This is a genomic window from Intrasporangium sp. Soil_C_50 (assembly GCF_057656595.1).
In genome coordinates this window covers 1-56,059 of the sequence record NZ_JBDGKB010000021.1, presented here as the reverse complement: position 1 = coordinate 56,059, position 56,059 = coordinate 1, and the positions used below count along the sequence as shown (strand labels likewise).

General features: G+C 72.8%; 51 protein-coding genes (1 of these 51 cut by a window edge). 32 read left to right on the top strand and 19 right to left on the bottom strand.

The features are described 5' to 3' along the window. Together AC3A5R_RS22800 and AC3A5R_RS22795 are read left to right on the top strand one after the other, a co-directional pair. Positions 1–522, top strand: the 3' portion of a protein-coding gene (locus AC3A5R_RS22800; protein WP_487623062.1) for an ATP-binding cassette domain-containing protein. Its footprint begins 330 nt before the window's first position; only the last 522 of its 852 coding nucleotides appear in the window; its start codon lies off the left edge, out of view; the stop codon is at positions 520–522. Beyond that, positions 519–1,796: a sugar ABC transporter permease gene (locus AC3A5R_RS22795; protein ID WP_487623061.1), complete on the top strand. Its 1,278-nt coding sequence runs from the start codon at positions 519–521 to the stop codon at positions 1,794–1,796. Before AC3A5R_RS22800 ends, AC3A5R_RS22795 begins: the two co-directional genes overlap by 4 nt. Positions 1,797–1,859: 63 nt before the next feature. Here AC3A5R_RS22795 and AC3A5R_RS22790 read toward each other — a convergent pair whose 3' ends face one another. Next, on the bottom strand, positions 1,860–3,506 hold the full coding sequence (locus AC3A5R_RS22790) for an FAD-binding dehydrogenase (RefSeq protein ID WP_487623060.1): 1,647 nt from the start codon (positions 3,504–3,506) through the stop codon (positions 1,860–1,862). Positions 3,507–3,621: 115 nt separating this feature from the next. On the opposite strand from AC3A5R_RS22790, the gene AC3A5R_RS22785 reads away from it, so the two are divergent. The 4 genes from AC3A5R_RS22785 (at position 3,622) to AC3A5R_RS22770 (ending at position 5,896) form a co-directional block, all read left to right on the top strand. Beyond that, complete coding sequence (locus tag AC3A5R_RS22785; RefSeq protein ID WP_487623059.1) at positions 3,622–4,230, top strand: ATP-dependent Clp protease proteolytic subunit; 609 nt, start codon at positions 3,622–3,624, stop codon at positions 4,228–4,230. Continuing rightward, positions 4,227–4,841 (top strand): ClpP family protease, encoded by a 615-nt coding sequence (locus AC3A5R_RS22780; RefSeq protein ID WP_487623058.1) that lies wholly within the window; start codon positions 4,227–4,229, stop codon positions 4,839–4,841. The genes AC3A5R_RS22785 and AC3A5R_RS22780 overlap by 4 nt, the downstream gene beginning before the upstream one ends. Before the next feature lie 114 nt (positions 4,842–4,955). Next, positions 4,956–5,717: a D-Ala-D-Ala carboxypeptidase family metallohydrolase gene (locus AC3A5R_RS22775; protein WP_487623057.1), complete on the top strand. Its 762-nt coding sequence runs from the start codon at positions 4,956–4,958 to the stop codon at positions 5,715–5,717. A 14-nt stretch (positions 5,718–5,731) separates the two neighbouring features. After that, positions 5,732–5,896 carry a hypothetical protein gene (locus tag AC3A5R_RS22770; protein ID WP_487623056.1) on the top strand — a complete coding sequence of 55 codons (165 nt, stop codon included), beginning with the start codon at positions 5,732–5,734 and terminating at the stop codon, positions 5,894–5,896. 277 nt (positions 5,897–6,173) lie between these two features. Here AC3A5R_RS22770 and AC3A5R_RS22765 read toward each other — a convergent pair whose 3' ends face one another. Further along, positions 6,174–6,572: a helix-turn-helix domain-containing protein gene (locus AC3A5R_RS22765; protein WP_487623055.1), complete on the bottom strand. Its 399-nt coding sequence runs from the start codon at positions 6,570–6,572 to the stop codon at positions 6,174–6,176. A 217-nt stretch (positions 6,573–6,789) separates the two neighbouring features. Between AC3A5R_RS22765 and AC3A5R_RS22760 the strand changes: the two genes are divergently transcribed. Together AC3A5R_RS22760 and AC3A5R_RS22755 are read left to right on the top strand one after the other, a co-directional pair. Continuing rightward, positions 6,790–7,812, top strand: a complete 1,023-nt coding sequence (locus AC3A5R_RS22760) for an ATP-binding cassette domain-containing protein (RefSeq protein WP_487623054.1) — start codon at positions 6,790–6,792, stop codon at positions 7,810–7,812. Next, positions 7,809–8,663, top strand: coding sequence for an ABC transporter permease (locus AC3A5R_RS22755; RefSeq protein WP_487623053.1), 855 nt, complete (start codon positions 7,809–7,811; stop codon positions 8,661–8,663). The genes AC3A5R_RS22760 and AC3A5R_RS22755 overlap by 4 nt, the downstream gene beginning before the upstream one ends. A 332-nt stretch (positions 8,664–8,995) precedes the next feature. On the opposite strand, the gene AC3A5R_RS22750 is transcribed toward AC3A5R_RS22755, so the two are convergent. Together AC3A5R_RS22750 and AC3A5R_RS22745 are read right to left on the bottom strand one after the other, a co-directional pair. Continuing rightward, positions 8,996–9,739, bottom strand: a complete 744-nt coding sequence (locus AC3A5R_RS22750) for an alpha/beta fold hydrolase (RefSeq protein ID WP_487623052.1) — start codon at positions 9,737–9,739, stop codon at positions 8,996–8,998. Between the two features lie 20 nt (positions 9,740–9,759). Next, positions 9,760–10,164 carry a DUF6855 family protein gene (locus tag AC3A5R_RS22745; RefSeq protein WP_487623051.1) on the bottom strand — a complete coding sequence of 135 codons (405 nt, stop codon included), beginning with the start codon at positions 10,162–10,164 and terminating at the stop codon, positions 9,760–9,762. Positions 10,165–10,302: 138 nt separating this feature from the next. Here AC3A5R_RS22745 and AC3A5R_RS22740 point away from each other — a divergent pair, with 138 nt between their 5' ends. Further along, the gene (locus AC3A5R_RS22740) at positions 10,303–11,097 is read left to right on the top strand and encodes a DUF4118 domain-containing protein (protein WP_487623050.1); all 795 of its coding nucleotides are present in this window, start codon (positions 10,303–10,305) and stop codon (positions 11,095–11,097) included. Between the two features lie 24 nt (positions 11,098–11,121). Here the strand turns inward: AC3A5R_RS22740 and AC3A5R_RS22735 are convergent, their stop codons facing one another. Further along, positions 11,122–11,919: a deoxyribonuclease IV gene (locus tag AC3A5R_RS22735; protein ID WP_487623049.1), complete on the bottom strand. Its 798-nt coding sequence runs from the start codon at positions 11,917–11,919 to the stop codon at positions 11,122–11,124. Positions 11,920–12,035: 116 nt separating this feature from the next. Here AC3A5R_RS22735 and AC3A5R_RS22730 point away from each other — a divergent pair, with 116 nt between their 5' ends. Genes AC3A5R_RS22730 through AC3A5R_RS22715 form a run of 4 tightly spaced genes read left to right on the top strand, consistent with a single transcriptional unit; the run spans position 12,036 to position 15,359 of the window. Beyond that, positions 12,036–12,617, top strand: coding sequence for a carboxymuconolactone decarboxylase family protein (locus AC3A5R_RS22730; protein WP_487623048.1), 582 nt, complete (start codon positions 12,036–12,038; stop codon positions 12,615–12,617). Between the two features lie 24 nt (positions 12,618–12,641). Continuing rightward, the gene (locus AC3A5R_RS22725) at positions 12,642–14,180 is read left to right on the top strand and encodes an MFS transporter (protein WP_487623047.1); all 1,539 of its coding nucleotides are present in this window, start codon (positions 12,642–12,644) and stop codon (positions 14,178–14,180) included. Beyond that, on the top strand, positions 14,122–14,784 hold the full coding sequence (locus tag AC3A5R_RS22720) for a DUF6498-containing protein (protein ID WP_487623046.1): 663 nt from the start codon (positions 14,122–14,124) through the stop codon (positions 14,782–14,784). Before AC3A5R_RS22725 ends, AC3A5R_RS22720 begins: the two co-directional genes overlap by 59 nt. Before the next feature lie 44 nt (positions 14,785–14,828). Next, entirely contained in the window at positions 14,829–15,359 is a 531-nt protein-coding gene (locus AC3A5R_RS22715) for a DUF4395 domain-containing protein (protein ID WP_487623045.1), read from the top strand. Between the two features lie 12 nt (positions 15,360–15,371). On the opposite strand, the gene AC3A5R_RS22710 is transcribed toward AC3A5R_RS22715, so the two are convergent. From AC3A5R_RS22710 to AC3A5R_RS22700, 3 genes are all read right to left on the bottom strand, one after another. Continuing rightward, on the bottom strand, positions 15,372–16,358 hold the full coding sequence (locus AC3A5R_RS22710; RefSeq protein ID WP_487623044.1) for a TIGR03557 family F420-dependent LLM class oxidoreductase: 987 nt from the start codon (positions 16,356–16,358) through the stop codon (positions 15,372–15,374). A 139-nt stretch (positions 16,359–16,497) separates the two neighbouring features. Further along, positions 16,498–17,217: an MBL fold metallo-hydrolase gene (locus tag AC3A5R_RS22705; protein ID WP_487623043.1), complete on the bottom strand. Its 720-nt coding sequence runs from the start codon at positions 17,215–17,217 to the stop codon at positions 16,498–16,500. A 14-nt stretch (positions 17,218–17,231) separates the two neighbouring features. Then, on the bottom strand, positions 17,232–18,914 hold the full coding sequence (locus AC3A5R_RS22700) for an alpha-amylase family protein (RefSeq protein ID WP_487623042.1): 1,683 nt from the start codon (positions 18,912–18,914) through the stop codon (positions 17,232–17,234). A 135-nt stretch (positions 18,915–19,049) separates the two neighbouring features. On the opposite strand from AC3A5R_RS22700, the gene AC3A5R_RS22695 reads away from it, so the two are divergent. Next, a complete protein-coding gene (locus tag AC3A5R_RS22695; protein ID WP_487623041.1) occupies positions 19,050–19,598 on the top strand; it encodes a type 1 glutamine amidotransferase domain-containing protein in 549 nt (182 codons plus the stop codon). A gap of 13 nt (positions 19,599–19,611) precedes the next feature. Here AC3A5R_RS22695 and AC3A5R_RS22690 read toward each other — a convergent pair whose 3' ends face one another. Next, the gene (locus tag AC3A5R_RS22690; RefSeq protein ID WP_487623040.1) at positions 19,612–21,198 is read right to left on the bottom strand and encodes an LLM class flavin-dependent oxidoreductase; all 1,587 of its coding nucleotides are present in this window, start codon (positions 21,196–21,198) and stop codon (positions 19,612–19,614) included. Between the two features lie 58 nt (positions 21,199–21,256). Between AC3A5R_RS22690 and AC3A5R_RS22685 the strand changes: the two genes are divergently transcribed. The 5 genes from AC3A5R_RS22685 to AC3A5R_RS22665 are packed head-to-tail and all read left to right on the top strand — an operon-like array spanning position 21,257 to position 26,438. Beyond that, a complete protein-coding gene (locus AC3A5R_RS22685; protein ID WP_487623039.1) occupies positions 21,257–22,594 on the top strand; it encodes a M20/M25/M40 family metallo-hydrolase in 1,338 nt (445 codons plus the stop codon). A gap of 21 nt (positions 22,595–22,615) precedes the next feature. Beyond that, the gene (locus tag AC3A5R_RS22680; protein WP_487623038.1) at positions 22,616–24,073 is read left to right on the top strand and encodes an MFS transporter; all 1,458 of its coding nucleotides are present in this window, start codon (positions 22,616–22,618) and stop codon (positions 24,071–24,073) included. A 13-nt stretch (positions 24,074–24,086) separates the two neighbouring features. Further along, positions 24,087–24,425: a TfoX/Sxy family protein gene (locus AC3A5R_RS22675; protein ID WP_487623037.1), complete on the top strand. Its 339-nt coding sequence runs from the start codon at positions 24,087–24,089 to the stop codon at positions 24,423–24,425. 28 nt (positions 24,426–24,453) lie between these two features. Next, on the top strand, positions 24,454–25,188 hold the full coding sequence (locus AC3A5R_RS22670; protein WP_487623036.1) for an alpha/beta hydrolase: 735 nt from the start codon (positions 24,454–24,456) through the stop codon (positions 25,186–25,188). Beyond that, positions 25,185–26,438, top strand: a complete 1,254-nt coding sequence (locus tag AC3A5R_RS22665) for an ATP-grasp domain-containing protein (RefSeq protein ID WP_487623035.1) — start codon at positions 25,185–25,187, stop codon at positions 26,436–26,438. The genes AC3A5R_RS22670 and AC3A5R_RS22665 overlap by 4 nt, the downstream gene beginning before the upstream one ends. A gap of 36 nt (positions 26,439–26,474) precedes the next feature. Here AC3A5R_RS22665 and AC3A5R_RS22660 read toward each other — a convergent pair whose 3' ends face one another. Next, positions 26,475–27,119: a DUF1345 domain-containing protein gene (locus AC3A5R_RS22660; RefSeq protein ID WP_487623034.1), complete on the bottom strand. Its 645-nt coding sequence runs from the start codon at positions 27,117–27,119 to the stop codon at positions 26,475–26,477. A 139-nt stretch (positions 27,120–27,258) separates the two neighbouring features. On the opposite strand from AC3A5R_RS22660, the gene AC3A5R_RS22655 reads away from it, so the two are divergent. From AC3A5R_RS22655 to AC3A5R_RS22645, 3 genes are read left to right on the top strand one after another with little or no spacing between them, the layout of a single operon-like run. Next, positions 27,259–28,302 carry a diacylglycerol/lipid kinase family protein gene (locus AC3A5R_RS22655; RefSeq protein WP_487623033.1) on the top strand — a complete coding sequence of 348 codons (1,044 nt, stop codon included), beginning with the start codon at positions 27,259–27,261 and terminating at the stop codon, positions 28,300–28,302. Beyond that, the gene (locus AC3A5R_RS22650; RefSeq protein ID WP_487623032.1) at positions 28,295–29,107 is read left to right on the top strand and encodes a phosphatase PAP2 family protein; all 813 of its coding nucleotides are present in this window, start codon (positions 28,295–28,297) and stop codon (positions 29,105–29,107) included. Before AC3A5R_RS22655 ends, AC3A5R_RS22650 begins: the two co-directional genes overlap by 8 nt. Next, entirely contained in the window at positions 29,104–29,859 is a 756-nt protein-coding gene (locus tag AC3A5R_RS22645) for a phosphatase PAP2 family protein (RefSeq protein ID WP_487623031.1), read from the top strand. The genes AC3A5R_RS22650 and AC3A5R_RS22645 overlap by 4 nt, the downstream gene beginning before the upstream one ends. Positions 29,860–30,011: 152 nt before the next feature. Here the strand turns inward: AC3A5R_RS22645 and AC3A5R_RS22640 are convergent, their stop codons facing one another. From AC3A5R_RS22640 to AC3A5R_RS22625, 4 genes are all read right to left on the bottom strand, one after another. Then, positions 30,012–30,797 (bottom strand): DUF1206 domain-containing protein, encoded by a 786-nt coding sequence (locus AC3A5R_RS22640; RefSeq protein WP_487623030.1) that lies wholly within the window; start codon positions 30,795–30,797, stop codon positions 30,012–30,014. A 73-nt stretch (positions 30,798–30,870) separates the two neighbouring features. Next, entirely contained in the window at positions 30,871–31,812 is a 942-nt protein-coding gene (locus AC3A5R_RS22635; RefSeq protein ID WP_487623029.1) for an acyl-CoA thioester hydrolase/BAAT C-terminal domain-containing protein, read from the bottom strand. Positions 31,813–31,845: 33 nt separating this feature from the next. Further along, a complete protein-coding gene (locus AC3A5R_RS22630; protein ID WP_487623028.1) occupies positions 31,846–34,401 on the bottom strand; it encodes a DEAD/DEAH box helicase in 2,556 nt (851 codons plus the stop codon). 37 nt (positions 34,402–34,438) lie between these two features. Then, positions 34,439–35,509: an FUSC family protein gene (locus AC3A5R_RS22625; protein ID WP_487623027.1), complete on the bottom strand. Its 1,071-nt coding sequence runs from the start codon at positions 35,507–35,509 to the stop codon at positions 34,439–34,441. Positions 35,510–35,590: 81 nt separating this feature from the next. On the opposite strand from AC3A5R_RS22625, the gene AC3A5R_RS22620 reads away from it, so the two are divergent. From AC3A5R_RS22620 to AC3A5R_RS22575, 10 genes are all read left to right on the top strand, one after another. Further along, the gene (locus tag AC3A5R_RS22620; RefSeq protein ID WP_487623026.1) at positions 35,591–35,857 is read left to right on the top strand and encodes a hypothetical protein; all 267 of its coding nucleotides are present in this window, start codon (positions 35,591–35,593) and stop codon (positions 35,855–35,857) included. Positions 35,858–36,026: 169 nt separating this feature from the next. Then, a complete protein-coding gene (gene fdh, locus AC3A5R_RS22615) occupies positions 36,027–39,392 on the top strand; it encodes a formate dehydrogenase (RefSeq protein WP_487623025.1) in 3,366 nt (1,121 codons plus the stop codon). A gap of 3 nt (positions 39,393–39,395) precedes the next feature. After that, positions 39,396–40,481, top strand: a complete 1,086-nt coding sequence (locus AC3A5R_RS22610; protein ID WP_487623024.1) for a 4Fe-4S dicluster domain-containing protein — start codon at positions 39,396–39,398, stop codon at positions 40,479–40,481. Then, the gene (gene nrfD, locus AC3A5R_RS22605; protein WP_487623023.1) at positions 40,478–41,584 is read left to right on the top strand and encodes an NrfD/PsrC family molybdoenzyme membrane anchor subunit; all 1,107 of its coding nucleotides are present in this window, start codon (positions 40,478–40,480) and stop codon (positions 41,582–41,584) included. Before AC3A5R_RS22610 ends, nrfD begins: the two co-directional genes overlap by 4 nt. Before the next feature lie 55 nt (positions 41,585–41,639). Continuing rightward, complete coding sequence (locus AC3A5R_RS22600; protein ID WP_487623022.1) at positions 41,640–42,956, top strand: L-lactate MFS transporter; 1,317 nt, start codon at positions 41,640–41,642, stop codon at positions 42,954–42,956. Between the two features lie 45 nt (positions 42,957–43,001). Then, positions 43,002–44,798, top strand: a complete 1,797-nt coding sequence (selB, locus tag AC3A5R_RS22595) for a selenocysteine-specific translation elongation factor (protein ID WP_487623021.1) — start codon at positions 43,002–43,004, stop codon at positions 44,796–44,798. Positions 44,799–44,802: 4 nt separating this feature from the next. Continuing rightward, the gene (locus AC3A5R_RS22590) at positions 44,803–45,243 is read left to right on the top strand and encodes a DUF1348 family protein (protein ID WP_487623020.1); all 441 of its coding nucleotides are present in this window, start codon (positions 44,803–44,805) and stop codon (positions 45,241–45,243) included. Positions 45,244–45,303: 60 nt separating this feature from the next. Next, the gene (locus tag AC3A5R_RS22585) at positions 45,304–50,196 is read left to right on the top strand and encodes an ATP-dependent helicase (protein WP_487623019.1); all 4,893 of its coding nucleotides are present in this window, start codon (positions 45,304–45,306) and stop codon (positions 50,194–50,196) included. Between the two features lie 495 nt (positions 50,197–50,691). Beyond that, on the top strand, positions 50,692–51,561 hold the full coding sequence (locus AC3A5R_RS22580; protein ID WP_487623018.1) for a DNA-formamidopyrimidine glycosylase family protein: 870 nt from the start codon (positions 50,692–50,694) through the stop codon (positions 51,559–51,561). A gap of 105 nt (positions 51,562–51,666) precedes the next feature. Further along, positions 51,667–52,095: a VOC family protein gene (locus AC3A5R_RS22575; protein WP_487623017.1), complete on the top strand. Its 429-nt coding sequence runs from the start codon at positions 51,667–51,669 to the stop codon at positions 52,093–52,095. Positions 52,096–52,108: 13 nt separating this feature from the next. On the opposite strand, the gene AC3A5R_RS22570 is transcribed toward AC3A5R_RS22575, so the two are convergent. The 5 genes from AC3A5R_RS22570 to AC3A5R_RS22550 all read right to left on the bottom strand — a co-directional run. Next, positions 52,109–53,044: a carbohydrate kinase family protein gene (locus AC3A5R_RS22570; RefSeq protein ID WP_487623016.1), complete on the bottom strand. Its 936-nt coding sequence runs from the start codon at positions 53,042–53,044 to the stop codon at positions 52,109–52,111. Next, entirely contained in the window at positions 53,041–54,765 is a 1,725-nt protein-coding gene (locus AC3A5R_RS22565; protein WP_487623015.1) for a glycerol-3-phosphate dehydrogenase/oxidase, read from the bottom strand. Before AC3A5R_RS22565 ends, AC3A5R_RS22570 begins: the two co-directional genes overlap by 4 nt. Beyond that, on the bottom strand, positions 54,762–55,079 hold the full coding sequence (locus AC3A5R_RS22560) for a hypothetical protein (RefSeq protein WP_487623014.1): 318 nt from the start codon (positions 55,077–55,079) through the stop codon (positions 54,762–54,764). The genes AC3A5R_RS22565 and AC3A5R_RS22560 overlap by 4 nt, the downstream gene beginning before the upstream one ends. A gap of 22 nt (positions 55,080–55,101) precedes the next feature. After that, positions 55,102–55,353 (bottom strand): Sec-independent protein translocase subunit TatA, encoded by a 252-nt coding sequence (locus AC3A5R_RS22555; protein WP_487623013.1) that lies wholly within the window; start codon positions 55,351–55,353, stop codon positions 55,102–55,104. A 139-nt stretch (positions 55,354–55,492) separates the two neighbouring features. Next, on the bottom strand, positions 55,493–56,059 hold a 567-nt coding region (locus AC3A5R_RS22550; protein ID WP_487623012.1), incomplete at its 5' end, for an HNH endonuclease signature motif containing protein.

Here is a 56,059-nt window from a genome sequence, read left to right as displayed (position 1 = left end):
GTGGTGCAGAACATGTATCTCGGTCGCGAGCTGAAGAAGAGCGGCCTGCTCGACGAGGACACGATGGAGGCCAAGGCCAAGGAGACGCTCTCCGGCCTGTCGGTGCGCACGCTGAAGTCCGTGCGCACGCTCGTGGCCAGCCTCTCCGGTGGCCAGCGCCAGACGGTCGCGATCGCCCGCGCCGTCCTGTGGAACTCGCGGATCGTGATCTTGGACGAGCCGACCGCGGCGCTCGGTGTGGCCCAGACCGAGCAGGTCCTGCACCTGGTCCGGCGGCTCGCCGACCGCGGGCTGGGCGTGGTGCTCATCAGCCACAACCTGACCGACGTCTTCCAGGTCGCGGATGACATCGCCGTGCTCTACCTGGGTCAGATGGTCGCTCAAGTAGAGGCCAAGTCCGTCACCAACAGCCAGGTGGTCGAGCTGATCACGGCCGGGCGTTCCGGCGACCTGGGGCTGAAACATCCGATGGCGGACGTGATAGAGGAAGGCGCGAGCGAGACGGGGGAGGTGTCAGCATGAGCACCGTCACCGAGCCGCAGTCGGCAGAATCGCAGCCTGGCTTCGCCAACACCGCCGGCCCTGAGACGATCGGCGAGGCGGCCCGCGCCTACATACAGAAGGTGCGCGGTGGCGACGTCGGCGCGCTGCCCGCCGTCGCGGGCCTGATCGTGCTGATCCTCGTCTTCACGGCGCTGCGCCCATCGACCTTTCCCACCGCGTTCAACATCGCCAACCTGATCAACCAGAGCGCTGCGGTGATCGTCATCGCCATGGGCCTGGTCTTCGTGCTGCTGCTCGGCGAGATCGACCTGTCGGCCGGTTATGCGGCAGGGACGTCGGCCGCCGTCATGGGCATCTTCATGACCAACCAGGGCTGGCCTTGGCCGCTGGCCCTCGCCGCGTGCCTGCTGACCGGTGTCGTCATCGGCACCTGTATCGGCCTGCTCGTGGCCTACCTGGGCATTCCGTCGTTCGTGGTCACGCTCGCCGCGTTCCTGGGCCTCCAGGGCCTGCTGCTGGTGCTGATCGGCGAGGGCGGCACGATCCCGTTCCGCGACGACACGATCCTCGCGATCATGAACAGCAACCTCCCGATCTGGCTGGGTTGGACCTTGTACGTCGTCGGGATGATCGTCTATGGAGGGTTGACCTATCGGCGGTCGGTCGCGCGTCGCGCGGCTGGGCTCACCGGTGACGCGCTCTCGGTCTGGGCCTTCAAGATCGGGGCGCTGGCGGTCCTCCTCGGCCTCGCGACCTGGTACCTGAGCCAGGAGCGCAGCAAGAACATCATCGTGACCTCACTCAAGGGTGTTCCGATCGTAGTCGTCGTCCTGCTCGTGCTGCTGATCATCACCAGCGTCGCGCTGGGACGGCTGTCGTGGGGCCGGCACGTGTACGCCGTCGGCGGTAACGCCGAGGCGGCCCGGCGGGCCGGCATCACCGTCCAGACGATCAAGCTGGCCTGCTTCGTCATCTGTTCGACACTGGCGGCCGTCGCCGGCGTGCTCCTGGCCAGCCGGGACAACTCGGTGTCGCCGACGACGGGTGGCTCCTCGACCCTGCTGTACGCCGTCGGCGCGGCCGTCATCGGTGGCTGCAGCCTCTTCGGGGGCAAAGGCAAACCGGTCAACGCGATCATCGGTGGCCTCGTGGTCGCCGTCATCGACAACGGCATGTCGCTGCTCAACCAGCCCTCGGGCCGGGTTTTCATGGTGACCGGACTGGTCCTGCTCATCGCGGCCAGCGTCGACGCCCTGAGTCGTCGTCGGGCCGCGGCGAGCGGCCGAGCCTAGAGCCACCGGGGCCGAGCAGATCTTCCGCGCCGCAGGCGACCGAACCAGTGCCGTGAGCGGCCGTCACATGGCTGCTACGACGGCTCTCCCGGCCGTCCGGCCGCTGAAGAGGCAGCCACCGAGGAAGGTGCCCTCGAGCGAGTTGTAGCCGTGCATGCCGCCGCCGCCGAAGCCGGCCACCTCACCGGCCGCGTAGACGCCCGGCAGCGGCTGGCCCCCGGCCTGCATGACGCGCCCGGTGAGGTCGGTCTCGAGGCCGCCGAGGGTCTTGCGGGTCAGGATGTTGAGTCGCACCGCGATGAGCGGCCCTGCCTTCGGGTCGAGGAGCCGGTGCGGTGTCGCGACGCGGATCAGCTTGTCCCCGCGGTAGTTCCGTGCGCCCCGGATCGCCGTGACCTGGGCGTCCTTGCCGAAGTCGTTGGCCATCTCGTTGTCGCGGGCCACGATGGTCGCGCGCAGCGACCGCTCGTCGACGAGGTCCTCGCCCGTCAGCGCGTTCATGCCGCGGACGAGCTCCTCGAGGGTGTCGGCGACGACGAAGTCCTCTCCGTGGCGCTTGAACGCCTCGACGGGCGCGGGTGCGCCCGGCCGGACGCGTCCGAGCACCTGGCGCACGTCCTTGCCGGTGAGGTCGGGGTTCTGCTCGGAGCCGGAGAGGGCGAACTCCTTCTCGATGATCTTCTGGGTCAGCACGAACCACGAGTAGTCGTAGCCGGTGCGCATGATGTGCCCGAGCGTGCCCAGGGTGTCGAAGCCCGGGAAGTAGGGCGCCGGGAACCGCCGACCCGTCGCGTCGACCCACAGCGACGAGGGTCCCGGCAGGATGCGGATGCCGTGGTTGTCCCAGACGGGGTCCCAGTTGCGCAGGCCCTCGGTGTAGTGCCACATCCGGTCGGGGTTGATGATGCGCCCACCCGCGGCCTCGGTGATGCCGAGCATCCGGCCGTCGACATGGGCCGGCACGCCCGCGACCATCCGCCTGGGCGGCGTGCCGAGCCGCTCGGGCCACGCGCGGCGCACGAGGTCGTGGTCGCCGCCGATGCCGCCGCTCGTGACGATGACCGCCTGGGCCGTGATCTCGAAGTCGCCGACGACCTCGCGGTTCGTCGGCTTCCCCCGAGCCGCGCCGTCGGGGGCGAGCACCGCGCCCCGCACGCCGCTGACGACGCCGCCGGACTCCACGAGCTCGTCGACCCGGTGGCGGAAGGCGAGCGTGACGCGTCCGGCCGCGACGCCGTCGCGCACCCGCCGCTCGAAGGGCTCGACGATGCCCGGGCCGGTGCCCCACGTGATGTGGAAGCGCGGCACCGAGTTGCCGTGCCCGTCAGCGCGGCCGTCACCGCGCTCGGCCCACCCGACGACGGGGAAGACGCGGTGGCCGAGGTCGTGCAACCAGGAGCGCTTCTCACCCGCCGCGAAGTGCAGGTAGGCCTCGGCCCACTTGCGCGGCCAGAAGTCCTCCTCCCGGTCGAACTGTGCCGAGCCCATCCAGTCCTGGGTCGCCAGCTCGATGGAGTCCCGGATGCCCATGCGCCGCTGCTCGGGGGAGTCGACGAGGAACAGGCCCCCGAAGCTCCAGAACGCCTGGCCGCCGAGCGACTGCTCGCCCTCCTGGTCCACGAGCACCACCCGCTTGCCGGCAGCGGCGAGCTCGGCGGTGGCGACGAGCCCGGCGAGGCCGGCTCCCACGACGACGACGTCGGCTTCCATGCACGGCAACCTACCGGGCCCGGCCCCCGAGCCGCGGCGATCGGTCCGCCAGGGGCGAATTCGCCCGTGGCAGAGCCGCCCCTCCGGCCGACGCGTCCGGGCCCACGCTGGGGGCATGACCGACACACTCGCACCAGCCGCGCTGGACGACCAGCTGTCGATGCAGCTGCTCCACCAGCGGATCATCGTTCTCGGGTCCGAGGTCGACGACCCGGTCGCCAACCGGATCACCGCCCAGCTCCTGCTCCTGTCGGCACGGGACCCGCGCAGCGACATCAGCCTCTACGTCAACAGCCCCGGCGGCTCCGTCACGGCAGGACTCGCCATCTACGACACGATGCGCGTCATCCCCAACGACGTGTCGACGCTCGCGCTCGGGTTCGCGGCGTCCATGGGGCAGTTCCTCCTCGGCGCAGGGACGCCCGGCAAGCGCTTCGCCCTGCCCAACGCGCGGATCATGATGCACCAGCCCTCGGCGGGCATCCAGGGCACGGCCGCCGACGTCGAGGTGCAGGCGAACAACCTCAAGGCCGTCAAGCGCCGCGTCAACGAGCTGCAGGCCGAGCACACCGGCCAGACCGTCGAGCAGATCACCCTCGACAGCGAGCGCGACCGGTGGTTCAGCGCCGAGGAGGCGTTGGCGTACGGGATCGTCGACCACGTCGTCGCCTCGCTCGCCGACGTCCGGCCCCAGGGCGTCCAGCGGACGGTGGGCCTGCGATGAGCAGCTACACGATTCCCTACGTCGTCGAGCGCACGCCGGCCGGCGAGCGCAGCTTCGACATCTACAGCAGGCTGCTCCAGGAGCGGATCATCTTCGTGGGCACCGAGATCGACGACGGCGTCGCCAACGTCGTCATGGCCCAGCTCCTCCACCTCGCCGACGTCGCGCCGGACCGCGAGGTCTCGCTCTACGTCAACAGCCCGGGCGGCTCCTTCACGGCGCTCATGGCCCTCTACGACACGATGCAGTACGTGCCGACGCCGGTCGCGACGTGGTGCCTCGGGCAGGCAGCGTCGGCCGCGGCGGTGCTGCTCGCCGCCGGCGAGCCCGGACGGCGCTTCGCGCTGCGCCACTCACGCGTGCTGCTCCACCAGCCGTCGGCCGGCGGGCAGGGCACGGTGAGCGACCTCGCGCTGCAGGCCGACGAGCTGCTCCGCGTCCGGTCCCAGGTCGAGGAGGTGCTGAGCCGTCACACCGGGCGCAGCATCGAGCAGCTCCGGCTCGACACCGACCGCGACAAGGTCCTGACGGCCCGCCAGGCGGTCGAGTTCGGGATCGTCGACCATGTCGTCGAGCGGGCCGAGGAGGCGCGCGTCGCCGCGGTGGGCTGAGCGTCGCGGCTCGAGCGCCTGGGGAGTGCTCCCCCTGCGCTCGACGCGCGCGAACCGGGCGAATCGGACACGCTGCGAGGTGCAGGACACGGCCAACCAGGAAAGGACTCGCACATGCGCACCTCACGACTCGCTCGCTCCCTCGCGGCCCTCGCCCTCGCCGCCGGCGGCCTCACCGTCGCCACGGCCACGGTGACGGCCACCGCCCCGGCGGCCCACGCCGACGAGTGCTACACGTGGAGCCGGACGCTGAGCAGCGGGACATCCGGATCGGACGTCAGCCAGCTGCAGATCCGCGTCGCCGGCTGGGCGGGCTACGGCGTCAACATGGCCGTCGACGGCCAGTACGGAGCCCAGACGACCACCGCCGTCAGGAACTTCCAGTCCGCCTACGGCCTCGCCGCCGACGGCGTCGCCGGACCGGCCACGTTCTCCACGATCTACGCGCTGCAAGACCCCGACTGCACGCCGATCCACTTCAGCTACGCCGAGGCCAGCGAGAACTGCGGGCGCGGCCTCAACGGCAACGGGTCCGTGTCCCTCGCGACCGCCAGGGAGAACCTCAAGCGGGTCATGTGGCGGGCCGAGGCCCTGCGCCACCGGATGGGCGACCACCCGCTGCGCGTCACGTCCGGCTTCCGCGACAAGGCGTGCGACGCGGCCGTCGGCGGTTCGGGGGGCGGTCAGCACACGTACGGGACGGCGCTCGACCTCGTCCCGGCCGACAGCGGCGCGACGTTCTGCTCGATCGCGCAGAACGCCCGGTACGCCGGCATGGGCGGCATCTTCGGACCCGGCTACCCCGGTCACTCCGACCACACCCACGTCGACATCCGCTCGGGCCAGACGTGGAGCGCGTCCCGGTGCGGCATCTGAGCGGCGTGGAGACGATGACGACCCACCGCCGGACGCTGTCCGCCCTTCTCGCAGCGATCGCCGTTCTCGTGCTCGGCGTCGTCGTGGCACCGAGCGCCTCGGCGGCCAGCAACGACGAGATCGCCTTCGACTACTTCGTCTCCAAGGGGCTGACCGAGCGCCAGTCCGCCGGGATCTGACGACGTTCTCCGGCGACGGCCTTGCCGACCTGCGGGCGTCGACGTCCGTGAGCACGGCCACGACGGTGTTCATGCAGAAGTTCGAGCGGTGCGGCACCTGCGCCACGACCCAGCGCATCGCCTACGCGAACGACGTGCTCGCGACGTACGGCACCGGCGGCAGCGGTGGCAGCACCACGGAGACGAGCCTGCTGGGGCTGCGGGGCGGCAGCAGCGGCCCGGCCGTGGGGCAGCCTCGTCGACTGAGGCTGGAGAGCTCGACCGAGCGGCGTGGGCCTCACGCCGCGAGGACGAACGACGCGCGGGCGCCCGTGGCCGGAGGGGGCACGGGCGTCAGTGCGCCGTGGTCGATGCGGGTCGTCAGGTCGAGGACGGGGGCGACGGCCGCCTCCGCCGTGAGGTCGAGCAGCTGCCGGTGCGCGGCGCCGATGAGGTGGGTGATGCTCGAGCCGAGGGCGCGGCACACGGCGTCGAGGACCTCCGAGGAGGGTTCCTTGAGGCCGCGCTCGACCTCGGACAGGTACGCCACGGAGATGCCGGCCTCGCCGGCGACCTCGGCCAGGGTGCGGCCCTGCCGCAGCCGCAGGCCGCGGATGAGCCCGCCGTAGACGTGACGGAGCAGCGGCCCGCGTCGACGGGTGGGGGGTCCTACGGGTCGTGCGGGTCGGCTGGTCATCGCGGTCTCCTGTCGTCGGTGCCGTGGCTGCGACGCCTCCAGCCAGCGTCGCACCCGCGGACGCCCGGACCGAGCGGTTCGCGTACGCCTACGGCGAAACGGGCCCGACGGACAAAAGATGTTGACACCGTCCACTCGCGACCTAGGCTGTTCGGTGGGCTGTCGGTGGCGGGACCTACCGTCGGTCCTGTCACCCAAGACACTCGGGAGCCCTCACATGACCCTCGCCGACACCGACCGACCGCCCCGCCCCGCCGACCGTTCCGACGCCCCGGCCATCGAGGCCGAGCACCTCGTCAAGCGCTTCGACGACATGACCGCCGTCGACGACGTCTCCTTCACCGTGCCGCAGGGCACCGTCCTGGGCCTGCTCGGCCCCAACGGCGCCGGCAAGACCACCACCGTCCGCATGATGACGACGCTGACCGTCCCGACGAGCGGCACCGCCCGCGTCGCCGGGCACGACGTGCGCGCCGACCCCGAGGCCGTCCGCCGCAGCATGGGCCTCACCGGCCAGGCCGCCACCGTCGACGAGATGCTCACCGGCCGCGAGAACCTCCGGCTCATCGGCTCGCTCTACGGCCTCGGCCGGCCCGACGTGCGGCGCCTGTCCGACGAGCTGCTCGAGCGCTTCTCGCTCACCGACGCCGGCAACAAGGTCGTCAAGGAGTACAGCGGCGGCATGCGGCGCCGCCTCGACCTCGCGGTCAGCCTCATCGCCGCACCGCCGGTCCTCTTCCTCGACGAGCCCACCACCGGGCTCGACCCGCGCAGCCGCGTCGAGCTGTGGGAGGTGCTGCGCGGCCTCGTCGCCGACGGCACGACCCTCCTGCTCACGACGCAGTACCTCGAGGAGGCCGACCAGCTCGCCGACCGCATCGTCGTCATCGACCACGGCCGGGTCATCGCCGAGGGCACGCCGCTCGAGCTGAAGGACCAGTCCGGCCAGGCCGCCATCGTCCTGACCGTGTCGCACGCCGACCAGCTCGAGGAGGCGCGCGCCCTGCTCGCCGCGCACGTCAGCGAGGTCCACGTCGACGCGCCGGCGCGCCAGCTCACCGCGCCCGCCGAGGGCCTGTCCGACATGACCCGCGTCGCGGCCGTCTTCGACCGCAGCCAGATCGTCCTCGACGACCTCGGCCTCAAGCGTCCGAGCCTCGATGACGTCTTCCTCAGCCTGACCGGCCACCGGGCCGAGCAGGAGGACGACGCCGGGGCCGCAGAGGGGGAGTCCCGATGACCCAGTCCACCGCCACCGACACGACACGTCGCACCAGCCCGGCCGCGCCCGTCCTGCACCCCCCGGGTCTCGCGCGCCAGGTCCGGATGATGGTGTGGCGCAGCCTCAAGCACACCCGGCGCCAGCCGGAGATGCTCACCGACGTCACGATCCAGCCGATCATGTTCGTCGTCCTGTTCGCCTTCGTCTTCGGCGGGTCGATCCGGACCGACAGCACCTCCTACCGCGAGTGGCTGCTGCCCGGGATCATGGCCCAGACGATGGCCTTCTCCTCGTTCATCGTCGCCAACGGCCTCAACATGGACCTCGACAAGGGCATCATCGACCGGTTCCGGTCGCTGCCGATCTCGCGCGGTTCGGTCCTCATCGGCCGCAGCGTCTACGGCATCATCCACTCGAGCATCGGCGTCTTCGTCATGTCGATGACCGGGCTCGTCATCGGCTGGCGCATCCGCGACGGCTTCGGCCCGGCGGTGCTCGCCTTCGCGCTGCTGCTGCTCTTCGGGTTCTCGATGATCTGGATCGGCATCCTGGTCGGATCGGCGATGCGGTCGCCCGAGGCCGTCAACGGCCTGATGTTCACGACGATGTTCCCGATCACCTTCCTGTCCAACGCCTTCGCGCCCACCGCGGCGATGCCGACGGTGCTGCGCACCATCGCCGAGTGGAACCCGATCAGCGCGCTCGTCCAGGCGATGCGCGAGCTGTGGGGCAACGTCCCGGGCACCCCGCCGGGTGCGGCCTGGCCGTTGCAGCACGCCGTGGGCGTGTCGATCGGGTGGTCGCTGCTCATCACGGCCGTCGTCGCGCCGCTCGCGATCCGCGCCTACGTGCGCCGCACCACGGACTGACGCGCGAACGGCGCGGTCCCCGTGCGGGGGCCGCGCCGTTCGCGTCGGTGCCGCTGGGCCTGGCCCCCTACTTGACCGAGCCGCTCATGAGGCCGCCGATGAAGTAGCGGCCGAGCAGGATGTAGCCGAGCAGCGTCGGAGGCGACGCAAGAACGTGCCGAACAGGCCCGCGCCGTCGACCTCGGCGGCCTCGAGGAACTCCGTGGGCAGCGCCGTGGCGCTCCGACGTGCTCGGGACGCTGACGGTCCCGGTGCGCTGACGCGACCGCCCCCGCACGCCGGGCCGGCCGGCCCGCCGACAGCCACGAGCCGTCGGCGGGCCGGCCGCCGTCTCAGGGCGCGTCGAGGAAGGGCCGGACGGCGGCGAGGAACCCGTCGGGGTCGGTGGCGTGGACGAGGTGGCCGGCGTCGACGCGGACGAGGCGGCCGGCGGGCAGGGTCCGGGCCAGCTCGGCGACGTGCTCGGCCGGCATCGGGCTGCCCGGACCGCCCCACACCACGAGCGTCGGTGCGCGCACCGTACGCGCGACGTCGGCCCAGCCGGGGTCGGGGTCGTCGATCTGCGCCCGCACCTGCAGCACCATCTCCCAGTCGAACCCGGGGTCGGTGTCGGGCCGGGCCGGCGGGTTGGGGGTGCGCGGGTGCGGCAGCGGCACGTCCTCGAGGACGAGCCGACGCACGCGTCGGGGCTCGGTGGCCGCGACGAGGAGGGCGACGAGCCCGCCCATGGAGTGGCCGACGACGTCGTAGGAGTCGACCTCGGCGAGCCCCGGGAGGCAGCCGGCCACGGCGAGGGCGTCGCCCGCCATCTCCTCGAGCCGGTAGGAGCCGGGGCGGCTGCTGCCGGCGTGGCCGCGGGCGTCGAGGGCGACGACGGTCCGGTCGGCCCGCAGGCACGCGGCGACGACGGCCCAGTCGAGCGAGGACTCACCGGTCGCGTGGAGCAGGAGCACGGGCGGCTCCGCACGCGCGTCGGGGGACGCGTCGGAGACCTGCCGCTCCCACGTGCGGGCGAGCACGTCGGCCCCGTTCAGGGCGACGACGGCCGTGTCGCCGGGATCGGAGGTGCTCGGCATCGCTCGACCGTGGCGAGACGTCAGAGGGCGCGCATGCGGTTGTTGCGGGGCTGGTGCTCCACCTCGGCGAGGCCGAGCTCCTCCAGCAGCGGCGGCAGGTACATGCCGACCCGTCCGCGGTAGCCCTTGCGCAGGCCGTACCACCCACCCACGGGGTTGGACTCCGACCGTGCCCACGCCTCCACGGTCCCGTCCTTCGCCGGCTTCTGCTCGTCCGCCGAGCCCAGGGGGACCCAGTCACCCTGCTCGCGCAGCCAGGCGTGGAGGTCCTCGACGACGCGGGCGTCATAGGTCAGCCGCGTCGATCCCACCTTGCAGACGAGCTGTTCCGGGGTGGCGGCGTCGTCGCGGTGCATCGTGTACTCGGCGGTGCCCGGCGGGGTGCGCAGGACCCACGGGTCGTCGGTGGTTCCGGTGCCGCTCACGATCGTCCTCCTCGGGCTCGTGCCGTCGTCCCCACCTTTGTACTCCCGCGTGTCCCAGTGGCGTCAGGAACGCGTCAAGACGGCGTCGGGACGGCGGTGAGCCTCGCGCGGGCGGCGGTGCGGCGCGACCATGGAGTCATGACCACTGACGCCAGCGACACGGTCCTCGACCGGTTCACCGCCCGTCGCGGGCTCGTGCGCCTGCTCTCGGTACTGCTGCCCGTCGCCGTCGGCGCGGGCCTCGCGCTCGTGCGCTCCGGGATGGACCAGAGCACCGCGGCGATGGTCCTCGTCCTGCCCGTCGTCGCGGCATCGGCGACGGGCGACCGGGTCGCGGGAGTCCTCGCGGCGCTCGCCGCGGCGGGCAGCTTCGACTTCTTCCTCACCGAGCCGTACTACTCGTTCTCGATCCACCACCGCGAGGACCTCGAGCTGGCCGTGGCCCTCGTCGTGGTCGGGCTCGCGGTGACCGAGGTGGCGCTCTGGGGGCGGCGACAGCAGGCGGCGGCGCTGCGCCGCGACGGCTACATCCGTGGCCTGGCCCAGCTGCTCGACGCGCCGGCCGACTCGGGCGTCGACGAGCGGGCCGCCGCCATCGGCGCCGCGATCACCGAGGCGCTCGGCGCCGACCGCACCGAGTGGGTCGGCACCCACCCGCGCTGGAACGACGCGGTCGTCGGCCCCGACGGACGCGTCACGACGGGCGGGCGCGTGGTCCCGGTGCAGCGCGTCGGGCTGCCGACCGAGGCATGGACCGCCCTGCCGGTCCGGCGCGGCGACCGCGTTCTCGGGCACTTCCGGGTGACGGCCGCGACGCGGGTCGTGCGCCCGAGCGCCGAGCAGCTGCGCGTCGCCGAGCTGCTCGCCGACCGGATGGCCGCCGTGCTCGAGGGCGCGGACGAGACCGACGGTCAGACCGGCGACCGCGCCTGACGCCGTCGCCGGGCGGCCCGGGAGTCAGGCGACCCGGCCTCGCAGCCAGGCGATGTCGGCGGACTGCGCGTCGGTGCCGCCGGGGGTTTCGCACACGACGGGGGCCTTCGCGGCCCGGACGACGTCGGCGAGCGCGTCGCCGTCGATGTGCCCGGAGCCGAAGTTCGTGTGCCGGTCGGCGCCGGAGTCGAACTCGTCGCGGGAGTCGTTGGCGTGGACGAGGTCGATGCGCCCGGTGATGGCGCGCACCTGGTCGACGACGCTGCCGAGGTCGTTGCCGCCGGCGTGGGCGTGGCAGGTGTCGAGGCAGAAGCCGACGTTCTCGCTGCCCGACGCCTGGCCGATGGCGTCCCAGAGCCGGGCGATGGCCTCGAGCCGCCGGGCCATGGCGTTGTCGCCGCCCGCGGTGTTCTCGATGAGCAGCGGCACCGGCAGGTCGAGGCCGTCGATGCACTTGCGCCAGTTGTCGAAGCCCTTGGCGGCGTCCTCCTCGACCCCGAGGTGCCCGCCGTGGACGATGACGCCCTTGGCGCCGATCTCGGCGGCCGCGGTCAAGTGCTGCTGGAGCAGCTTGCGACCGGGGATGCGGATGCGGTTGTTGAGGCTGGCCACGTTGATCGGGTACGGCGCGTGGACCCAGAGGTCGATGCCCGCGGCCGCGGCGTCGGCCTTGAGCGCCTCGGCACCACCGGCGTAGCGGACGACCGGGCCCTTGTAGCTCTGCGGGTCGCCGAGGAACAGCTGCGAGAGCGAGGCGCCGCGGGCCTTGGCCTCCGCGATCGGGTCCTCCTGGTCGACGTGCGCACCGATGTGTAGGGCCATTCCCCGAGCGTAGGCCGTGGCACCGACGCGGGGTCGTGCGGGCCGATGTCACACCTCGCCCGCGGCGCGTGTCCACCTGTCGACACTCGGTTTCCCATCACCCACAGGAGGACACGATGACCACCAGGATCCCGCCGAAGGAGATCACCGGGCCCTACGGCGCCCTCGTCAAGCGCTTCAGCCGCAAGATGTTCGGCAGCGTGCCCGAGTCGCTCGGGGTCATGTGGCACCACCAGCCGCTGCTGCGCGCGACGATGAGCCTGGGCCAGAAGATCCAGAAGGTGCACGAGTGCGACGAGGGCCTCAAGTCCTTCGCGCACATGGCCGTCGCCTCGATGCTCGGCTGCTCGTGGTGCCTCGACTTCAACTACTTCATGGCCTACCACGAGGGCCTCGACGTCGAGAAGGCGCGCGAGATCCCCAGGTGGCGCGAGTCCGCGGTGTTCACGCCGCTGGAGCGCTCGGTCATGGAGTACGCGGAGGCGATGAGCCAGACGCCGCCCGAGCCGGAGGAGGAGCTCGTGGCGCACCTGCTGCGCGAGCTCGGCCCGGCGGGGCTCGTCGAGCTGACCACGGTGATCGGGTTCGCCAACCTCACGACCCGCTCGAACATCGCCCTCGGCATCGAGTCGGAGGGCTTCGCCGCGTCGTGCGGTCTGGCCCCGATGGCCCCGCGGCCGCAGGCCGTGTCGAAGTGAGAGGTCGGTGATCGACGAGAGGGCATGACGACGATCACCGAGCCCCAGACCGCCACCTCGACCAGCACCTCCGCCAGCACGCCGACGCGTCGCCAGTGGCTCGCGCTCGGCGTGCTCGCCCTGACCGCACTGCTCCTGTCGCTCGACGTCAGCGTGCTCTACCTCGCGCTGCCCGAGCTGTCCGCCGACCTCGGTGCGAGCACGACCCAGCAGCTCTGGATGCTCGACATCTACAGCTTCGTCCTCGCCGGCTTCCTCGTGACCATGGGCGCCGTCGGCGACCGCATCGGCCGCAAACGCCTGCTGCTGTTCGGTGCGGTCGCGTTCGGCGTCGCCAGCGCGGCCGCCGCGTACGCCAGCAGCCCCGGTCAGCTCATCTTCTGGCGGGCCGTGCTCGGCATCGCCGGCGCCACCCTGATGCCCTCGACGATGGGCCTGATCCGCACGGTCTTCACCGACGAGAAGGCGATGATGGCGGCCATCGGCGTCTGGTACTCGTGCTTCATGGGCGGCATGGCCGTGGGCCCGCTCGTCGGCGGCGTCCTGCTCGCGCACTTCTGGTGGGGCTCGGCCTTCCTGCTCGGCGTGCCGTTCATGGTGGTGCTCGTCGTCGTCGGTCGACGCGTCCTGCCGGAGTCCGAGCGCCACGCCGGCACGAAGGTCGACGTCGCCAGCTCGGTCCTGTCCCTCGCCACGACGCTGCCGGTCATCTACGGCTTCAAGGAGATCGCCCGCGGCGGCAACACGACCCTCGCCCTGGTGACCGTGTCGGTCGGCCTCGCGATGGGCCTCGTCTTCGTCCGCCGCCAGCGCCGGATCGCCAACCCGCTCGTCGACCTCACGCTCTTCCGCAGCCGCGCCTTCTCGGTGGCCCTGGCCGTCATGCTCGTCGGTGGTGTCGTCATGGCCGGGGTCTCGTTCCTCGGCTCGCAGTGGCTCCAGCTCGTCGCCGGCCTCTCGCCGCTGGGCGCCGGCCTGTGGATGCTCCCGGCCAACCTCGCGCTGCTGCTCGGCTCGTCGACCTCGGCCCGCATCGCCGGTCGCCTCGGCACCGCCCGCAGCATGGCGTCGGGGCTGCTCGTCTGCGCGGCTGGCCTCGTGCTCTACACCCAGGTCGGCGCGGCGGCGGGGCTCGGCCTGCTCGTCTTCGGGATGTGCCTGACCTCGTTCGGGATCATGGTGCCCTCGACGCTGACGATGGGCGTCATGATGCAGTCCGCGCCGCCGGAGCGCGCCGGATCGGTGGCCTCGATGTCCGAGACGTCCGCGGAGTTCGGGATCGCTGTCGGCGTCGCCGGCCTCGGCTCACTCGCGACGTTCGTCTACCGCGGGCAGCTCGCACCGTTCGCCGCCGACCACGCGTCGGGCGCCACGACGTCGGCGCTCGACTCGCTCGCCGGGGCCGTCCGGGCCGCGGCGACGCTGCCGGCCGACCCGGCGCGCGACCTCGTCACGGCCGCGCAGGACGCCTTCACGACGAGCCTCGACGTCGTGGCCGGCATCGGTGCCGTGCTCTTCGTGGTCTGCGCGTTCCTCGCGCTCCGCGTCCTCCGGACCGACTGAGGGCGGTCCACCTCTCGACAGGTGGCGGTCACGGGCCCATGGGCGCCGCGACCCGTCGGGGGCGCACCCGACCCGCGGCCCCGAGCTGCGCCGCCTCGAGGGCCGGCTCGCCGCGAAGTCGTGGGTCAGCGGCGACCCGGCCCACGCGCTGTCCTTCGCGATGCGCTTCGGGCTCTTCACGCTCGCTCACGGGGCGTTCACCGCGGTCATGGTCGGCGTCGTCGGGCTGCGCGGCGGCCTCCTCGACTGGGTCGCGACGGCCGGCGTCATCCTGGTCAGCCACATCCTGTCGGTCGGGCTCAACTGGTTCGGACGCCGCGAGCGGGCCACGGCCAACCCGGCGTGGGTCATGGTCGCGCCCTACCCGCGCATGCTCGCCCTCCACCTGACGGTCCTCGGCGGCTTCTTCCTGCTCGGTGGTCCGCACGGGCGCACGGCGGACGACGTCGCCGCGGTGGCGCTGCTCATGGGCGCCAAGACCTCCCTCGACGTCGTGCTGCACGTCATCGAGCACGTCGTCCTCGCTCGGCGGGCGGCGAGGCGGGCTGCCCGTCAGGAGGCCCGGCGCAAGGTGGCGGGCCGGGAGCGCGTGTCCGCCCACTGACCCGAGGTTGCATAAGTGAGCCTTATGGAGTCCATAATGCTTCCATGAGTTCCTCGCGCTTCCCCGCGGTCGTCGACGACGTCACGGTGCGGCTCATCGCCGCCGTCGTCCTCGCGGTCGGCATCGTCGCCCTGGCGACGCAGCAGTGGTGGCTCTACGCCGTCCTCGCCGTCGACTTCACCCTGCGGGCCGCGCTCGGACCGAAGGCCAGTCCGGTGGCGCAGCTCGTCCAGCGGTGGATCCGACCCACCGTCCGGGCGCCGAAGCAGCCGACCGCCGGTACGCCGAAGCGGTTCGCGGCGAGCATCGGTGCCGTCATGACGCTCGCCGCGACCGCCCTCTGGGTCGTCTCGCTCGCCACCGGTGCCGCGTGGGCGCTCGTCGGCGTCGTCGCGATCGGCGCGATCATGGTCGTCTTCCCGCTGCTCGAGTCGGCCTTCGGCATCTGCGTCGGCTGCATCCTCTTCTCCGGCCTCATGCGCATCGGCCTCGTGCCGGAGGAGGTCTGCCTCGAGTGCGCCGACATCACCAAGCGGCGTGAGCGGATCCTCGCCGAGCGGGCCTCGGCTGCCTGACGCGTCAGGCCCTCAGCCGGCAGCGGTGCGCAGCTTCTCCAGCAGCGGGGCCGCGGCCTCGGACAGGAACGCCTCCTGGGCGTCGCCGCCGACCTGGACGAGTGCGATGTCGGTGAAGCCGGCCTCCCAGTAGGCACTGACCGCCTCGACGATCCGGTCGAGGTCGGGCCCGCAGGGGATGGACTCCGCGACGTCCGCGGGTCGCACGAACTGGCTGGCGCCATGGAAGCCGGCCGGCGTCGGCAGGTCGCTGTTGACCGACCACCCGCCGCCGAACCAGCGGAACTGGGCATGGGCCCGCTCGACGGCGACCTTCTCGTCGGGGTCCCAGCAGATCGGGATCTGCCCGACGGCCCGGCCGCCCTCGCCGATGCGCGGTGCGCCGTCGGTGGCGTTCCACGTCGTCACGAGCTCGGCCTCCGGCTGCACGGCGACGAGGTGGTCGGCGTGCGGCGCCAGGCGCGTGATCGACTCCTCGCCGCTCACGGCGACGCCGATCGGCACGCCGCCCTCGGGGCAGTCCCAGATGCGCGCCGAGTCGACGTCGAAGTACTCGCCGTGGTGGGTGACGAGCTCGCCGGTGTGCAGCTCGCGGATGATGCCGACCGCCTCGGCGAGCATGTCCTGGCGGGTCACCACCCCCGGCCAACCCTCGCCGACGACGTGCTCGTTGAGGCTCTCGCCGCTGCCGAGGCCGAGCGTGAAGCGCCCGTCGGCCAGCAGCTGGAGCGTCGCCGCCTTCTGGGCGACGACGGCCGGGTGGTAGCGGATCGTCGGACACGTCACGTACGTCATGAGCCCGACGCGCTCGGTGGCGTGGGCCACCGCGCCGAGCACCGACCACGCGTACGGGGCGTGCCCCTGCTCGGTCAGCCAGGGCGAGTAGTGGTCGCTGCTCACCTCGAAGTCGAAGCCCGCCTCCTCGGCGCCGACCGCCCAACGGACGAGGTCCTTGGGGCCGCTCTGCTCGGTCATGAGGGTGTATCCGAAGCTCGTCACGGGCGCGTCGTACCCGGCGCATCGGGTTGCGACACGGGGTTGTCCAAGGTTTGTCGCAGAGCTCCGGACGGGCCGTACAGGGTCTGTCCACAGTTGTGTACAACCTTGTGGACGACCGGGACGCGTCGGTCGGGCGGGGTCAGCCGGCGGGGTGCCGGAGCAGGAACGAGCGGATCGCCTCGCGCGGCCGCCGGCGCAGCTCCGCGCCGTGGGTGAAGGCCGCGACCTCGTAGTCGAGCTCGGCGAGCCGATGGGCGGTCTGCTGCGTCATCCGGAAGTCGGTGCAGAACGCCTTGATCGGCCAGCGCAGGCCCAGGACGTTGAAGATCGCGTCGCCCGTGACGAGGACGCCGGTCGGCTCGTGGAGCAGCGACACGTGCCCCGGTGAGTGGCCCGGCGTGTGCACGACGCGGACACCGCCCGCGATCGGCAGCACCTCGCCGTCGGTCATCTCGTGCTCGACCGGCACCGGCGTGAAGTCCTTCCCGGGCCGGGAGAGGCGGTCGAAGAGGCGGCCCAGCAGGAAGGTGCGGTCTCGGGGTGGGGAGGACCCCTGGGCCGCGTAGGCGGCGTCGTCGTGGTGCACCGTGAAGGCGCGGCCCGTGGCCTCGGCGACGTGGGCCGCGCCGCCCGCGTGGTCGGGGTGGGCGTGCGTCAGCAGCAGCCGCGTCACGTCGGACGGCCCGGCGCCGATCGCCGCGAGCGCCGCGACGACCTTGGGCCCGCTCCTCGCGATCCCCATGTCGACGAGCGTCACCTGCCCGTCGTCGTCGCGGAAGGCGAACCCGTTGACGAGGTCACGCACGAGGGGGATGCGCCACACTCCCGGCGCGAGCGGAACCACGAGGTCCTGGGCCATGAGCCGAGCGTAGGTCAGACGAAGCACTCCTGGCCCGGGGCGAGGATGCGCAGCCAGCGGCCCGAGTAGCCCTCGACGGCGAGCTCGACACGACCGTCGGGAGGCAGCGGGATGTCCGCATCGTCGGTGAGCACGTCGCGCAGGACGCCGTCCTCGGGCGGCGCGTCGACGCTGAGCGTCACGATGCGGGCGTCGGGGCCGAGGTTGTGCAGGGCGAGCATCCGCCAGTCGTCGCGGTGGCAGACGTGGGCGAGCACCGCCGGTTGGTCGTGGTCGAGGACTCCGACGGTCGACCAGCCGAGCTGGGGCATCTGGCGGTAGGTCCGGATGAGCCGACGCATGAAGGACCACAGCGAGTCCGGGTCCTTGCGCTGGTCGACGGCGTTGACGTGCTCCGGCCCGTAGAGGCCGTCGGGCAGGGGTCGTGCGAGCCGGCGGGTCGGGGCGCTCGAGAACCCGCCGTTCGGCTCGGTCGACCACTGCATCGGCGTGCGCACCGACAGTCGCCCCGGGATGTCGAGGTTCTCGCCCATGCCGATCTCCTCGCCGTAGAAGAGCACCGGGGTGCCGGGCAGCGAGAACATCAGGGAGTACACGAGCCGGACGCGCCGCTGGTCACCGCCGAGCATCGGCGGCAGCCGGCGTCGCAGCCCGCGGTCGTAGAGCTGCATGTCCGGCTCGGGGCCGAACGCCTCGAACACCTCGCGACGCTCGGGCTTGCTCAGCTTGTCGAGCGTCAGCTCGTCGTGGTTGCGCACGAAGTTGGCCCACTGGCTCGTCTCGTCGAGCGCCGGTCGCTCCCGCAGGGCGCCGGCGATCGGCCCGGCGTCGCCACGCGCGAGCGAGAGGTAGAGCCGCTGCATGCCGTTGAAGTCGAACTGCATCGTCAGGCCGTCGCCGTCCGCGCCGCCGAAGAAGGTGACCTGCTGCTCGTAGGGCAGGTTGACCTCGCCGAGCAGCACGGCCGAGCCCCTCCGGCGCTGGACGAACGCCCGGACGTCGCCGAGGTAGCGGTCCGGGTCGAAGGCGTCGTCGTCCTCGACCCCCGGCACGCCGTCGCGCGCGAAGAGGAAGGGGACGGCGTCGACCCGGAAGCCGTCGACGCCGAGCTGGAGCCAGAACCCGAGCGTCTTCGAGATCTCCTCCTGCACAGCAGGATTGGCGACGTTGAGATCCGGCTGCGTGCGGTAGAAGTGGTGCAGGTACCACTCGCCGGTGCGCTCGTCGAGCTCCCAGATGCTGTCCTCGGCGTCGGGGAAGACCACCTCCTTCCTCGTCGACGGCGGCTTCTTCTTCGACCACACGTAGTAGTCGCGGTACGGCGCGTCGGTGCTGCGGCGCGCCGACCTGAACCACGGGTGCTGGTCGCTCGTGTGGTTCATGACGAAGTCGACGATGACGCGGATGCCGGCGGCGTTCGCCGTCCGCACGAGCTCGACGAAGTCCCCGTGGTCGCCGAGGCTCGGGTCGACGCCGAAGAAGTCGGTGATGTCGTAGCCGTCGTCGCGCCCGGCCGTCGGGTAGAGCGGCATGAGCCACAGGCACGTGACGCCGAGGTCGGCGAGGTACTCGATGCGGTCGGTCATGCCGCGCAGGTCGCCCTGCCCGTCACCGTCGGAGTCGTTGAAGGTCTGCACGTCGGCGCAGTACACGACCGCGCTCTTCCACCACAGGTCACCGGTCTGGCTCAGCTTCATCTCTCGCCTCTCGTCATCCCCTGACGTCCCCCGACGGCTGACATGGACCTACCCCGGCGCGGGGTAGGTGCCACCGATCGCTGGGTACGGGGGCGGGACAGCGAGAACGACACCCCACGACACCAGGAGGGCCACGTGTCCAAGAAGGTCGCATTCCTCGTCGCGAGCGAGGGCATCGAGCAGGTCGAGCTGACCGAGCCGTGGAAGGCGGTGACCGACGCCGGCCACGACGCCGTGCTCCTCAGCCCCGACTCCGGGCAGGTCCAGATGTTCAACCACCTCGACAAGGCCGACACCAGGGACGTCGACGTCACCGCCGCGGACGCGTCGGTCGACGACTACGACGCGCTCGTGCTGCCCGGCGGCGTCGCCAACCCGGACGCGCTGCGCACCGACGCCGACGCGGTGTCCTTCGTGCGCGACTTCGTCGCGTCGGGCAAGCCGGTCGCGGCGATCTGCCATGCCCCGTGGACCCTCGTCGAGGCAGATGTTCTCTCGGGCCGGCGGCTGACGTCGTGGCCGAGCCTGCAGACCGACATCCGCAACGCCGGCGGCGACTGGGTCGACGAGTCGCTCGTCATCGACGGCAACCTCATCACGAGCCGCAAGCCCGACGACCTGCCCGACTTCTGCGGCGCCGTCGTCGAGGCGCTCGAGCACGGGGCGGCAGCCCGCTCGGCCTGAGTCGCCCTGCGCCTCAGCCGAACCCGTGACGGGCGAGCGGGTGCACCAGCTCGCGCTCCTCGTAGGCCAGGTGCGACAGCAGCGTGTCGGTGAGCAGGTCCAGGGCGCGCTCGACCTCGTCGAGCGCCTCGGGCGCGCCCGGCCCGGACGCGTCGGTGCCCACGAGGGCGACGAGCGCGTCGTCGACCTGCTCGAGCACGTCCGCGATGACGTGGTGCTCCTGCTCGAGCCGGTCGAGGACCGGTGCGAGGTCGGGCTGGGCACGCCGCAGGTGGGTGAAGATGCTGACGTCCTCGAGCGTGTGGTGGCCGGTGACGAGGCGGCAGTAGGTCTCGCAGTACGTGCCGAGCGTCCAGTTGTTCTGGCGCATCGCCATGGTGCTGACGACCGAGCGCGCCGCGCCGACCGACAGCGCGCCCCGACGGACCTGGCCGACGAGGTTGCGGACCTGTGCGAGCTCCTGGCGCAGGTGGTCGTGGATGTCGACGAGGTGCTGCGGCACACCCTGCTCGTGCGCCGTGTACGTGGCGGCCGCCGGCACCGGTGCCGTGGGCCGGTCGTCCTCGCGCCACGGCATCGACGCGGACAGGCGGGTGCCGTCGTCGGGCGTCGGCCGGACGGCGAGCGGGTGGGCGTCGGGCAGTGGGCGCGATGGCGCGGGCGGTGACGGCTGCTCGGGCGCGGGGGTGCCGGAGGCGCGTCGGGCGCGCTCGGCGTCGACGAGCTCGCGCACCGTTGGGGCCACCTCCAGGGCGAACCGGCGGACCGTGTCGGGGTCGTCGGCGCCGAGGATGAAGGTGCTCGTGCCGTGCTCGAGGGTGAGGCCGGCCAGCTGCTCGGCCCAGTCGCCGGCGGTGCCCTGGAGGAGCCCGCTGCCACGGCCGAACCGGCCGAAGACGTTGTACATCCGGCGCACCGCCTGCGGCCCGCGCCCGGCCCGGTCGGCTGCCTCGTCGATGACGGCGTTCATGGCCGGCAGGTCGTCGGGGGACGTGTGGCCGAGGCTGGGCAGCCACCCGTCGGCGAGACGGCCGGTGATGCGGAGCATGCGGGGCCTGTAGGCGCCGAGCCAGATCTCGACGTCGTGCACCGGGGCGGGCCCGGCATGCAGGCCCTTGACGCGGTAGTGCTCACCCTGGACGCTGACCGACCGGGCGCCGGGGTGCTCGGGATCATGCCCCCAGACGCCGCGGATGACGGCGACGGCCTCGACGAGCGCGTCGACGGCCTCCCGCGGCGTGCGGCGCTCGCCACCGGCCGCGACGACGGCGTCCCAGAACGCGCCGGTGCCGAGGCCCAGCTCGACGCGTCCGCCGCTGAGCCGGTCGAGGGTGGCGACCGAGCGCGCGAGGACGACCGGCGGGCGCAGGGGCAAGTTGGCGACGTTCGGCGCGACGCGGACGGCGCTCGTGCGCGCGGCGATGACCGACAGCAGGGTCCACGTGTCGAGGTGGCCGCCGTTGTACGGGTGGTCCTGCACGGTGACGAGGTCGAGCCCGACGACGTCGGCCAGCAGGGCCAGCTCGAGTGTCGCGTCGGCGCGGGCGGCGTCCGGGCTCGGGAAGAGGCCGAACTGCAGCTCGTGCCCGTAGTCGGTCATGGGTTCATCACAGCACGGCCCATCACACAGCACGGCTCGAGGGCCTACGCTCCGGGACATGAACGGGCTCATGGACCGGGACGACGCTGCCGTCGAGGCGCTGCGGGCCTGCATCCGGATCCCGACGGTCTCGAGCTGGTACACCGAGCAGGAGGACCGGGCGGCCTTCGCCGCGCTGCTGGCGGAGCTCGCGACGCGGTTCCCGCGGCTGCACGCGGCGTGCGAGGTCGAGCGGATCGCCGGGGACGCGCTTCTCGTGCGCTGGCGCGGCCGCACGGCGGAGCCGCCCGTGGTCCTCATGGCCCACCTCGACGTCGTCCCGGTGGGGGACGAGTCGGCGTGGACGCACCCGCCGTTCTCCGCAGAGGTCGACGGCGGGTTGGTCTGGGGCCGAGGTGCGCTCGACTGCAAGGGATCGCTCGTGGCCGTGTGCAGCGCCGTCGAGCAGCTGCTCGCCGAGGGCGTCGTGCCCGGCCGCGACGTGTGGCTGTCCTTCGGGTGCAACGAGGAGGTGTCGGGTGGCGCCGCCAAGGAGGCGGTCCGCCTGCTGCGCGAGCGCGGCGTCGACCCGTGGTTCGTGCTCGACGAGGGCGGCGCCGTCGTCCAGGGTGCGCTGCCCGGCGTGGCGGCGCCGACCGCGGTCATCGGCACCACCGAGAAGGGCACCGTCGACGTGGAGCTCGTCGCGCGAGGCGACGGCGGTCATGCGTCGGCCCCGAAGCGGATGGGCGCGACGGCCCGGATCGCCCGCGCCGTCCTGCGCCTCGAGCGACGGCCGTTCCCCGCCCGCCTGCCCGACCCCACCGTCGACATGCTCGAGCGCCTGGCGCCGCATGCGTCGGGTCCGTACGCCCGCGTCTTCGCCCGGGCCCGTCGGCTGCGTCCCGTGCTCGGCCGGGTGCTGCCCCGGCTCGGCCACGAGCCCGCCGCCATGGCCCGCACGACGACGGCCGTGACGCAGCTGTCCGGCTCCCCGGGTGCCAACGTCATCGCCGCCGAGGCGCGTGCCCACGTCAACATGCGCGTCATGGTCGGCGAGACCGTCGACAGCGCCCTGACCCGCATCCGGTCGGTGGTGCGCGACCCGTCCGTCGAGGTCGTGCTCGTCAGCGGCGACGACCCGAGCCCGGTGTCGCCCACCGACGACGACGCCTACCGCCTCCTCGAGGCGACCGTCACGGACACCTTCCCCGGCGTCGTGCCGGTGCCCTACGTCATGCTCGCCGCGACCGACGCGCGCCACTTCCACCGCGTGTGGCCGCGCGTGTACCGGTTCACGCCGTTCCGGATGAGCACCGAACAGCGTGGCTCGATCCACGGCGTCGACGAGCGCATCGGCGTCGACGACTTCCTCCACGGCATCCAGTGGTACCGCCGGCTCCTCGAGAACCTCTGAGCGCGAAGGAAACCCGTTCCCATGAGCGAACGCATCACTGGGCGGCCGGCCCTCGACGCCGCCGCCCGCGCCCTCGCCGACAGCCCGATCGCCAAGGTCGTCGGCTTCCTCGTCTGCGTCGAGATCGCGAGCGGCGTGCTCCAGGGCTACTACACGCCGATCTTCACCGACATCGCCCGGCACCTGTCGATCCACGACGCCGACGTCAACTGGTTCGAGGCGGCCCAGCTCGTCGTGTCGGCGCTCGTCGTGCCGCTCCTCGCGAGGCTCGGCGACCTGGTGGGTCACCGCAAGGTCCTGCTCGGCTCGACGGTCGTCACAGCCGTCGCGTCGTGGGGCGTCGCGTTCGCCCCGACCTTCGGCACGTTCCTCGTCGCGTGGGCGATCCAGGGGTTCTACGTCGTCTGGCTGCCGATGGAGGTCGCGATCATCCACCGCCGCACCGGGGGAGCGGAGCCCCGCGTCCGCGGTGCGGCCGGCGTGCTCGTCGCGGCGCTCGAGCTCGGCGTCATCGCCGGCGCGCTCACGAGCGGTGCGCTCGCTGAGTCCCTCGGCATGACAGGCCTGCTCGCGCTCCCGGCCGTCGTCGTGACCCTGGCGATCGTGGCGGTCTGGTTCGGCGTCGAGGACGTGCCCGGGTTGGGCGAGGGACGCGTGCACTGGCGGGCGTTCGGCCTGCTGACGCTCGCCCTCGGCCTCGTCATGGCCGGCCTCGTCCTGATGCGCGTGCAGGGCCCGGGGTCGGTGCTGCCGTGGGTCGTCATGGTGCTCGGGCTGCTCACGCTCGTGCCCTACGCCCGGGTCGAGCTCGCCTGCGCGTGGCCCCTGGTCGACCTGCGGGTGCTGCGGGCGCGCGGCCAGTGGCCGGTCCAGGCGACGGCCTTCCTCTTCGGGGTGTCGGTGCTCGGGGCGCAGATCCCGCTGTCGACGTTCGCCCGCACCGACCCGGCCGTCACCGGCTACGGCCTCGGCGCGTCGGCCGGCACGGTGTCGATCATCATCGGCGGGTACGTGCTCTCCCTCGCCGTCGGGGCGCTGCTGCTCCACGTCCTCGGCGGGAGGGTCGGCACCCGGGTCGCGCTCGTCGTGGCCGCCGGGTTCGTCGCCGTCGGCTACCTGCTCTTCCTGCCGTTCCACGACACCCTGGCCCAGACGATGACGAACATGGTGGTGGCCGGTCTCGGGTCGGGCGCGCTCGTCGCCGGGCTGCCGACGGCCGCTGCCGCACAGGCGCCCCCGACCCACACCGGGCTGACGACGGGCATGACGAACACGACGAAGACCATCGGTGGGGCCTTCGCCTCGAGCACGTTCGCCATCGCCCTGGCCAGCACCGGCACGGTCGACGCCGAGGCCACCGGGCACGCGTCACTGGCCGGCTACATGACGGTGTGGGCCATCTGCGGTGTCACGGCGCTCGTCGCGGCCGTCTTCCTCGCGACCGTGCATGCCACCGACGCGCGTCGAGCGGTGGTGTGATGGACGCGTGAAGATGCCCAAGCACACGGACGAGGCCAAGGCGCACTTCCGCGGCCTCGTGACCGGGGGTCCGGGCGTCGAAGTCAAGCCGATGTTCGGCAGCCTCGGCGCCTTCGTCAACGGCAACATGTACGCCGGCCTGTTCGGCGAGGACGTCGGCGTCAAGCCCGACGCCGATGCGCTGGCCGAGCTCGAGGCGATGACCGGCACCGGCCCGTTCGGCCCGGAGGAACGGCCCATGAAGGGCTGGCGGTCGCTGCCCGCAGCCATGCCCGACGAGGAGAAGTCGGCCTGGCTCGAGCGCGCCCGCGACCACATCGCCACCCTGCCGCCCAAGGCCAAGAAGGCGTAGGCCGGCGCCCCGCCCATAGGGTCGGGGCATGGCGCGCACGAGGGTGAGTGTCACCGGCACCCCGGCCGGTGACGTCGACCTCGCCGTCGTCACGCCGACCGGAACCCGCCGCGGCGACCCGCTGCCACTGCTCGTGGCCCACGACGGCCCCGAGTACTCGCGTCGAGCCCATCTGCTGTCGGTGCTGCGCCGCGCCACCGCGGCCGGACGCATCCCGCCGCACCGCGTCGCCCTGCTGGAGCCCGGCCCGCGCAACGAGCGTTACGCGGCCAACCCCGCGTGGGCGGACGCCCTCGTCGGCCACGTGCTGCCGCGCGTCACGGGCACGTGGGCCACGCCGACGCGTCCGAGCCTCATGGGCGCGAGCCTCGGCGGCCTCGCCTCGCTGCAGGCCGAGTGGCGCCACCCCGGCACCTTCGGTGCGCTGTTCCTCCAGTCCGGCTCGTTCTTCCGCAAGCGGCTCGACGGCGAGGAGGCCCTCGAGCACTGGGCCCGGGTCACGGCCTTCGTCGCGTCGGTCTGCCGAGCCCGGCGCCGGCGCACCGACGCCACGTTCGTCCTGACGTGCGGCACGCAGGAGGGCAACCTCGCCAACAACCGGCTCATGGCCGCGACGCTGGAGCGCACCGGGCACGACGTGACGCTCGCCGAGGTGCCCGGCCGGCACGACTGGCGTTACTGGGAGGCGGCGTTCGACCCCTTCCTGTTGACACTGCTGCAAGGATCGGTGGCACCCGACCCGACGAGAGGGACAGGCAGATGACGCAGACGCGCAACCACCTGATCGGACTGCTGCTCGGAGCCGAGGAGGACTGGCCCACAGCGTTCGAGGCGCTCCTCGAGCGCGTCGGCCCGATCACCACGGACGACGGCGTCACCCACGAGCTGACCACCGAGCGGCTCACCATCGAGCCGTTCGACCTGCGCCAGCCGGTGCGCACCGAGCTCGTCATCGACCGCCTCGCGCACTGGTACTACCACCCGCGCGAGTGGCTCAAGAAGGCCGCGCTCATCGACGGCACGTACCTGCTCAACAGCCCGTTCACCTTCCAGTCGATGGAGAAGCACAGCGCCTACTGCGCGCTGATGCGCCTGGGGCTCAAGGTGCCCGAGACCTGGCTCGTGCCCTACAAGAACCCCGTCGACAACGTCCGGTGGGCCTACACGAGCGCCAAGTACAACCGGCCGTTCGACCTCAAGAAGATCGCGAACAAGCTCGGCTACCCGATGTACATGAAGCCCTTCGACGGCGGTGGCTGGCGCGGCGTCTCCCGCATCGACGACGAGTCCGACCTCGTCAAGGCCTACGACGAGTCCGGCGAGATGCTCATGCACCTGCAGGCGACCGTCGAGTACGACCACTTCGCGCGGGCCCTGTCGATCGGCCCCGAGACGATGGTCATGGACTTCCGTCCCGAGCAGCCGATGCACAACCGGTACGCGGTGTCCTACGACTTCCTCACCCCGTCGGCCGGTCAGCAGGCGGCCGCGATCAGCCGCATCGTCAACGCGATGTTCGGCTGGGAGTTCAACTCGGCCGAGATGCTCGTCAAGGGCGACGACGTCTACCCGATCGACTACGCCAACGCCTGTCCCGACGTCGCCGTCACGTCGCTGCACTACTACTTCCCGTGGGCCATCAAGGCGCTCGTGCGCTGGTCCGCGTACTGCCTCGTCACCGGGCGGCGCGGCCGCGTCGACCTCGAGATGCACCGCTACTTCGACGTCGCCGACCGCGACGACCTGACCGACGAGCAGAAGCTCGCGGCCTACCTCGGGCTCGCCGACGAGTACTTCGAGACGGACGCGTACTGGGCGTGGTGCGACACGCACCTGCCGCACCTCGACGCCGCGGTCCTCGAGTGGGTGCAGTCCGACGCCTTCGACTCGCTGCTGCGCTCCACGGTCGTCACGACGTACCCGGCGCACGAGGTCGACGCCTTCATGGCGCACTTCGGTGGGCTCGTGTCGATGTGGGTGCGCGACGAGAAGGCGCGCCTCGGCATCGCGTGAGGCTCCCGGGACGGCGCGTCGGCGCGGCCCGACGCCTCAGTGCTGGCTGCCGCCGATGCCGACGACGAGGTTGATCGTCGAGGCGATGACGATCGTGCCGTAGAGGTAGGCAAGCAGCGTGTGCCCGAGCACCACCCGGCGCACCTGCGAGGACCGGACGGCCGTGTCGGACACCTGGTAGGCCATCCCGAGGTTGAACGAGAAGTAGGCGAAGTCGCTGAACGCCGGGTCCTCGTCGGTGTTGAAGTCGATCGGCGGGCGACCCTCGTCGGACACCGCGTAGTAGAGGCGCGCGTAGCGCAGCACGTAGACGGTGTGGACGCAGAGCCACCCGACGCCGACCGCGAGCACGCCGATGACGCCGTCCATGACGAGCTCGACGCCCTTGGCCTGGGTGGCGATGAGCAGGACGGCCACGCCGAAGAGGCTGGCGAGGCCGACGACGATGACGACGACGTCGTACCAGGCGGCGTCGCCGTCGCGTCCGGCGACCTTCTCGCGCGTGCCGGGCGCGTCGTGGCCGAGCACGTGCGCGAGGAGCGGCACGGCGAACGTCAGGCCGCCGACGACGAACCCGACGAGGGCGTGGACGAGTGGGCCACCGGCGGGGCCGAGCGGCACGAGACCCGCGACGGCCCCGACGAGGGCCGCAACGAGGAGGCGGCGGCGGATCGTCGGCACGGCTCGCAGGCTACTCCCGCAACTGTCACGGCCCCTGCGGGTATGACGTCCGGAGAACGGTCGTGTCGCGCCGAGACACCGTCCGCGCCCATCGCTGGACCCGTGCTCGGGCCCTGCCACGACACCTAGGATCCGATCCATGGCCGACCCCTCGCCGACCCCGTCCCCGAGTCCGTCCCCGAACCGTCGCCGGCTCACGGTCGTCTACAACCCCGTCAAGGTCGAGGACGTCGACCACGCGCGCGGCGTCGTGGCCGAGGCCGCCTCACGGCACGGCTGGGAGACGCCGACGTGGATCGAGACCACCGAGCAGGAGACCGGCGAGAAGCAGGCCCGCGAGGCCGTCGAGGGTGGCGCCGACGTCGTCGCGTCGATGGGGGGCGACGGCACGGTCCGCGCGGTCGCCACGGCCCTCGTCGGCACCGACGTCGCGCTCGGCCTGCTGCCCGCGGGCACCGGCAACCTGCTGGCCCGCAACCTCGGCCTGCCCATCGACACCCTCGAGGAGGCCGCTCAGGCCCTGGTGTCCGGCGGCGAGCGACGCGTCGACGTCGGCGCCGTGCGGCTGGGGGAGTCCGAGCGGGTCAGCCCCGGCACCTCCTCGGGCGTCGAGGACGGTGAGGAGGTCTTCCTCGTCATGTGCGGGCTCGGCCTCGACGGCGAGGTCATGGCGGGCACGAACGAGAAGATCAAGGGCGTCATCGGCTGGCCTGCCTACATCCTGTCCGGCCTCAAGAGCCTCGGCCGGCGCGGCTTCCACGCCGACGTCCGCGCCACCGGTGGCTCCCCGCACGCGTCGCAGGACTCCGGCGCCCTCGCCGACACCGGCGTCGTCGGCCGGCAGGGCAACGACACGAGCAAGCACGCGCGGATGGTCGTCGTCGGCAACTGCGGCACGCTGCAGGGCGGTCTCGACCTCATGCCCGATGCCCGCATGGACGACGGTGTCCTCGATGCCGTCGTCATCGCACCCCGCGGCGTCTTCGGCTGGGCGTCGGTCGTCTCCGACATCGTGACCCGCCACCGCGCGGGGCACCACCGCCTCGACCGGCTCCGCGGCGCGGTCCTCGAGGCCAGGGTGCGCGAGCGCGTCGAGGCCGAGGTCGACGGTGACCCCGTCGGCCCGCGCACCTCGCTCGCCGCCCGCGTCCTGCCCGGAGCGCTGGTGGTCCGCAGTGGCTGATGTCCGCGGCCGAGCCGGCGCCGACGCACGAGCGCGCAGCGAGGGCCAGACACGCCGCGACGCCGAGACCCGGGAACGGCGCGAGGACGCCACCCCCGTGCCCGGGCGCTGGCGGCGGTTGCGCAAGGCGATCGGCCTCGGGCTCGCCTTCGCCGTGCCGATCACCGCGCTCGCCTTCGTGGCGCGCGAGAAGTTCCTGCCGGTCATCCAGGTCGACGAGGCCGCGATCCGCGCCGCCACCGACGTGACGCGCGCGAACCCCGCGTTCAAGACGTTCCTCGTCGTATGGCAGGAGGCGACCCAGCCCAAGTGGCCGTACATCGCGGCCACCGCCCTGTGCGTCTGGGTGTGGCGCCGGCACGGGCTGCGCAGCCGTGCCATCTGGGCGTTCGCGACGATGATGGTCGCCTGGAACCTCCAGCTCGTGCTCAAGGAGGTCGTGCGTCGCGCGCGCCCGGTGGTCAGCGACCCGGTGTCGCACGCGCCCGGCTACAGCTTCCCGTCCGGGCACGCGGCCAACGCCGCGGCCATCGCGACCGCGGTGGTGCTGCTGATCTGGCCGGTGGTGTCGACGCGGACGCGCGTCATCGTCATCACCGTCGCGGCGCTCGCCGTGCTTGTCACCATGGCCGACCGGGTATTCCTCGGCGTGCACTTCCCGTCCGACGTCGTCGGCGGGCTCCTCTTCGGTACGGGCCTCGTCGGGGCCTCGTACCTCGGCTATCTCGGGTGGAACCCTCGCAAGCCGGACGACCCGTCCCCGCCGGAGGGCGGGACGGGTCCCGAGTCGAAAGGCAACCGTTGAACTCCTCAGCCCTGCACCGTTACGAGCTCGACCGCTCGAAGCCCTCGTTCGGGGAGTCGATGCGCGACCTCGGTCTGCGCGTCCTCGCCCCCGCGGTCGTCCTCTTCGCCGTCATCTACGGCATCGGCCTCATCATCGGCGGCCCGCTCGGCGGGTTTCAGTCCGAGACGTCGGTCAACCGCGCGATCCAGGACACCCGCACGAAGACGTGGGATGCCATCACCATGGTGTGGTCGCACATCGGCAACACCGAGTACGTCATCGGCGTCTGCATCCTCGTCGCGCTCATCGTGTGGTGGCGCACGAAGCAGTGGTTCTTCGCCGTGGTGCCCGCCATCGCGATCGCGACCCAGGCCAGCGTCTTCGTCGCGGCCACGACCCTCACCGGCCGTGACCGCCCGGACGTCCCGCACCTCGACCCGGCACCGCCGACGTCGAGCTACCCGAGCGGCCACGTCGGGGCCTCGACCGCGCTCTACGTGACCTTCGCGGCGATGGCCCAGCGCATCGAGACGCCGTGGCTGCGCCGCCTGGTCACGACCGTGTGCCTCATCGTGCCCTTGCTCGTCATGTACGCGCGCCTCTACCGCGGCATGCACCACCTCACCGACGTGCTCGTCGGCATGGTCAACGGCCTCGTCTGCTTCCTGCTGGCCTGGTTCTGGCTGCGCCGCGACGCCGGTCCGGCGAACGCCTGGGAGGCGTTGAAGGGCTCGGACACGCAGAGCCGCTCGATGGCCGCAGCGCGCTGACCGAACGCCCGGGAGCCACGGACGCCCACAACGGGCCGAGCGGCCGGATCGAACCGGCGAAACCCCCTCAGGAGAAGGTTTCCACCGGTCGATCCGGCCGCTCGGCCCGTCTGGCGTCGGGTGGTGGGCTGACGCGTCGGGGATGGGGAGGGTCAGACGCGGGCGTGCTTGGCGCGGCCGAACGAGTAGACGCCGAAGGCGATGAGCCCGAGCGCCACGAGGGTGAGCAGGAACGGACCGCCGGGGGCGCCGAGGAGGCTCTTGAGGGCCCCGTCGAGGCCGCTGGCCTCGCTCGGCTTGTGGCGGACCGCGGCGACGACGAAGAGCACGCCGACGATGGCGAGGGCGACACCCTTGGCGATGTAGCCGAAGCGGCCGGCCTTCTCCAGCCAGGGCCCAGGGTGCTCCTCGAGGTCCTGGAGGAACTTCCTCTTCCAGCCCTTGTACACGTGGTAGACGCCGACACCGATGACGACGAGACCGACGAGGGCCACCAGCCACTGGCCGGCCGGCTTCGACATGAGCGACGCGGTGAAGTCGCGTGTCTGCGAGCTGCCGCTCTGGCCGCCGCCGCCCGTGGCGTACTTGAAGGCCGTCGCCGACAGCACGAGGTAGACGACGGCCTTGGCGACGGCCTTGGCCCGGTCGCTCGCCTCGCCGCGGACGACCGCCTCGGTGACCTGCCAGACGGCCAGGCCGAGCCAGCCGAGGACGCCGAGCCACAGCACGACGACGCCGAGCGGGTTGTCGGCGAGGGCCCCCAGGGCACCCGACTGGTCGGCGCGCCCACCGCTGGAGAGCCACGCGAGCTTGAGCGCGATGATGCCGATGACGATGTGGAGGACGCCGTTGACGGCGTAGCCGACGCGCGCGGCGTTCTCGAGCGCCGGGTGGTCTCCGGCCCGTGCTGCGGCGGTCTTGACGTCGGTCGTATCCATGGGAGCGATCCTGTCGGTCGAGGGATCCCGAGACTTTCTCGGAACATACCCAGCGCGACGCGCCCACGGTCGATCAGGACGAATGACCCTCGTGCACCCCGAGGACGCGCAGCAGCTCGGGCCAGGCGAGCAGACCGAGGGCACGGTCGGCCTCCTCGGTGCCGCCCCGGGCCATCCAAGTCCCGCCCGTGGCGACCGGCTCGCCCGGCAGGACGACGCGGTGCCCGGCGTCGGGGTGCGACACCACGGTGGTGGGCAGCCCGGCCTCGGACCGGCGTGCCTCGATGGCCCGGGCGGCGTCGAGGGCCGGCCACAGGTGGTCGTCGCCGCCGGCCACGAGCAGGACGTCGCCGAAGAACCGCTGGACCGGGATCGTCGCGGCGGCTGCGGCCTCCGGCGCCGCGAGGAGACTCTGGCGGTACATGCCGACGAGCTCGGGCGGGTCGCCCGCCACCTCGAACTCGTCGTCGTAGGGCACGAACGGCACCGGCTCACCGCCGCGGCTCCACGACGCGTGCTGCGGGCGCAGCTCGCCGTCGGGACCCGGGCCGACGTTGGCCCACGCGACGTGGCTCGGGCCGACCGCGACGACGGCGTCGACGCGCGGGTCGTCGGTCGCGAGCAGGAGGAAGGCCTCGGCGGTCTTCGACGTGCCCAGGAGCACGACGCGGTCGCAGTCGGCGGCCAGCCGTTCGACCGCCGGGCCGAACGCCTCGAGCGGGTACTCCCAGATCGAGTCCGGAGCTCCCGGGGCGCCGAACCACCGGTAGGACAAGGCCGCCGAGACCCCGGCCGCCGCGAGCAGGCGCGCTCTCGGCGACTCGACGCGACCGCTCGAACCGGAAAGGACGAGCACGCCGGTGCCGTTGCCGCCGTCGTGCGGGCGCGCGAGGACGCCGTCGGCGTCGGGCAGGGCGTCGACGCGGACCGCGTCGGCGTCGAGGCGGCGCAGCACCGCGTCGAGGCCGGGGACGTCGGACAGGTCGGCGGACAGGTCGGCGGCGCTGTCGGTCATGCGCCCACCCTAGGCACGACGCGCCGCTGGGGCTCAGCCGCCGAGGCGCTCGAACCCGGTCACGCTGAGGACGGCTGCGCCGACCTCGTCGCTCGCCGTGAGGTCGACGACGGCCGTGACGCCCCAGTCACGGTCGCCGTCCGGGTCGACGACGACCTGCCGCAACCGCCACTCGCCGGGCACCTTCTCCACCTGCAGCAGGGCGGGGGAGCGGGCCTCCTGGTCGGTGGCGATGGCGTCGTGCTCGTCGTAGTAGGCACCCAGCGCCTCGTTCCACGCGTCGGCGTCCATCACGACCTGGCGCGGCGGGTCGGTCAGCTCGGCCACCCGGGACTCGAGCTCGCCGAGCTGCTCCCACGCGTCGCGGGCCGCGAGCTCGACGCGGTGGAACATCGCGTTGCGGAGCATGACGGTGAAGGCGCGCTCATTGGCGGTGAGCGGGCGGGCCGGGGGAGCGACCTCACCGGGACGCCCGGGCGTCGCGTCGTCGGAGGGGTTCACGAGGTCCTCCCACTCGTCGAGCAGGCTCGAGTCGGTCTGGCGCACGAGCTCGCCGAGCCACTCGACGACGTCGTCGAGCTCGTCGTCGCGGTAGTGCTCGGGCACCGTGCGGCGCAGCGCGCGGTAGGCGTCGGTGAGATAGCGCAGCAGCAGGCCCTCGGACCGCGAAAGCCCGTAGTACGAGACGAACTCGGTGAAGGTCATGCCGCGCTCGTACATCTCGCGGACCACCGACTTCGGCGACAGGGCGTCGACGGAGATCCACGGGTGGCTCTGCCTGTACGCAGCGAGGGTCACCTCGAGCAGGTCGGCGAGCGGCTTGGGCCAGGAGACCTCCTCGAGCCGCTCCATCCGCTCCTCGTACTCGATGCCGTCGAGCTTCATCGCGGCGACGGCCTCGCCGCGGGCTTTGTACTCCTGGGCCCACAGCACCTGTCGGGGGTCCTCGAGGATCGCCTCGACGATGCTGACGATGTCGCGCGCGTAGGTGTCGGACTCGCGGTCGAGCGTCTCCATGACGGCGAGGGCGAAGGGCGCGAGCGGCTGGTTGAGCGCGAAGTCGCGCTGGAGGTCGATGGTGAGGGCGTGCCGGCGGCCGGATGCGTCGGCTTCGGGTAGCCGCTCGACGACGCCGGAGGTGAGCAGCTCGCGGGCGAGCACGAGGGCGTGCTTCTGCAGGCGCCGCTGGTCCTTGGCCTCGTGGTGGTTGTCGGAGAGCAGCCGGACAGCGTGCGCGACCGGGTTGCCCTCGCGCGCAAGGAGGTTGACGAGCATCGAGTGCGACACGCGCAGGCGCGGCTGCAGCGGCTCCGGCTCGCTCGTGATGAGTCGTTCGAACGTCTCCTCCGACCAGCCGACGAAACCGTCGGGCGCCTTCTTGCGCTGGATCCTCTTCTGCTTCTTCGGGTCGTCGCCGGCCTTCTCGACGGCGCGGAGGTTCTCGATGACGTGCTCGGGAGCCTGCGCCACGACCCAGCCGCGGGAGTCGAAGCCGGCCCGCCCCGCGCGTCCGACGATCTGGTGGAACTCGCGCGCCTTGAGGAGGCGCTGCTTCGTGCCGTCGAACTTCGTCAGCCCGGTGAGCAGCACGGTGCGGATCGGCACGTTGATGCCGACGCCGAGGGTGTCGGTGCCGCAGATGACCTTGAGCAGGCCGTCCTGGGCCAGCTGCTCGACGAGGCGCCGGTACTTGGGCAGCATCCCGGCGTGGTGCACGCCGATGCCGTGGCGCACGAGCCGCGACAGGGTGCGCCCGAAGCCGGTGCCGAACCGGAAGCCCCCGATCCGCTCGGCGATGGCGTCGCGCTCCTCGCGGGTCGTCACCTTGAGCGCGACGAGGCTCTGGGCGCGCTCGAGCGCGGCGGCCTGGGTGAAGTGCACGACGTAGACCGGGGCCCGGTCCTGCTCGAGCAGCTCCTCGATGGTCTCGTGGATCGGCGTCGTGGCGTAGGAGAACTCGAGCGGCACGGGCCGCTCCGTGCCGGCGATGACGGCGGTGGCCCGTCCGGTGCGGCGGGTCAGGTCGTCGCGGAACATCGTGACGTCGCCGAGGGTGGCCGACATGAGGACGAACTGCGCCTGCGGCAGCTCGAGGATCGGCACCTGCCAGGCCCAGCCGCGGTCGGGCTCGGAGTAGAAGTGGAACTCGTCCATGACGACGAGGCCGATGTCGGCCGACGGGCCCTCGCGCAGGGCGAGGTTGGCCAGCACCTCGGCGGTGCAGCAGATGATCGGGGCGTCGCCGTTGACCGTGGCGTCGCCGGTGATCATGCCGACGTTGTCGGCGCCGAACTGGTCGCACAGGGCGAAGAACTTCTCCGACACGAGCGCCTTGATCGGGGCGGTGTAGAAGGAGACGCGGTCCTCGGCGAGGGCGGTGAAGTGGGCGGCCGCGGCGACGAGCGACTTGCCCGACCCGGTCGGCGTCGCGAGGATGACGTTGCTGCCCGAGAGCACCTCGAGGAAGGCCTCCTCCTGGTGCGGGTACAGCGTCAGCCCCTGCTCGGCGGCCCACTCGGCGAACGCGTCGCAGAGCGCGTCGGCGTCCGCGTCGGCGGGGATGCGCTTCTCGAGGTTCGTCGTCACCACGCGAGCATGCCACCGGCCCGGGGCGCCGGCCGAATCGTCACGCGCCCGCGGAGGATGCCCGACGCAGCCGGTCGGGGACGGCGACCAGGACGACCGCCCCGACGACGGCGCCGAGGACCGTCTCGAACAGCCGGTCGCGCAGCAGCGGACCCGCCGCAACGGGGTGGGCGAGCTGGCCCATCATGAGCGCGAGCGGGGTGATGAAGAGCAGGGCGACCGCGTAGTTGCGGCCCACGACGAGCTCGGTGAGCACCTGCAGGACGCCGATGACGAGCACCGCCCACGCCCCCTGCGGCGACCACAGCAGGATCGGCGCGGCCACGACGACGCCGACCGCCGTGCCGACGACGCGATGCAGCCCGCGCGTCAGGCGCGCCGCGAGGTCGGGCCCCGACAGCACCGTCACCGCGGCCACCATGGCCCAGTAGGGGTGCTGCCAGCCCAGCCCGGTGGCGACGGCCCCCGCGACGCCGAGCGCGAGCAGGTACCGCAGCAGGTGCGCCCGGGCGCCCGGTGCGGCGAGCGCGTCGCGGAACCGTGGAGCCGGCAGCTCGGGACGGCGCCACGAGGTCGGCTCGCGCAGCACGCCCACGTGCGCCACGACCAGGGAGAACAGGACGCTCGCCGTGGCCACCGCGGCCGCGACGAGGACGGTGGCCGGGGTGGCCGGGACCATCGCGCACACCGTGAAGGCGAAGACGAGGAAGAGCGGGCCCGGCGGGTGCCAGCGGTACGCGTCGGATGCCAGCGAGCCGGCCGCGGCCAGCAGGGCCCCGAGGGGCACGACGAGCCAGCGCGACTCCGGGGCGAGCGACACGAGCGCACCCGCCGTCACCGCGAGGACGAGGAACGCGCCGGCGACGACCTGCATGCCGGCGCGCTCGGAGCGGGCGTGGCGCCGGCCGTAGAGCGAGGTGAAGGCGCCGAACGCGGCGTACGGCGCCCACTCGGCGCGCCCGGCGAGGACGAGGACGAGCAGCGGGAGGCAGACCGAGACGCCGGCGCGCAGGGCCACCCGGTGCGCACCGCCGTGTGGCCCCCAGCGCAGCAGGCCCGCCGTCGCCTGCCGCAGCGCCGGCCGGCGCGGTTCGGGTGCGGGGGAGTCCATCCCTCCCGAGTCTAGGAGTGGGCAGGGTCGGGGCGATCTCCCCATCGACTCCCCATCGGCAGCGGCAAGGTGCACCTGTTCGTGTCGCGCAACGGCTACAAGGACTGCGACTACGCCACGCAGGTGTGGTCGGGCAACGACCTCTTCGCGCTCGGCAACCCGCGCTGGGTCGGCGGCCTGGGCGTCTGGACGACCGACCGCTTCTGCCGCCCCGGCGGGGCCGAGGTCATCAGCGACGGCAGGGTGCTGCGCGTCGCCTTCCACGTGCGCAAGGGCGCGAGCCCGCCCGTGCGTCCGGCGTGGACCGGCGTCCTCACGTGGAGCACCGGCACGCCGTACCTGTCCTGACGCGCCGGCACGCTCGCGGGGGTACGGTCCGACACCCGGGTCGGGCCGTACCCCCCTTTCTCCGACTCGCGTGCCTAGGGTGGTTAGAGCTCCGGGCCCCGTGGGCATGGAGTGCTCGAACGACGTGACGCTCGGTCGGCGTGCCTGCGCGCCGGGGAAGGTGACGCTCATGGAGGCGAAGAAGACGTTCCTGTCCTGGCCCGTGGTCCGGCAGGTCCGCTCGGGTGACTTCCTCGGACGCGGCCCGGCCGTGACGTCCGAGCGCACCAGGTCGCTGACGCCGCGCACCTCCACCGCCGACCGCGTCGTGCAGAGCGTCTGCCCGTACTGCGCCGTCGGCTGTGGCCAGAAGGTGTACGTCAAGGACGAGAAGGTCGTGCAGATCGAGGGCGACCCAGACTCGCCCGTGTCGCGGGGCCGTCTGTGCCCCAAGGGATCCGCGAGCGAGCAGCTCGTCAACAACCCGACGCGCCAGCGTCACGTGCTCTACCGGCGCCCGGGCGGCACCGACTGGGAGCCGATGGCGCGCCAGACCGCCGTCGAGATGATCGCGCAGCGCTTCGTCGAGAGCCGTCGCGCCGGCTGGCAGGACCACGACGAGAAGGGCCGTCCGCTGCGGCGGACGATGGGCATCGCCTCGCTCGGCGGCGCGACGCTCGACAACGAGGAGAACTATCTCATCAAGAAGCTGTTCACCGCAGCGGGCGCCATCCAGATCGAGAACCAAGCCCGTATTTGACACTCCTCCACGGTCCCCAGTCTGGGGTCCTCGTTCGGACGCGGCGGCGCCACGCAGTACGTGCAGGACCTGTCCAACTCGGACTGCATCGTCATCCAGGGCTCGAACATGGCCGAGTGCCACCCCGTCGCCTACCAGTGGGTCACCGAGGCGCGCCTCAAGGGTGCGAGGGTCATCCACGTCGACCCGCGGTTCACCCGCACGTCGGCGACCTCCGACAAACACATCCCGATCCGGGCCGGCAGCGACGTCGTGCTGCTCGGGGCGCTCATCAACCACATCCTGAGCAACGAGCTGTTCTTCAAGGAGTACGTCGTCGCGTACACGAACGCCGCGACGCTCGTCAGCGAGGAGTTCCAGGACACCGAGGACCTCGACGGGCTCTTCTCCGGCTACGACGACGAGAAGGGCAGCTACGCCCCCGACACGTGGGCCTACGCGACGTCCGAGGACGGCGCGGGCGACGATGACAGCGAGGGCGACGGATCGCCCGGCACCATCGGCGGCCCCGCGGCCGGGCACGAGCACGGGCAGAGCACGTCCGAGCGGTCGGCCGGTGACGAGCACGGCTCGGGCGGCCCGGCGCTCGAGCACGCCCGGGTGCTGCGCGACGAGTCGCTGCAGGACCCCCGCTGCGTCTTCCAGGTCCTCAAGCGGCACTACTCCCGGTACACGCCCGAGATGGTCGCCGACACGTGCGGCGTCAGCGTCGACGACTTCGCCTACCTGGCGAGGTCCGTCACCGAGAACAGCGGCCGCGACCGCACGACGGCGTTCGTCTACGCCGTCGGCTGGACCCAGCACACGCTCGGCGCCCAGTTCATCCGCACCGCCGCGATCATCCAGCTGCTCCTCGGCAACATGGGCCGACCGGGCGGCGGCATCATGGCGCTGCGCGGCCACGCGAGCATCCAGGGCTCCACCGACATCCCGACGCTCTACAACATCCTCCCCGGCTACCTCGCCATGCCCGTGGCGGGCCTGCACGACACGTGGGACGACTACGTCGGTGCCATCGGCAGCAAGGAGCAGAAGGGCTTCTGGGCCAACGCCGACACCTACGCCGTCAGCCTGCTCAAGGCGTGGTGGGGCAAGGCCGCGACGGCCGAGAACGACTGGTGCTTCGACTACCTGCCGCGGCTCTCGGGGGCGCACGGCACCTACCAGACGACGATGGCGATGCTCGACGACCAGGTCGAGGGCTACTTCCTCCTCGGGCAGAACCCGGCCGTCGGCTCGGCGCACGGGCGGATGCAGCGTCAGGCGATGAGCCACCTCAAGTGGCTCGTCGTGCGCGACTTCGCGATGATCGAGTCGGCGACCTTCTGGAAGGACGGCCCCGAGATCGCCACGGGTGAGCTGCGCACCGAGGACGTCCAGACGGAAGTCTTCTTCCTGCCGGCGGCGGCGCACACCGAGAAGTCGGGCTCGTTCACGCAGACCCAGCGGATGCTCCAGTGGCATCACAAGGCGGTCCCGCCGCCCGGCGACGCCCAGAGCGAGCTCGAGTTCTTCTTCGAGCTGGGAAAGCGCGTCCGCGAGATCCTCGCCGACTCCACCGACCCGCGCGACCGGCCGCTGCTCGACCTCACGTGGGACTACCCGCTCGACACCGACGGGGAGATCGACGCCGAGTCCGTGCTCGCCGAGGTCAACGGCCGCCACCTGACCGGCGACAAGGCCGGACAGCCCCTGTCGTCGTACACGGAGATGAAGGCCGACGGCTCGACCGACGGCGGCTGCTGGATCTACACCGGTGTCTACGCCGACGGCAGGAACCAGGCCGCGAACCGGCGCCCGGGCCAGGAGCAGGACCTCACCGCGCTCGACTGGGGCTGGGCCTGGCCGGCCAACCGCCGCATCCTCTACAACCGCGCCTCGGCCGACCCCGAGGGCAACCCCTGGAGCGAGCGCAAGAAGTACGTCTGGTGGGACGCCGACGCCGGGAAGTGGACCGGGCACGACGTGCCCGACTTCCCGCCGACGAAGGCGCCGACGTTCCGGCCCGAGCCCGGTACCGGCGGCCCCGACGGCCTCGCGGGCGACGACCCGTTCATCATGCAGGCCGACGGCAAGGGCTGGCTCTTCACCCCGAAGGGCATGCTCGACGGGCCGCTGCCGACGCACTACGAGCCGCAGGAGTCGCCGGTCCAGAACCCGCTCTACCGGCAGCAGTCCAACCCGGCCCGCAAGGTCTTCCCGCGAAAGGACAACCTCTGGAGCCCGTCCGGGAACGCCCCGGGCGCCGACGTCTACCCGTTCGTCTTCACGACCTACCGGCTCACCGAGCACCACACGGCCGGCGGCATGAGCCGCTTCCTGCCCTACCTGTCCGAGCTGCAGCCGGAGTTCTTCTGCGAGGTCTCTCCCGAGCTGGCGAAGGAGCGCGGGCTGGAGCCGGGCGGGTGGGCCACCATCGTGTCGGCCCGCACCGCCATCGAGGCGCGCGTGCTCGTCACCGAGCGCATGACGCCGCTCGTCATCCGGGGCCGCACCGTGCACCAGGTGGGCCTGCCCTACCACTGGGGTGTCGGCAGCGCGGCCGTCGTCAGCGGTGACGCCGCGAACGACCTGCTCGGCGTCGCCCTCGACCCCAACGTCCAGATCCAGGAGAGCAAGGCCGGCTCGTGCGACATCGTGCCCGGCCGCCGCCCCACGGGCGAGGCGCTGCTGCGCTTCGTCGCCGAGTACCAGTCGCGCGCCGGCTCGACCGTCATGACGAGCAACGAGCTGCGGACCGGGCACCCCGAGTCCGTCCCCGACACGTCGCCCGAGATGAAGAAGAAGGAGGGCTGAGGCGTGGGCTTCTGGCGCAACCAGCTGTCCGGACCGACCGACCCCGCGGCCGACGCCGCGTGGGACCGGCACGAGCCGCGCAAGGGATTCTTCACCGACACCTCGATCTGCATCGGCTGCAAGGCCTGCGAGGTCGCGTGCAAGGAGTGGAACGGCATCCCCGAGGACGGCCTCGACCTGCTCAACCAGTCCTACGACAACACCGGCGCGCTCGGCGCGAGCACGTGGCGCCACGTCGCGTTCGTCGAGCAGAGCACCGAGCGCATCGAGCAGGCCCGTGAGTCCGGCCGCCGGCTGGTGCAGCTCGGGATGCCGACCGTGCGACCGGCCGAGGAGCCGACGGCCGCGCCCGCGGCCACGGCCGTCGCCGAACCCGAGCTGCCCGACGTGCGGTGGCTCATGGCGTCCGACGTCTGCAAGCACTGCACCCACGCCGCCTGCCTCGACGTGTGCCCCACCGGGTCGCTGTTCCGCACCGAGTTCGGCACCGTGGTCGTGCAGGACGACATCTGCAACGGCTGCGGCTACTGCGTCGCCGCCTGCCCGTTCGGCGTCATCGAGCGCCGGCGCGGCGACGAGGGCCACGAGAAGGGGCACCAGTCGCACGGCATCACCATCAAGGGCGCCGGCACGGAGCGCGGCTCGACCGACACGTCCGGCCGCCACGACAACCCGCCGTCGTACGCGTCGAGCAACGGCGAGGTCAAGAACGTCGGCATCGCCCAGAAGTGCACGCTCTGCTACGACCGGCTCGGCGCCGGCGACACGCCGGCGTGCGCCAAGGCCTGCCCGACGACGTCGATCAAGTTCGGCGACCTCGACGACATGCGAGCCACTGCCCGCGCCCGTGTCGCCGAGCTGCACGAGCGCGGCTACACCGAGGCGCGCCTCTACGGCACCGACGAGAACGACGGCGTCGGCGGCACCGGCTCGGTGTTCCTGCTCCTCGACGAGCCCGAGGTCTACGGCCTGCCGCCCGACCCGCGCGTCACGACGGCCGACCTGCCCGACATGTTCCGCAAGGCCGGCCTCGCCGGGATCGCCATGCTCGGCATGGCCGCCGCCGCGTTCGTCGGGAGGAAGCGATGACGACCAACCCGTTCGACGCCGACCGTCCGCCCGAGAAGGAGCGTCGGCGCGACGGTGCCCGCACCGCGGGGCAGAACGGCGGACGCCGGCGGCGCGACGAGTCGCTCATGGTGCCGGACGCGAGGTTCGACAGCTACTACGGCCGCCACATCGTCAAGCCCGCCCCGTGGGAGAAGGAGATTCCCGCCTACCTGTTCCTCGGCGGGGTCGCCGCCGGGTCGGCGCTCCTCGCCGCGGGAGGTGCGGTGCTCGGCTACCCGGCGCTGCGCCGGGCCGGACGCGTCGGTGCCGTCGGGGCTGCCGCGCTCGGCGGGGCGGCGCTCGCCAAGGACCTCGGCAAGCCGAGCCGCGCCCTCAACATGATGCGCACCGTCAAGCTGACCTCGCCGATGTCGGTCGGGTCGTGGATCCTCACCGCGTTCGGCGGCTTCTCCGGCCTGGCGCTCGCCTCGGAGGTCGGTCAGGCGCTCATCGGAAGTCGTTCTGGCGCAGGCAGGTCCGGCACTGCGCTGGCTCGCGTGTCGCGCCTCCTCGAGGTCGCTGACGGCCCCGCGACCGTCGGCTCGGCGCTCTTCGCCCCGCCGCTCGCCGCGTACACCGCCGTGCTCCTCGCCGACACCGCGACGCCGACGTGGCACGAGTCCTACCGCGAGCTGCCGTTCGTCTTCGTCAGCTCGGCCAACCTCGCCGCGTCGGGGCTGGCCCTGGTCACCGTGCCGGCGCGGCAGAACGGCCCGGCCCGACGCCTCGCCGCCGTCAGCGCACTCGTCGAGACGCTCGCCTTCGAGCGGATGCAGGAGAAGCTCGGCCCGACGCTGTCCGAGCCGCTGCGCACCGGCAAGGCCGCGACGCTGCTCAGGGCCAGCAAGGTGCTCACCATCGCCGGGGCCGTCGGAGCCGTCACCGTGGGGCGCACGCGCGTCGGGGCGGCCCTGAGCGGGCTTGCCCTCATGGCGGGTTCGGCGTGTACGCGCTTCGGCGTCTTCGAGGCGGGTATGACCTCCGCGATCGACCCGAAGTACACGGTCGAGCACCAACGCGAGCGTCTCGAGCGCCGGCGCGCCGCCGGCGTCGTCGACGACTCCATCACGACGGCGCGATAGACGCCGCTGCCGGCGGCGCATAGGGGCGCCGCCGGAGGACCGGAAGGGGAATGCCGTGAGCAGGACCGTCACAGATCCGGCGACGAGGACCGGCGGCGCCAACCGCTGGGTCATCCTCGTGTGCGCCGTGCTCGTGCAGCTGGCCATCGGATCCGTCTACGCGTGGAGCGTCTTCGCCAAGGCGATGCAGAGCGACGCCGCGTTCGGCTGGTCGAAGTCGAAGGCCGCCGTGCCGTTCAGCGTCGTCATCGGGATGATCTTCATCGGCAGCTACGTCGGCGGCCGGCTGCAGGACGCCCGCGGCCCGCGCGTCGTCGCGCTGACCGGCGGCATCATCTACGCCGTCGGCGTCATCCTCGCCTCGTTCGCACAGTCGCCGGACGCCTTCTGGCTGCTCGTGCTGGGCTACGGCGTCATCGGTGGCTTCGGCCTCGGCATGGTGTACATCGTGCCGATCGCGATGCTGCAGAAGTGGTTCCCCGACAAGCCGGGCCTCATCACCGGACTGGCCGTGGCCGGCTTCGGGTTCGGCGCGGTCGTCACGGCGCCGGTCGGCCAGGCGCTCATCGACCAGACGCCGAGCGTGCCGACGAAGGCGTTCCTCTGGCTCGGCATCGGCTACCTCGTCATCCTCCTGCTCTGCACGTCGGTCTTCCGCAACCCCGACGTCGTACCGGACGTCACGGGTGCCAGTGCGAAGGACGCGCCGAAGGTCACGAGCGGCGACCCAGCGGCTCGGGACTTCAGCCAGAGCGAGGCCCTGCACACGCGCCAGTGGTACCTGCTGACCGGCATCCTGACGATGAGCGTCACGGCTGGCATCTCGCTCATCGCGGTGGCCGCCGGCACGGCGAGCGACGTCGCGGGCTACTCCGCCGCGGCCGCCGCCGCCCTCGTCGGCGTGCTCGGGCTCTTCAACGGCGCGGGCCGCATCTTCTGGGGCTGGCTGTCCGACCTCGTCGGCAAGATGCCGGCCTTCATGGGCATCCTCGGCGTCCAGGCCGTGTGCCTCCTGCTCATCCCGCACGCCACGAACAAGGCCCTCTTCGCGGTCCTCGCCGCCCTCATCTACCTCTGCTACGGCGGGGCGTTCGGCACGATGCCCTCGACCGCCGGGCAGTTCTTCGGCGTCCGCAACGTCGGCGCCATCTACGGCCTCATGCTCATCGGCTGGAGCATCGGCGGCGTCGTCGGACCGCTGCTCATCGCCTCGCTCATCGGCAGCGACAAGGCCTACACGCTGGGCTTCACCGTCATCGGCATCATCACCGTCGTGGCCCTGGTCCTGCCGCTCGTCACCCGCCCGCCGCGGCACGACGCCGTGGCAGCAGACGCCAGGACACCCCGAGAGGAGCACGTTCCCCGGCACTGACACCGACGCGGTCCCGCGCCCAGCCGCGCTGGGTACGGTGAGGGCGTGCACGTCGTCGCCACCGCTGGTCATGTCGACCACGGCAAGTCGACCCTCGTGCGCGCCCTCACCGGCATCGAGCCGGACCGGTGGGAGGAGGAGCGGCGCCGCGGCCTCACCATCGACCTCGGGTACGCGTGGACGACGCTGCCCTCCGGCGCCTCGGTCGCCTTCGTCGACGTGCCAGGACACGAGCACTTCGTCGGCAACATGCTCGCCGGCCTCGGGCCGGCGCCCGCGGTCGTCCTCGTCGTCGCCGCCGACGAGGGCTGGCGGCGTCAGTCGGCCGAGCACCTCGCTGCCGTCGACGCGCTCGGGCTGCGGCACGGCCTCGTCGTCGTGACCCGGGCCGACCTCGCCGACCCGCAGCCCGCCCGCGCCGACGCCCTGGCGCGGCTCGCTCGCACGTCGCTGGCGGGGGCCGAGGCGGTCACCGTGTCGGCCCGAACGGGCGAGGGCCTCCACGACGTCAGGGCGGCGCTCGACCGGCTCGTCGCGGCGCTGCCGGTGCCGGACGCCGACGCCCGGGTCCGCCTCTGGGTGGACCGGTCCTTCAGCGTCAGGGGCGCCGGCACCGTCGTCACCGGCACGCTCGGCGCCGGCACGGTCCGCGTCGGTGACGAGCTGCTCGTGCAGCGCGCCGACGGCACGCACGCCCGCGTCACCGTGCGCGGACTCCAGAGCCAGGAGCGTCCGGCCGACGCCGTGGGCCCGGTGAGCCGGGTCGCCGTCAACGTCCGCGGTGTCGCCGCCGACGAGGTGGGCCGGGGCGACGCGCTCGTGACCCCCGACGCCTGGCGCACGACGGCGTCCCTCGACGTCCAGGTCGACGCCGACGGGCTCGACCGCGTACCAGCGCATCTCATGCTCCACGTCGGCTCGCTCGCCGTCGAGGTCCGGACGCGTCCGCTCGGCACCGGCGCGCTGCGCCTGGCGCTGCCCGCGGCCCTCGCGCTCACCGCCGGCGACCGGCTCGTGCTGCGCGACCCCGGGTCACGACGCGTCGTCGGCGCGCTCGTCGTCGACGCCGACCCGCCGGCCCTGAGCCGGCGTGGCGCGGCCGCCCGCCGCGCCGAGGCCGTCGCGGCTATGGGTGGCGCACCCGACCTGGGCGCCGAGGTGGCACGACGCGGAGCGATGACCAGGGCGGATGCCGAGGCGCTCGGCGCTCACGTGCCCGAAGGCGGCCCGCCGGCCGAGGGCGTGACGCGTCACGGCAGGTGGCTCGTCGCCGACGCGGCGTGGCAGGACTGGGGGCGGCGGCTGCACGCCGCGGTCACCACTCGCGCCGGCGCCGACCCGCTCGACCCGACGCTGACCCTCGAGGCCGCGCGGTCCGCGTCGGGCGCGCCGGAGCGGGCGCTCGTGCCCGACCTCGCTGCGTCGGTCGGGCTCGACGTGCACGACGGACGCGTCGGCCTGCCCGGGCGCGACGCCGTGCTGGGGGAGCGTGCCGAGGAGGGGTTACGCGTGATCGAGGCGCGCCTGGCCGACGCGCCCTTCGCCGCGCCGGAGCAGAAGGAGCTCGACGCGTCCGCGCTCGGCCCACGCGAGCTCGCCGCCGCGGTGCGCGCGGGGCGGCTCGTGCGGCTGCCGGGCGTGCCCGACGACGTGTACCTGTTGCCCATCGCCCCCGCCCGGGCGATGCGCGTGCTCGCCGGGCTGCCGCAGCCGTTCACGACGAGCGAGGCGCGCGTGGCCCTCGTCTCGACCCGCCGCACCGTCATCCCGCTGCTCGAGCACCTCGACGCCCGCGGCTGGACCCGACGCGTCGACGGGACGCATCGCGAGGTGCGACGCTGAGGACATGGAGCCCCGACCCCCGCTGCCGCCGTTCACCGAGGACACGGCCCGCCGGAAGGTGCAGGCCGCCGAGGACGCGTGGAACACCCGCGACCCCGAACGCGTCGCCGGCGCGTACAGCGAGGACACCGAGTGGCGCAACCGCGGCGAGCACGTCGTCGGCCGGGCCGAGGTGGTGGCGTTCCTGCGTCGCAAGTGGGACCGCGAGCTGGACTACCGGCTGCGCAAGAACCTGTGGGCCTTCGAGGGCAACCGGATCGCCGTGCGCTTCCAGTACGAGTCGCGCGACGCTGGTGGCCAGTGGTGGCGCTCGTACGGCAACGAGCTGTGGGAGTTCGACGACCTCGGCTACATGCGTCGGCGTGAGGCGAGCATCGACGACGTCGCGATCGACGAGGCCGACCTGCGCGTCACCCCGGGTGAGGGCGAGCTGCCGCCGTTCTGACCGACGCGTCGGGCCGTCGACCCCGGCCGCTGTCCCCACCCCGTGGCAGGGTTGGCGCTGATGGCTGACGTGCTCGACCGGTTCTCCCCGGCCACCGCGGAGTGGTTCCGGAGCAGCTTCAGCGCGCCCACCACCGCCCAGGCGGGTGCCTGGGACGCCATCAGCTCGGGCCACCACTGCGTCGTCGTCGCCCCCACCGGCTCGGGCAAGACCCTCTCGGCGTTCCTCTGGGCCATCGACCGGATGGCGAGCGAGCCGGTGCCCGAGGAGCGCCTCGAACGGTGCCGCGTCCTCTACGTCTCGCCGATGAAGGCGCTCGCCGTCGACGTCGAGCGCAACCTGCGCGCCCCGCTCGTCGGCATCGGCCACGCGGCCACGCGGCTCGGACTGCCGGGGCCCGACATCGGCGTCAGCGTCCGGTCGGGCGACACCCCCGCCAACGAGCGTCGCGCCTTCGCCCGCACGCCCACCGACATCCTCATCACGACGCCCGAGTCGCTCTTCCTCATGCTCACCTCCTCGGTCCGCGAGGCGCTCAAGGGTGTCGAGACCGTCATCGTCGACGAGGTCCACGCCGTCGCGGGCACCAAGCGCGGCGCCCACCTCGCGCTCAGCCTCGAGCGCCTCGACGCCATCCTGCCGAAGCCGGCCCAGCGCGTCGGGCTGTCGGCGACGGTGCGCCCGGTCGAGGAGGTCGCGAGGTACCTCGCGGGCGGGCGTCCGGTCGAGATCGTCCAGCCGGTCTCGACGAAGCAGTGGGACCTCGACGTCGTCGTGCCCGTGCCCGACATGGCCGAGCTGTCCGGCGCGCCGGCCGAGATCACGCCCGGCGTGCCCGACCTCTCCGGGCCGGCCGCGGGCAACGCGCCGCAGGCGAGCATCTGGCCGCACGTCGAGGAGCGCATCGTCGACCTCATCGCCGACCACCGCTCGACGCTCGTCTTCGCCAACTCCCGGCGCCTTGCCGAGCGCCTCACCTCACGTCTCAACGAGATCTGGGAGGAGCGCCTCGCCGAGCAGGAGGGGCTGCCGTCACCGGCCGACGCCGCAGCCGCCGCGTCGCACCCGCCCGCCCAGGTCATGGCGCAGTCGGGGGCCTCGCGCGGGGCGCCGGCCGTGCTCGCGCGCGCCCACCACGGGTCGGTGAGCAAGGAGCACCGCGCCGCCATCGAGGAGGACCTCAAGGCCGGCCGGCTGCCTGCCGTCGTCGCCACGAGCAGCCTCGAGCTCGGCATCGACATGGGCGCCGTCGACCTCGTCGTGCAGGTCGAGAGCCCACCGTCGGTGGCGAGCGGACTGCAGCGCGTCGGCCGCGCCGGCCACCAGGTCGGTGCCGTCAGCCAGGGCGTGCTCTTCCCGAAGTTCCGCGGCGACCTCGTGCAGACCGCCGTCGTCGTCGAGCGGATGCGTTCGGGAGACATCGAGTCGCTGCGCGTACCGGCCAACCCCGTCGACGTCCTCGCCCAGCACGTCGTCGCCATGTGTGCCCTGGACGACTGGACCGTCGGCGACCTCGAGACCCTCGTCCGTGGCACCGCGAGCTTCGCCGGGCTGCCGCGCACCGTTCTCGAGGCCACCCTCGACATGCTCGCCGGCAAGTACCCGAGCGACGAGTTCGCCGAGCTGCGCCCGCGCATCGTGTGGGACCGCGTCACCGACACCCTGACCGGTCGCCGCGGCGCCCAGCGCCTCGCGGTCACGAGTGGCGGCACCATCCCCGACCGCGGCCTCTACGCGGTCTTCCTCGCCTCGGGCGAGGGCCCGGGTCGACGCGTCGGCGAGCTCGACGAGGAGATGGTCTACGAGTCCCGCGTCGGCGACGTCTTCACCCTGGGCACCTCGACGTGGCGCATCGAGGACATCACCCACGACCGCGTCCTCGTGACGCCCGCGCCGGGCCAGGCCGGGCGGCTCCCGTTCTGGAAGGGCGAGCAGCAGGGCCGGCCCGTCGAGCTCGGCCGCGCCGTCGGGTCGTTCATCCGCGAGATCGTCGGCCTCTCGCCCGAGCGGGCGCGCGCCCGCGTGCAGGCTGCGGGCCTCGACGAGTGGGCCGCCGACAACCTCCTCGGCTACCTCACCGAGCAGAAGGAGGCGACGCGCCACGTCCCCGACGACCGCACCATCGTCGTCGAGCGGTTCCGCGACGAGATCGGCGACTGGCGCGTGGCCGTGCTCTCGCCGTTCGGCGGGCAGGTGCACGCGCCGTGGGCGCTGTGCGTCGCCGCCCGGATGCGTGAGCGGTTCGGCATCGACGTCCAGGCGATGCACGGCGACGACGGCATCGTCTTCCGCCTGCCCGACCTCGAGTTCGACGACGGCGCGGCGGTGGGCCAGCAGCTCGTCGAGATCGTCACCCTCGAGCCGGAGGAGGTCAGCGAGCTCGTCACGCAGGAGATCGGCGGATCCGCCCTGTTCGCAGCCCGTTTCCGCGAGTGTGCCGCTCGCGCCCTGCTGCTCCCGCGCCGCCGCCCCGACCGGCGCCAGCCGTTGTGGCAGCAGCGCCAGCGGGCGGCCCAGCTGCTCGAGGTGGCCAGCCAGTACCCGAGCTTCCCGATCGTCCTCGAGGCCGTGCGCGAGTGCGTCCAGGACGTCTTCGACGTGCCCGGCCTCGTCGGGCTCATGGGCGACATCCGTTCGCGCGCCGTCACCGTCGTCGACGTCGAGTCGCGCCAGCCGAGCCCCTTCGCCAAGTCGCTCGTCTTCGGCTACGTCGCGCAGTACCTCTACGAGGGCGACTCCCCGCTCGCCGAGCGCCGGGCAGCCGCCCTCGCGCTCGACCCCTCCCTGCTGTCCGAGCTGCTCGGGCAGGGCGAGGCGCTCGCGCTGCGCGACCTGCTCGACCCCGAGGCGGTGGCCCGCACCGAGGCCGAGCTGCAGCGCCTCACCCCCGAACGTGCAGCCCGCGACGGCGAGGACGTCGCCGACCTGCTCCGCGTCCTCGGGCCGCTGTCGACGCGCGACGTCGTGGCCCGGGCGGCCGAGGGCTTCGAGCCCGCCTCCGTCGAGTCAGCGCTCGCCGAGCTCGAGGCCGCCCGACGCGTCATCGCCGTCCGCGTCGCGGGCGAGGACCGCTGGGCCGCCATCGAGGACGCCGCCCGGCTGCGCGACGCGCTCGGCACCGCGCTGCCCGTCGGTGTGCCGCAGGCGTTCCTCGAACCGGTCCCCGACCCGCTCGCCGACCTCGTGGCCCGGTTCGCCCGCACCCACGGCCCGTTCGCCGTGCAGACCGTCGCGGCGTGGTGGGGCCTGGGCCCGGCCGTCGTCCACGACGCGCTGCGCCGGCTCGTGTCGGCAGGCCGCGTCGTCGAGGGAGAGCTGCTGCCCACCGAGAACGGCGGCGGCCACGGCCCCGAGTTCTGCGACGCCGAGGTGCTGCGCCTGCTGCGGCGCCGGTCGCTCGCGGCGCTGCGCCACGAGGTCGAGCCGGTCGACCAGGCCGACCTCGCCCGCTTCGTGCCGCAGTGGCAGGGCGTCGGCGGCGGCCAGCGCGGCCGGGAAGGTCTGCTGCGCGCGGTCGAGCAGCTGACCGGCGCCGTGCTGCCGGCCAGCGCCCTCGAGTCGCTCGTGCTGCCGGCCCGGGTCGCCGACTACCGCCCCGCGCTGCTCGACGAGGTGATGAGCTCGGGCGAGGTGGTCTGGCGCGGGCACGGTTCGCTGCCCGGCGACGACGGCTGGGTCAGCCTGCACCTCGCCGACACCGCGCACCTGACGCTCACACCGCCCGACGACACCACCGGCCCCGACGGCGCGCTCACCGACGCCGAGCGTGCCGTCCTCGACGCGCTCGACGGCGGCGGCGCCTACTTCTTCCGCCCGCTGGCCCAGCGTCTCGACCTCGACGACACCGACGTCATCGAGGCGCTGTGGTCGCTCGTGTGGTCCGGGCACGTCACCAACGACACCGTCGCGCCGTTGCGCGCCCTGCTGTCCGGGGGCCGCACCGCCCACAAGCGCACGACGTCGGCGCCCCGGTCGGCCCGGTACACCTCGCGTCGTGGGTCGCTTGGCCGGTTCGGCTCTCTCCGTGGGGCGCTCGCCGCATCGTCGCCCGCGCAGGTCGAGGCCGCCGAGGCGGCTGCGGCCGGCCGGGCGCTGCACGCCGGTCGTGCCGCAGGGTCGGGGCCGCCGACCGGTGTCGGCCGCTGGACGCTGCTGCCCGTCGCCGAGACCGACCCGACGGTCCGTGCTGTCACGGCCGCCGAGCTGCTCCTCGACCGCTACGGCGTGCTGACCCGCGGGTCGGTCGTCAGCGAGGAGGTGCCCGGCGGGTTCGCCGCCGTGTACCGGGTGCTCGCCGCCGCCGAGGAGGCCGGCAAGGTGCGCCGCGGCTACTTCGTCGAAGGGCTCGGCGCCTCGCAGTTCGCCTCCACCGGCGCCGTCGATCGCCTGCGTTCGCTCACCCGGCTGCCGGGCGCCGATGCGTCGGGCGCCACGTCGGCGTCAGGGCGCGTCGACGCGCGGGTGGGCGACGAGTGGGCCGTGCCGGTGGCGCCGCCGCCGACGGCCTCCGGACGCGGACGCCGCCCCGACGCGCCGGCCGTGCCGGCGCTCGTCCTCGCCGCGAGCGACCCCGCCAACCCCTACGGCGCCGCCATCGGCTGGCCCGAGCGTGGCGTCACCGACGCGACCGACGAGGCAGCGGAGGGCTCATCGCGTCGCAAGGGCCACCAGCCCGCCCGCAAGGCCGGGGCGCTCGTCGTCCTCGTCGACGGCGCGCTCGTGCTCTACGTCGAGCGCGGCGGCAAGACGATGCTCTGCTGGTCCGACGACCCCGACCGGCTCCAGCCGGCCGCTGACGCCCTGGCACTCGCGGTGCGCGAGGGCGCGCTCGGCCGGCTCACCGTCGAGAAGGCCGACGGCGCGTCGGTACTCGGGTCGGGTCACCCGCTCGTGCAGGCGCTGTCCAACGCGGGGTTCCACATGACCCCGCGCGGACTGCGCCTGCGCCACTGAGCGGCTAGCTGTACTTCTCCCAGTAGCCGGGGGAGGACTGCTTGAGGGTCGCGGTGCTCGTGCCCTGCCAGATCGTCCACCCACGGCACGTCGCGCAGCCAGTCGGTGGGCACGAGGAACCCGCCGCGGGCCCGGGCGAGCCCGACGGTGCGGAGGGAGCCGTGGTCGGTCCCGCGTCGGGCACCGGCTCGTGGCCGGGCTCGACGCGGGCCGCGGCGACCCCCTCGGTGGAGCGGTCCCTCGAGCCTGCGCTTCAGCGCCTCGCGTGCCGCCTCGCCCGGGCAATGCAGCACGACGGCCACCTCGAACCGGTCGGCCGGCATCGTCTGCGCCGCGAGCGCCAGCAGGCACCGCTCCCGGGAGGCGCACGATCCGGGGGCGGACACGACGACGGTCAGGTCTCGCACCCGGCGAAGGCAGTGGCGCGGGTTGAATACGCTGGCCGTGGCGGGCACCCCGACGGTGAACGCGAGGTGAAGGCCCAGGAGGTGGGACGTGCCGGAGGGTGACACGGTGTGGCGCACGGCGCAGCGGCTGCACGCTGCGCTCGCCGGACGCGTCATCGTCGAGGCCGACCTGCGCTGGCCAGAGATCTCGACGGCCGACCTCCGGGGCCGCTCGACGCTCGAGGTCGTGAGCCGCGGCAAGCACGTGCTGCACCGCATCGAGGGCGGCGTGACGCTCCACTCGCACCTGCGGATGGAGGGCCAGTGGCGCGTCGAGGCGACGCCGACGCTCGCCGACCGGTGGCGTCGCAACCCGCAGCTGCGGGCCCTCGTGTCGGCGCCCGACTGGACGGCACTGGGGCTTCGGCTCGGGATGCTCGACCTCGTGCCGACCGACCGCGAGGGCGACCTCGTCGGCCACCTCGGCCCGGACGTCCTCGGCCCGGACTGGGACCGCGACCGCGCGGTCGGCCACGTCCTCGCCGCGCCGGTGCCGATCGGCGCGGCGCTGCTCGACCAGCGCAACCTCGCCGGCGTCGGCACGATGTGGTGTGCCGAGACGCTCTTCCTCGAGCGGGTCCACCCGTGGGCACTGCCCGCCGATCTCGGGCGCGAGACCGTCGAGCGGGTCGTCGACCGGGCCCACCGGCTCATCGACCAGGGCCGCCGCCACGCCGTTCAGTCCAGCACCGGCAGCCGGCGCCTCGACGAGGCGCACTACGTCCACGCCCGCAGCGGGCGTCCGTGCCGGCGCTGCGGCACGACCGTCCGGGTGGCGCCGATCGGCGTCCCGCCGCAGGAGCGCACGATGTTCTACTGCCCGACCTGCCAGGGCGGCCTCGGGCCCACCGACGACGGGCGCCGGCAGAACCCGCTCGGCTCGAACGGGGGCGCGCGGCGTTCGCGGCGTTCGTACTGAGAGTTCGACCGGACTCCACCCGTTGGGGGTGCCGCTCGTCGGTGGCCGGTCCTAGCCTGTTGCACGTCCCGCTCCGACCCGGAGCGACCTGCGAAGGAGCATGCGATGACCTCTCGGCTCAACCCGTACATCTCGTTCAAGGACAACGCACGCGAGGCGATGGAGTTCTACAAGTCGGTCTTCGGGGGTGACCTGACGCTCAGCACGTTCGGCGAGTACGGCCAAGAGGGGGAGGGCTCCGACGGCATCATGCACGCCCAGCTCGAGACGCCGTCCGGCTTCACCCTCATGGCCGCCGACACCCCGCCGCAGATGGAGTACCGCACCGGCTCGAGCATCACGGTCAGCCTGAGTGGCGACGACGAGTCCGACCTCAAGGGCTGGTGGGACGGCCTCGCCGACGGCGGCACCGTGCAGATGCCGCTCGAGAAGCAGATGTGGGGCGACACCTTCGGCATGCTCACCGACAAGTACGGCGTCGACTGGATGGTCAACATCGCCGGCGGCGACAACGCCGGCGGCGGCCAGGGCTGAGCCCAGGCTCGGCTCAGGCGTCGAGCCGGGCCAGCTGGCGGTCCATCTCGGCGGCGTCGACGAGGTCGGCGTGGGTGCCGGCCGTCCCGCACGCCCACGCGCCGGCCACGGCGCCGTTGCGCGCGGCGTCGCGCACGGCCCCGCCCGAGAGCCACGAGCGCAGGAAGCCCGAGACGTACGCGTCGCCGGCGCCGTTCGAGTCGACGACGGTGCGTCCGGGCAGGTCGAGGGCAGGCATGGCGAAGCGCTCGCCGTCGCGCACGGTGACCCGGCTGCCGCGGGCGCCGTCCATGACGATGACGAGGCGGGCACGTCCGCGGGCCAGCACGTCGGCCACGACGTCGTCCTCGCGCCCGCCGAGCGCTGAACCCGACACGAAGACGACCTCCGCGGCCTCGGCGAACGGGCGGTGGTGCGGGTTGTCGCCGTCCCAGTCGTGCAGGTCGGTCGAGGTGCTCAGGCCGCGGCGGGTCGCCTCGTCGAGCGCGCGCACCGTCCACGGCATGATCGACGCGTGGACGTGCCGGGCGCCTGGGCCGGCGTCGAGCGCGGCCAGGGCGTCGAGCCACAGCGACGCGTCCGGCACGAGGTCGTACGGGTGCCGGGGGTCGTAGAGCGACAAGCGGCGGCCGGTCGGGTCGACGAGGTTGACGGCCCGGCGGGTGCCGCTCGGGTGGACGACGGTGTCGAACGGGATGCCTGCTGCGGCAAGCCGATCGCGAACGAGCCGGCCTTCGTGGTCGTCGCCGACGACGTCGACGATCCGCGTCGGTACACCGAGCCGCTGCAGCCCGAGGGCGACGCCGGTGCCGGTGTGGCCGACGTGCATGTCGATCGGCGGCACGACGTGCGAGTCGGCGAGGGGCACGGGCAGCCCGGCCACGCGCACGATGGTGTCGACGCCGGTGCCGCCGACGACGAGGACGCCACCGGGCGACGCGTCTGTCATGGAACCTCCTGGGGCCGGCTCACCGGGATGCGGCGCACGTCGGGGGCGGCGAGCCGCTCCTCGTTGGCCTCGGAGTCGACGAGCTCCTTCTGCGACTCGAGCTCGGCCTCGACGCGCGCCAGGTAGGCCGCCACCTCGGCGTCGAGGCGCTCGGCGTCCCACCCGAGCACCGGGGCGACGATCTCGGCCACGGCGCGGGCGCAGTCGACGCCGCGGCTCGGGGTCTCGATGGAGATGCGGGTGCGACGAGCGAGGAGGTCGTCGAGGTGCAGGGCCGCCTCGTGGGTCGCGGCGTAGAGCATCTCGACCTTGAGGTACTCCTCGGCGCCGGGCAGCGGCTCGTACAGGCTGCGGTCGTCCTCGGCGAGGTCGAACAGCTCGTGGACGAGCGAGCCGTAGCGCTCGAGCAGGTGGGTGACGCGCCAGACCGGGAGGTCCTGGTGGCGGGCCAGCCGGTCGATCTGGTTGACGAGCGCCACGTAGCCCTCGGCGCCGGACAGCGGGATGAACTCGGTGACGCTGCCGGGCACGTCGCCGCCGACGTCCTCGGCTGCCGCGTCGACCGCGTCGGCGGCCATGACGCGGTAGGTCGTGTACTTGCCGCCGGCGATGGAGATGAGGCCGGGCTGCGGGCGGGCCACGGCGTGCTCGCGCGAGAGCTGGCTCGTGTCCTCGCTCTCGCCGGAGAGCAGCGGGCGCAGACCCGCGTAGACGCCCTGGATGTCCTCGTGGGTCAGCGGCACCTTCAGGACGGTGTTGATGTGCTCGAGGATGTAGTCGATGTCGGCCTTGGTGGCGGCCGGGTGCGACAGGTCGAGGTCCCAGGCGGTGTCGGTGGTGCCGATGATCCAGTGGGTGTTCCACGGGATGACGAAGAGCACCGACTTCTCGGTGCGCAGGATGAGGCCGGTCTCGGAGTTGATCCGGTCGCGCGCGACGACGATGTGCACACCCTTGCTCGCGCGCACGTGGAAGCGGCCGCGGCCGCCGGCCATCGTCTGGATGTCGTCGGTCCAGACACCGGTGCAGTTGATGACGACGGACGCGCGGACCTCGGTGCGCTCGCCGGTCTCGACGTCCTCGACGAAGGCACCGACGACACGCTCACCAGCGCGCAGGAGGTCGACGACGCGGGCGCTCGAGACGACCGTGGCGCCGTAGGCGGCCGCGGTACGGACCGTCGTCAGGGTGTGCCGGGCGTCGTCGGCCTGGGCGTCGTAGTAGAGCAGGCCGCCGGTGAGGGACTCCCGCTTGAGGGCGGGGGCGAGCTTGAGGGCGCCGGTCCGCGTCAGCTGCTTGTGACGCGGCACCGAGCGCGCGCCACCCATCGAGTCGTAGAGCGTCAGGCCGGCCGTGACGTACGGGCGCTCCCAGCCGCGGTTCGTCAGCGGGTAGAGGAAGGACACCGGCTTGACGAGGTGCGGCGCGATGCGGCTCAGCATGAGCTCGCGCTCCTTGAGCGCCTCGCGGACGAGGTCGAAGTTCATCTGCTCGAGGTAGCGCAGGCCGCCGTGGAACAGCTTCGAGGAGCGGGAGGACGTGCCGGAGCCGAAGTCGCGCTGCTCGACGAGGGCCGTGGACAGGCCACGCGTCGCCGCGTCGAGGGCGGTGCCGGCGCCGGTGACGCCCCCACCGATGACGAGCACGTCGAACTGCTTGCTGGCCAGGCGCTTCCACGCCGCGGCGCGGTAGTCGAGGTCGAGGGGGACGGGGCTGGTCATCGCACCTCCTTGGAGTCGGACGGACCCGGACCCACCCTAACCGTCACGAGCGGTCCCGAGCCGGGGCGTCCACGGCGCTCGAGCCGGGGGCCGGCACCTCCTCGTGCACGACGACGACCTCGAGGTGTGGCCACGAGCCGAGCCTGGCCGCCGCCGCCCTCGGCCTCGTCGTCGGCGTGGGCGAGCACCTCGAGGAGCAGGTGGGTCGCGCCCTCCGGCGCGAGCTCGGTGGCTCGCGCCCGGATGTCGGCGAGGTGGTCACTGTCCACCGTCCCGGCCCAGTCGTGGGTGGTGTTGCGCCAGGCTCCGGTCACCGGGGCAGTCTGGCGCGCCCGGTCACTCCGGTCGCTGCGGCGTGCCTGTGACCTCGGTCGTCGTGACGGGCGCCGGGGCGTCGAGGTCGGACGGAGCCACGGTGGTCGGGCCCGGCGTGCCTTCGCCGTCCGTGCGCATGCCGGCGATCTCCGAGCGGAAGACGCGGATCGATCGGCCGAGGCTGCGCGAGGCGTCCGGCAGGCGCTTCCAGCCGAAGAGGACCATCGCGGTGATGGCGATGATGAGTATCTCGGGCCATCCCAGATCGGCCATGGCGTCCTCCCCTCCACGGCGGCAGTGCACGGTGCCGCGTGCCGCTCAGCCGCAGGCTAGGCGCGCAGTCTGGACGTGGCCTGTGGGTCGACGACGGAGTCGCTGTGACCTTGGCGCGGTCAGTGGCCACCGGGCGCGGTCAGAAGGGTGGCGGGTCGGGTTCTGGTTCGGGTGGGCCGGTTCCGGGGTCGGTGAGGGCTTCGCGCCAGTTCTTGGGGTAGGTGATGTAGTCGCGTCCGGCCAGGGTGGTCCAGTGCACGGCTCGGCCCATGACACTCTCGGGGCTGGTCTCCTCGCCGTCATCGGGTCGGTGGGCGGTCCAGGCGCCGGTGGTCTTGGGGTGGTGGCAGCCGCGGGACAGGGACTGGAGGTTCGTGACGCGGGTGGGGCCGGCGGGCCAGGGGGTGATGTGGTCGAGGTCGCAGCGTTCGGCGGGGACCTGGCAGCCGGGGGCGCGGCAGATGCCGTCGAGGGCTCGGACGTGTTCGACCATGGCGCGGGTCGGGGTGTAGCGGTCGGTGGACAGCTGCAGCGCGGTGCCGGTGTCGACGGCGACGGCCAGGCGCTGCCAGACCGACCCGGGGGCGGTCATGATCTGACGGGCATGCTTGGCGGTGACCCAGCCGTGCCCGGGCAGCTCGCACGCCGCGTTCGAGGTGCCGGTGGCGACCTCGAACGGGACGACGATCCGCACCACCGCGGCCGG

Bases quoted from the DNA above. Each gene is read 5' to 3' on its own strand.
- AC3A5R_RS22795 (WP_487623061.1), top strand. From the start codon at position 519: ATGAGCACCGTCACCGAGCCGCAGTCGGCAGAATCGCAGCCTGGCTTC.
- AC3A5R_RS22790 (WP_487623060.1), bottom strand. From the start codon at position 3,506: ATGGAAGCCGACGTCGTCGTCGTGGGAGCCGGCCTCGCCGGGCTCGTC.
- AC3A5R_RS22785 (WP_487623059.1), top strand. From the start codon at position 3,622: ATGACCGACACACTCGCACCAGCCGCGCTGGACGACCAGCTGTCGATG.
- AC3A5R_RS22780 (WP_487623058.1), top strand. From the start codon at position 4,227: ATGAGCAGCTACACGATTCCCTACGTCGTCGAGCGCACGCCGGCCGGC.
- AC3A5R_RS22775 (WP_487623057.1), top strand. From the start codon at position 4,956: ATGCGCACCTCACGACTCGCTCGCTCCCTCGCGGCCCTCGCCCTCGCC.
- AC3A5R_RS22770 (WP_487623056.1), top strand. From the start codon at position 5,732: ATGACGACCCACCGCCGGACGCTGTCCGCCCTTCTCGCAGCGATCGCC.
- AC3A5R_RS22765 (WP_487623055.1), bottom strand. From the start codon at position 6,572: ATGACCAGCCGACCCGCACGACCCGTAGGACCCCCCACCCGTCGACGC.
- AC3A5R_RS22760 (WP_487623054.1), top strand. From the start codon at position 6,790: ATGACCCTCGCCGACACCGACCGACCGCCCCGCCCCGCCGACCGTTCC.
- AC3A5R_RS22755 (WP_487623053.1), top strand. From the start codon at position 7,809: ATGACCCAGTCCACCGCCACCGACACGACACGTCGCACCAGCCCGGCC.
- AC3A5R_RS22750 (WP_487623052.1), bottom strand. From the start codon at position 9,739: ATGCCGAGCACCTCCGATCCCGGCGACACGGCCGTCGTCGCCCTGAAC.
- AC3A5R_RS22740 (WP_487623050.1), top strand. From the start codon at position 10,303: ATGACCACTGACGCCAGCGACACGGTCCTCGACCGGTTCACCGCCCGT.
- AC3A5R_RS22735 (WP_487623049.1), bottom strand. From the start codon at position 11,919: ATGGCCCTACACATCGGTGCGCACGTCGACCAGGAGGACCCGATCGCG.
- AC3A5R_RS22730 (WP_487623048.1), top strand. From the start codon at position 12,036: ATGACCACCAGGATCCCGCCGAAGGAGATCACCGGGCCCTACGGCGCC.
- AC3A5R_RS22725 (WP_487623047.1), top strand. From the start codon at position 12,642: ATGACGACGATCACCGAGCCCCAGACCGCCACCTCGACCAGCACCTCC.
- AC3A5R_RS22715 (WP_487623045.1), top strand. From the start codon at position 14,829: ATGAGTTCCTCGCGCTTCCCCGCGGTCGTCGACGACGTCACGGTGCGG.
- AC3A5R_RS22705 (WP_487623043.1), bottom strand. From the start codon at position 17,217: ATGGCCCAGGACCTCGTGGTTCCGCTCGCGCCGGGAGTGTGGCGCATC.
- AC3A5R_RS22700 (WP_487623042.1), bottom strand. From the start codon at position 18,914: ATGAAGCTGAGCCAGACCGGTGACCTGTGGTGGAAGAGCGCGGTCGTG.
- AC3A5R_RS22690 (WP_487623040.1), bottom strand. From the start codon at position 21,198: ATGACCGACTACGGGCACGAGCTGCAGTTCGGCCTCTTCCCGAGCCCG.
- AC3A5R_RS22685 (WP_487623039.1), top strand. From the start codon at position 21,257: ATGAACGGGCTCATGGACCGGGACGACGCTGCCGTCGAGGCGCTGCGG.
- AC3A5R_RS22680 (WP_487623038.1), top strand. From the start codon at position 22,616: ATGAGCGAACGCATCACTGGGCGGCCGGCCCTCGACGCCGCCGCCCGC.
- AC3A5R_RS22675 (WP_487623037.1), top strand. From the start codon at position 24,087: ATGCCCAAGCACACGGACGAGGCCAAGGCGCACTTCCGCGGCCTCGTG.
- AC3A5R_RS22670 (WP_487623036.1), top strand. From the start codon at position 24,454: ATGGCGCGCACGAGGGTGAGTGTCACCGGCACCCCGGCCGGTGACGTC.
- AC3A5R_RS22665 (WP_487623035.1), top strand. From the start codon at position 25,185: ATGACGCAGACGCGCAACCACCTGATCGGACTGCTGCTCGGAGCCGAG.
- AC3A5R_RS22655 (WP_487623033.1), top strand. From the start codon at position 27,259: ATGGCCGACCCCTCGCCGACCCCGTCCCCGAGTCCGTCCCCGAACCGT.
- AC3A5R_RS22640 (WP_487623030.1), bottom strand. From the start codon at position 30,797: ATGGATACGACCGACGTCAAGACCGCCGCAGCACGGGCCGGAGACCAC.
- AC3A5R_RS22635 (WP_487623029.1), bottom strand. From the start codon at position 31,812: ATGACCGACAGCGCCGCCGACCTGTCCGCCGACCTGTCCGACGTCCCC.
- AC3A5R_RS22625 (WP_487623027.1), bottom strand. From the start codon at position 35,509: ATGGACTCCCCCGCACCCGAACCGCGCCGGCCGGCGCTGCGGCAGGCG.
- nrfD (WP_487623023.1), top strand. From the start codon at position 40,478: ATGACGACCAACCCGTTCGACGCCGACCGTCCGCCCGAGAAGGAGCGT.
- AC3A5R_RS22590 (WP_487623020.1), top strand. From the start codon at position 44,803: ATGGAGCCCCGACCCCCGCTGCCGCCGTTCACCGAGGACACGGCCCGC.
- AC3A5R_RS22585 (WP_487623019.1), top strand. From the start codon at position 45,304: ATGGCTGACGTGCTCGACCGGTTCTCCCCGGCCACCGCGGAGTGGTTC.
- AC3A5R_RS22575 (WP_487623017.1), top strand. From the start codon at position 51,667: ATGACCTCTCGGCTCAACCCGTACATCTCGTTCAAGGACAACGCACGC.
- AC3A5R_RS22570 (WP_487623016.1), bottom strand. From the start codon at position 53,044: ATGACAGACGCGTCGCCCGGTGGCGTCCTCGTCGTCGGCGGCACCGGC.
- AC3A5R_RS22565 (WP_487623015.1), bottom strand. From the start codon at position 54,765: ATGACCAGCCCCGTCCCCCTCGACCTCGACTACCGCGCCGCGGCGTGG.
- AC3A5R_RS22555 (WP_487623013.1), bottom strand. From the start codon at position 55,353: ATGGCCGATCTGGGATGGCCCGAGATACTCATCATCGCCATCACCGCG.